The 57,671-nt window shown below is 63.8% G+C and carries 51 protein-coding genes, 1 tRNA gene and 1 other RNA gene (1 of these 53 running past the window's edge); 15 read left to right on the forward strand and 38 right to left on the reverse strand.

Going from position 1 to position 57,671, the window contains the following annotated elements; all coding sequences use genetic code 11:
* Positions 1–85: 85 nt before the first annotated feature.
* The 14 genes from dnaB to acs all read right to left on the reverse strand — a co-directional run bounded on the left by dnaB (position 86) and on the right by acs (position 14,995).
* Positions 86–1,486 carry a replicative DNA helicase gene (gene dnaB, locus Q1W26_RS10185; protein WP_300439381.1) on the reverse strand — a complete coding sequence of 467 codons (1,401 nt, stop codon included), beginning with the start codon at positions 1,484–1,486 and terminating at the stop codon, positions 86–88.
* Between the two features lie 103 nt (positions 1,487–1,589).
* Positions 1,590–2,039 carry a 50S ribosomal protein L9 gene (gene rplI / locus Q1W26_RS10190; RefSeq protein ID WP_300439383.1) on the reverse strand — a complete coding sequence of 150 codons (450 nt, stop codon included), beginning with the start codon at positions 2,037–2,039 and terminating at the stop codon, positions 1,590–1,592.
* Between the two features lie 15 nt (positions 2,040–2,054).
* A complete protein-coding gene (gene rpsR / locus Q1W26_RS10195; RefSeq protein ID WP_079437456.1) occupies positions 2,055–2,324 on the reverse strand; it encodes a 30S ribosomal protein S18 in 270 nt (89 codons plus the stop codon).
* The gene (priB, locus tag Q1W26_RS10200) at positions 2,296–2,640 is read right to left on the reverse strand and encodes a primosomal replication protein N (protein ID WP_300439385.1); all 345 of its coding nucleotides are present in this window, start codon (positions 2,638–2,640) and stop codon (positions 2,296–2,298) included. The genes rpsR and priB overlap by 29 nt, the downstream gene beginning before the upstream one ends.
* A 1-nt stretch (position 2,641) precedes the next feature.
* Positions 2,642–3,022, reverse strand: a complete 381-nt coding sequence (gene rpsF / locus Q1W26_RS10205) for a 30S ribosomal protein S6 (RefSeq protein ID WP_300439387.1) — start codon at positions 3,020–3,022, stop codon at positions 2,642–2,644.
* Positions 3,023–3,146: 124 nt separating this feature from the next.
* Positions 3,147–3,237, reverse strand: a tRNA-Ser gene (locus Q1W26_RS10210).
* Between the two features lie 57 nt (positions 3,238–3,294).
* Positions 3,295–5,328, reverse strand: coding sequence for a sodium:solute symporter family protein (locus tag Q1W26_RS10215; RefSeq protein ID WP_300439388.1), 2,034 nt, complete (start codon positions 5,326–5,328; stop codon positions 3,295–3,297).
* 12 nt (positions 5,329–5,340) lie between these two features.
* On the reverse strand, positions 5,341–5,628 hold the full coding sequence (locus Q1W26_RS10220; RefSeq protein ID WP_300439390.1) for a DUF4212 domain-containing protein: 288 nt from the start codon (positions 5,626–5,628) through the stop codon (positions 5,341–5,343).
* A gap of 70 nt (positions 5,629–5,698) precedes the next feature.
* Positions 5,699–7,114, reverse strand: a complete 1,416-nt coding sequence (locus tag Q1W26_RS10225) for a DUF294 nucleotidyltransferase-like domain-containing protein (protein WP_300439392.1) — start codon at positions 7,112–7,114, stop codon at positions 5,699–5,701.
* A gap of 12 nt (positions 7,115–7,126) precedes the next feature.
* Entirely contained in the window at positions 7,127–9,232 is a 2,106-nt protein-coding gene (locus tag Q1W26_RS10230) for an exonuclease domain-containing protein (RefSeq protein ID WP_300439698.1), read from the reverse strand.
* Positions 9,233–9,291: 59 nt separating this feature from the next.
* Entirely contained in the window at positions 9,292–9,666 is a 375-nt protein-coding gene (locus Q1W26_RS10235; protein WP_300439394.1) for a response regulator, read from the reverse strand.
* Between the two features lie 78 nt (positions 9,667–9,744).
* The gene (locus Q1W26_RS10240; protein ID WP_300439395.1) at positions 9,745–12,501 is read right to left on the reverse strand and encodes a sensor histidine kinase; all 2,757 of its coding nucleotides are present in this window, start codon (positions 12,499–12,501) and stop codon (positions 9,745–9,747) included.
* Positions 12,502–12,511: 10 nt separating this feature from the next.
* Complete coding sequence (locus tag Q1W26_RS10245) at positions 12,512–12,703, reverse strand: hypothetical protein (protein WP_300439397.1); 192 nt, start codon at positions 12,701–12,703, stop codon at positions 12,512–12,514.
* Positions 12,704–13,036: 333 nt separating this feature from the next.
* Positions 13,037–14,995: an acetate--CoA ligase gene (gene acs / locus Q1W26_RS10250; RefSeq protein ID WP_300439399.1), complete on the reverse strand. Its 1,959-nt coding sequence runs from the start codon at positions 14,993–14,995 to the stop codon at positions 13,037–13,039.
* Positions 14,996–15,354: 359 nt separating this feature from the next.
* On the opposite strand from acs, the gene mshL reads away from it, so the two are divergent.
* The 10 genes from mshL (at position 15,355) to Q1W26_RS10300 (ending at position 27,298) form a co-directional block, all read left to right on the forward strand.
* A complete protein-coding gene (mshL, locus tag Q1W26_RS10255; protein ID WP_300439401.1) occupies positions 15,355–17,238 on the forward strand; it encodes a pilus (MSHA type) biogenesis protein MshL in 1,884 nt (627 codons plus the stop codon).
* Entirely contained in the window at positions 17,235–18,398 is a 1,164-nt protein-coding gene (locus tag Q1W26_RS10260) for a tetratricopeptide repeat protein (RefSeq protein WP_300439403.1), read from the forward strand. The genes mshL and Q1W26_RS10260 overlap by 4 nt, the downstream gene beginning before the upstream one ends.
* Positions 18,395–20,098, forward strand: coding sequence for a GspE/PulE family protein (locus tag Q1W26_RS10265; RefSeq protein WP_300439405.1), 1,704 nt, complete (start codon positions 18,395–18,397; stop codon positions 20,096–20,098). The genes Q1W26_RS10260 and Q1W26_RS10265 overlap by 4 nt, the downstream gene beginning before the upstream one ends.
* The gene (locus Q1W26_RS10270) at positions 20,095–21,297 is read left to right on the forward strand and encodes a type II secretion system F family protein (protein ID WP_300439407.1); all 1,203 of its coding nucleotides are present in this window, start codon (positions 20,095–20,097) and stop codon (positions 21,295–21,297) included. Before Q1W26_RS10265 ends, Q1W26_RS10270 begins: the two co-directional genes overlap by 4 nt.
* A 2-nt stretch (positions 21,298–21,299) precedes the next feature.
* A complete protein-coding gene (locus tag Q1W26_RS10275) occupies positions 21,300–22,775 on the forward strand; it encodes a hypothetical protein (RefSeq protein WP_300439409.1) in 1,476 nt (491 codons plus the stop codon).
* Positions 22,772–23,371: a hypothetical protein gene (locus Q1W26_RS10280; RefSeq protein WP_300439411.1), complete on the forward strand. Its 600-nt coding sequence runs from the start codon at positions 22,772–22,774 to the stop codon at positions 23,369–23,371. The genes Q1W26_RS10275 and Q1W26_RS10280 overlap by 4 nt, the downstream gene beginning before the upstream one ends.
* Positions 23,372–23,457: 86 nt before the next feature.
* Positions 23,458–23,661 (forward strand): hypothetical protein, encoded by a 204-nt coding sequence (locus tag Q1W26_RS10285; RefSeq protein ID WP_300439413.1) that lies wholly within the window; start codon positions 23,458–23,460, stop codon positions 23,659–23,661.
* A 42-nt stretch (positions 23,662–23,703) separates the two neighbouring features.
* A complete protein-coding gene (locus tag Q1W26_RS10290) occupies positions 23,704–24,519 on the forward strand; it encodes a PEP-CTERM sorting domain-containing protein (protein WP_300439414.1) in 816 nt (271 codons plus the stop codon).
* Positions 24,520–24,834: 315 nt separating this feature from the next.
* Positions 24,835–26,070, forward strand: coding sequence for an FtsX-like permease family protein (locus Q1W26_RS10295; protein ID WP_300439416.1), 1,236 nt, complete (start codon positions 24,835–24,837; stop codon positions 26,068–26,070).
* A 19-nt stretch (positions 26,071–26,089) separates the two neighbouring features.
* Positions 26,090–27,298, forward strand: a complete 1,209-nt coding sequence (locus Q1W26_RS10300) for an ABC transporter permease (protein WP_366143663.1) — start codon at positions 26,090–26,092, stop codon at positions 27,296–27,298.
* A gap of 19 nt (positions 27,299–27,317) precedes the next feature.
* Here the strand turns inward: Q1W26_RS10300 and argJ are convergent, their stop codons facing one another.
* From argJ to secA, 3 genes are all read right to left on the reverse strand, one after another.
* A complete protein-coding gene (gene argJ, locus Q1W26_RS10305; RefSeq protein WP_300439419.1) occupies positions 27,318–28,556 on the reverse strand; it encodes a bifunctional glutamate N-acetyltransferase/amino-acid acetyltransferase ArgJ in 1,239 nt (412 codons plus the stop codon).
* 114 nt (positions 28,557–28,670) lie between these two features.
* Positions 28,671–30,101 carry an HDOD domain-containing protein gene (locus Q1W26_RS10310; protein WP_300439421.1) on the reverse strand — a complete coding sequence of 477 codons (1,431 nt, stop codon included), beginning with the start codon at positions 30,099–30,101 and terminating at the stop codon, positions 28,671–28,673.
* 120 nt (positions 30,102–30,221) lie between these two features.
* On the reverse strand, positions 30,222–32,948 hold the full coding sequence (gene secA / locus Q1W26_RS10315; protein ID WP_300439423.1) for a preprotein translocase subunit SecA: 2,727 nt from the start codon (positions 32,946–32,948) through the stop codon (positions 30,222–30,224).
* A gap of 146 nt (positions 32,949–33,094) precedes the next feature.
* On the opposite strand from secA, the gene Q1W26_RS10320 reads away from it, so the two are divergent.
* Entirely contained in the window at positions 33,095–33,526 is a 432-nt protein-coding gene (locus Q1W26_RS10320) for a DciA family protein (protein WP_300439425.1), read from the forward strand.
* On the opposite strand, the gene Q1W26_RS10325 is transcribed toward Q1W26_RS10320, so the two are convergent.
* The 19 genes from Q1W26_RS10325 to Q1W26_RS10415 all read right to left on the reverse strand — a co-directional run bounded on the left by Q1W26_RS10325 (position 33,523) and on the right by Q1W26_RS10415 (position 52,949).
* Complete coding sequence (locus Q1W26_RS10325; protein ID WP_300439428.1) at positions 33,523–33,711, reverse strand: hypothetical protein; 189 nt, start codon at positions 33,709–33,711, stop codon at positions 33,523–33,525. The genes Q1W26_RS10320 and Q1W26_RS10325 overlap by 4 nt on opposite strands.
* Before the next feature lie 10 nt (positions 33,712–33,721).
* The gene (gene lpxC / locus Q1W26_RS10330; RefSeq protein ID WP_300439431.1) at positions 33,722–34,639 is read right to left on the reverse strand and encodes a UDP-3-O-acyl-N-acetylglucosamine deacetylase; all 918 of its coding nucleotides are present in this window, start codon (positions 34,637–34,639) and stop codon (positions 33,722–33,724) included.
* A 169-nt stretch (positions 34,640–34,808) separates the two neighbouring features.
* Positions 34,809–35,948 (reverse strand): cell division protein FtsZ, encoded by a 1,140-nt coding sequence (gene ftsZ, locus Q1W26_RS10335; RefSeq protein WP_300439434.1) that lies wholly within the window; start codon positions 35,946–35,948, stop codon positions 34,809–34,811.
* Between the two features lie 151 nt (positions 35,949–36,099).
* A complete protein-coding gene (gene ftsA, locus Q1W26_RS10340; RefSeq protein WP_300439437.1) occupies positions 36,100–37,329 on the reverse strand; it encodes a cell division protein FtsA in 1,230 nt (409 codons plus the stop codon).
* Positions 37,329–38,207, reverse strand: a complete 879-nt coding sequence (locus tag Q1W26_RS10345; RefSeq protein ID WP_300439440.1) for a cell division protein FtsQ/DivIB — start codon at positions 38,205–38,207, stop codon at positions 37,329–37,331. Before Q1W26_RS10345 ends, ftsA begins: the two co-directional genes overlap by 1 nt.
* Positions 38,200–39,114, reverse strand: a complete 915-nt coding sequence (locus Q1W26_RS10350) for a D-alanine--D-alanine ligase (protein ID WP_300439443.1) — start codon at positions 39,112–39,114, stop codon at positions 38,200–38,202. Before Q1W26_RS10350 ends, Q1W26_RS10345 begins: the two co-directional genes overlap by 8 nt.
* A 1-nt stretch (position 39,115) precedes the next feature.
* Positions 39,116–40,522: a UDP-N-acetylmuramate--L-alanine ligase gene (gene murC, locus Q1W26_RS10355; RefSeq protein WP_300439446.1), complete on the reverse strand. Its 1,407-nt coding sequence runs from the start codon at positions 40,520–40,522 to the stop codon at positions 39,116–39,118.
* A gap of 10 nt (positions 40,523–40,532) precedes the next feature.
* On the reverse strand, positions 40,533–41,591 hold the full coding sequence (murG, locus tag Q1W26_RS10360; RefSeq protein ID WP_300439448.1) for an undecaprenyldiphospho-muramoylpentapeptide beta-N-acetylglucosaminyltransferase: 1,059 nt from the start codon (positions 41,589–41,591) through the stop codon (positions 40,533–40,535).
* The gene (gene ftsW, locus Q1W26_RS10365; protein WP_300439450.1) at positions 41,591–42,826 is read right to left on the reverse strand and encodes a putative lipid II flippase FtsW; all 1,236 of its coding nucleotides are present in this window, start codon (positions 42,824–42,826) and stop codon (positions 41,591–41,593) included. Before ftsW ends, murG begins: the two co-directional genes overlap by 1 nt.
* Complete coding sequence (gene murD / locus Q1W26_RS10370) at positions 42,823–44,217, reverse strand: UDP-N-acetylmuramoyl-L-alanine--D-glutamate ligase (protein WP_300439452.1); 1,395 nt, start codon at positions 44,215–44,217, stop codon at positions 42,823–42,825. The genes ftsW and murD overlap by 4 nt, the downstream gene beginning before the upstream one ends.
* A 3-nt stretch (positions 44,218–44,220) precedes the next feature.
* On the reverse strand, positions 44,221–45,309 hold the full coding sequence (gene mraY / locus Q1W26_RS10375) for a phospho-N-acetylmuramoyl-pentapeptide-transferase (RefSeq protein ID WP_300439455.1): 1,089 nt from the start codon (positions 45,307–45,309) through the stop codon (positions 44,221–44,223).
* Between the two features lie 60 nt (positions 45,310–45,369).
* Complete coding sequence (murF, locus tag Q1W26_RS10380; protein WP_300439457.1) at positions 45,370–46,746, reverse strand: UDP-N-acetylmuramoyl-tripeptide--D-alanyl-D-alanine ligase; 1,377 nt, start codon at positions 46,744–46,746, stop codon at positions 45,370–45,372.
* Positions 46,743–48,260 carry a UDP-N-acetylmuramoyl-L-alanyl-D-glutamate--2,6-diaminopimelate ligase gene (locus Q1W26_RS10385; RefSeq protein ID WP_300439460.1) on the reverse strand — a complete coding sequence of 506 codons (1,518 nt, stop codon included), beginning with the start codon at positions 48,258–48,260 and terminating at the stop codon, positions 46,743–46,745. The genes murF and Q1W26_RS10385 overlap by 4 nt, the downstream gene beginning before the upstream one ends.
* Positions 48,257–50,017 carry a penicillin-binding protein 2 gene (locus tag Q1W26_RS10390; RefSeq protein ID WP_300439463.1) on the reverse strand — a complete coding sequence of 587 codons (1,761 nt, stop codon included), beginning with the start codon at positions 50,015–50,017 and terminating at the stop codon, positions 48,257–48,259. The genes Q1W26_RS10385 and Q1W26_RS10390 overlap by 4 nt, the downstream gene beginning before the upstream one ends.
* Positions 50,014–50,280: a cell division protein FtsL gene (gene ftsL / locus Q1W26_RS10395; RefSeq protein ID WP_300439465.1), complete on the reverse strand. Its 267-nt coding sequence runs from the start codon at positions 50,278–50,280 to the stop codon at positions 50,014–50,016. The genes Q1W26_RS10390 and ftsL overlap by 4 nt, the downstream gene beginning before the upstream one ends.
* Before the next feature lie 87 nt (positions 50,281–50,367).
* A complete protein-coding gene (rsmH, locus tag Q1W26_RS10400; protein ID WP_300439468.1) occupies positions 50,368–51,297 on the reverse strand; it encodes a 16S rRNA (cytosine(1402)-N(4))-methyltransferase RsmH in 930 nt (309 codons plus the stop codon).
* Positions 51,294–51,740: a division/cell wall cluster transcriptional repressor MraZ gene (gene mraZ / locus Q1W26_RS10405; protein ID WP_300439471.1), complete on the reverse strand. Its 447-nt coding sequence runs from the start codon at positions 51,738–51,740 to the stop codon at positions 51,294–51,296. Before mraZ ends, rsmH begins: the two co-directional genes overlap by 4 nt.
* A gap of 350 nt (positions 51,741–52,090) precedes the next feature.
* Positions 52,091–52,478: RNase P RNA component class A (gene rnpB / locus Q1W26_RS10410), an RNA gene on the reverse strand.
* Between the two features lie 42 nt (positions 52,479–52,520).
* Complete coding sequence (locus Q1W26_RS10415; RefSeq protein ID WP_300439474.1) at positions 52,521–52,949, reverse strand: hypothetical protein; 429 nt, start codon at positions 52,947–52,949, stop codon at positions 52,521–52,523.
* Between the two features lie 211 nt (positions 52,950–53,160).
* Here Q1W26_RS10415 and Q1W26_RS10420 point away from each other — a divergent pair, with 211 nt between their 5' ends.
* The 4 genes from Q1W26_RS10420 to Q1W26_RS10435 all read left to right on the forward strand — a co-directional run bounded on the left by Q1W26_RS10420 (position 53,161) and on the right by Q1W26_RS10435 (position 56,233).
* Complete coding sequence (locus Q1W26_RS10420) at positions 53,161–53,715, forward strand: hypothetical protein (RefSeq protein ID WP_300439476.1); 555 nt, start codon at positions 53,161–53,163, stop codon at positions 53,713–53,715.
* Positions 53,712–54,233 (forward strand): YMGG-like glycine zipper-containing protein, encoded by a 522-nt coding sequence (locus Q1W26_RS10425; protein WP_300439479.1) that lies wholly within the window; start codon positions 53,712–53,714, stop codon positions 54,231–54,233. Before Q1W26_RS10420 ends, Q1W26_RS10425 begins: the two co-directional genes overlap by 4 nt.
* A gap of 67 nt (positions 54,234–54,300) precedes the next feature.
* Entirely contained in the window at positions 54,301–55,464 is a 1,164-nt protein-coding gene (locus tag Q1W26_RS10430) for a UbiH/UbiF family hydroxylase (protein WP_300439482.1), read from the forward strand.
* A gap of 40 nt (positions 55,465–55,504) precedes the next feature.
* The gene (locus tag Q1W26_RS10435; protein ID WP_300439485.1) at positions 55,505–56,233 is read left to right on the forward strand and encodes a DsbC family protein; all 729 of its coding nucleotides are present in this window, start codon (positions 55,505–55,507) and stop codon (positions 56,231–56,233) included.
* 70 nt (positions 56,234–56,303) lie between these two features.
* Here Q1W26_RS10435 and Q1W26_RS10440 read toward each other — a convergent pair whose 3' ends face one another.
* Positions 56,304–57,167: an EAL domain-containing protein gene (locus Q1W26_RS10440; RefSeq protein WP_300439488.1), complete on the reverse strand. Its 864-nt coding sequence runs from the start codon at positions 57,165–57,167 to the stop codon at positions 56,304–56,306.
* Positions 57,168–57,287: 120 nt separating this feature from the next.
* Positions 57,288–57,671, reverse strand: the 3' portion of a protein-coding gene (locus Q1W26_RS10445; protein ID WP_300439491.1) for a murein transglycosylase A. It continues 657 nt past the right edge of the window; 384 of the gene's 1,041 nt are visible here — the last part of the coding sequence; the start codon falls outside the window, past its right edge — the gene reads right to left on this strand; its stop codon occupies positions 57,288–57,290.

Consider the following 57,671-nt stretch of genomic DNA (forward strand, 5'->3'; position numbering starts at 1 on the left):
GCAAGAGAGGCCGCATTATAGAGAACTATCAAAAACAGTCAAGAGATTAAAGAGACTAAAGAGACAAATCTACCTCCACCGGCGATCAGTATTCCGGCCCGCCCCCTGTGTAGGTTCCCGAGAAATTCTCGAAACGGGTAAATTCACCGAGGAACGTCATGCGCACAGTACCGGTGGAGCCATTCCGGTGTTTCGAAATGATCAACTCGGCCATACCCTTATCAGGGGAGTCCGGATTGTAGATTTCATCCCTGTAAATAAACATGATGATGTCGGCATCCTGCTCAATAGCGCCCGACTCCCGCAAGTCCGAAGCCACAGGACGCTTGTTCGGTCGCTGCTCAAGACTTCGATTCAACTGGGACAGCGCAATGATCGGCACGTGCAATTCTTTTGCGAGAGATTTCACCGACCGGGAGATTTCCGACAATTCCGCCGAGCGGTTGTCACTTTCCTTTAGAGACGTCATCAGCTGCAGATAATCGATAACGATCAAGCCAAGGCGACCACATTGCCGGTGAAGCCGTCGACAACGCGCCCGAAGGTCGGTTGGATTTAGACCTGGCGTCTCATCGATAAAAATCGGGGCTTCATGAAGCTTGCCAAGCGCATAAGTCAGCCGCTGCCACTCTTCGTCGTTCAGCTTGCCGGACCGGATCTTGCTCTGATCGATTCGCCCGACCGACGACAGGAAACGCGTTGCAAGTTGAGTCCCTGGCATTTCCATAGAAAAAACCGCGACCGGCAATCCACCCTCCACTGCCACATGCTCAGCGATATTCAGGGCCAACGATGTTTTGCCCATACCCGGACGCGCGGCAAGGACGATCATGTCGGAGGGCTGCAGGCCTGACGTTTTCTCGTCAAGGTCAGTCAGACCGGTCGCCACCCCGGTAACCCCTGCCGGAGAGTCACGATCGTAAAGCTCCTGGATACGATCAACGACCTGACCGAGAATCGGCTGTATCGGCACAAAGCCACTCACTGTCCGAGCACCGGCCTCGGCAATCTCAAAGACCTTGGCCTCGGCCTCATCAAGGAGCGTCTTCGCGTCCTTACCCGACGGCGTTAGCGCACTTGCTGCAATCTGATCGCCGACAGACACCAACTTGCGAAGAATTGCCCGCTCACGGACGATTTCGCCATAACGACGTACGTTGGCGGCAGACGGCGTGCTATTGGCAATCTCGCCAAGATAGGCAAGCCCCCCGACATGCTCGGACTCGCCATTTTTCTCGAGCGCCTCGTAAACCGTAACCACATCAGCCGGCTTGCCCAGCTCAATCAGGCGCGCAATCTGTCGAAATATTCGCCGATGGTCGTCCCGGTAGAAATCAGCCTCATTGACGATATCGCCAACCCGCTCCCAAACGGCATTGTCGATCAACAACCCGCCGAGCAAGGACTGCTCGGCCTCGATGGAGTGCGGCGGCAACCGCAACGCGGACATTACGGGATCGTCCACCTGGCCTTGAGTTTTACGCATAAGACATCTGCAATCGGAAAATACCGGCCACTTTCGGCCTGAAAAACAAAAAAGGGCTGCACGTGGCAGCCCTTCTTGATGGGGAGCAAAGCTCTCCTTCCGATCAGTTCTCGCCAACCACCGTAACGCTGATGGTAGCAGTCACGTCGGTATGCAGAGAGACGGTGACTTGAGATTCACCGACGACCTTCAGCGGACCTTCGGGCATGCGCACGGCAGCCTTCTCGACGGCGAAACCCTTTGCCTTCAGTGCATCAGCGACGTCAGCATTGGTCACGGAGCCGAACAGACGGCCATCCACACCTGCCTTGCGAGCGATGGTGACGGAGAGACCTTCGACCTTTTCAGCCTGGGCCTGAGCCGCAGCCAGCTGCTCGGCAGCCAGACGCTCGAGCTCGGCGCGACGGGCCTCGAACTCGGCCAGGTTCGCCGTGTTGGCACGCTTGGCTTTGCCTTGGGGAATCAAGTAGTTACGAGCGTAACCGTCCTTGACTTTAACCACATCACCGAGGCCACCCAGATTGACGACCTTGTCCAAAAGAATGATTTGCATGCTATCTCTCCGGGATTACTGGTGCAGATCGGTGTAAGGCAGGAGCGCGAGGAAGCGGGCACGCTTGATCGCGGTGGACAGCTGACGCTGATAGCCAGACTTGGTGCCAGTGATGCGAGCCGGCATGATCTTGGCGTTTTCAGTGATGAAATCCTTAAGGATGTCCACATCCTTGTAGTCGATCTCTTCAATTTTCTCTGCGCTGAAACGGCAGAACTTGCGACGCTTGAAAAGGCTCCGACCGCCACGGTCGTCCTTACGCTTCGTTGCTGGCTTGAATGCCATGATTCGTTCCTTCCAAAAATTCGATCGTATCGATATGCAGCACAGGCACCCTGCTGCGCAGACTTTTCGCTGCAAAGAAACCAGTGAGCCGGGCGGGGCTTCCGAGCCGGGCAACAGCAAGCAATTTTGCTTTGTCACCGACCGCCACCACCTGCAGCTCAAGCTCTACGTCACGCGAGAGCCCCGCTTCCACCTGCTTCGAACGGTGCTCGATGCGCCCTGCCAGCACCGGCACGCCGCCGGGGGAGTAGCGCATCTGACCGATCTCGGCCAGGATGCCATCTATCTCAAAACTGTTGCGACCTGCTTCCTGCAAATCAGGCGGCGGGCTGCTGCTCGGCCGGCTTGACCTCTTCAGAGGAAGTCAGGGAGCGAGCTTTTTCTTCCTTCATCATCGGCGACGGCGTCGTGACGGCGCGCTTCATGCGGATGGAGAGATGGCGCAGGATGGCGTCGTTGAACTTGAAGCCATGCTCCAGTTCGGCGATGGTGGGCTGATCGCACTCGATGTTCATCAGCACGTAGTGAGCCTTGTGGATCTTGTCGATCGGGTAGGCCAACTGACGGCGACCCCAGTCTTCCAGACGATGAATCTGGCCGCCCTGGGTGGTAACGAGGCTACGGTAACGCTCGATCATGGCGGGCACCTGCTCGCTTTGATCGGGGTGGACAATGAATACGACTTCGTAATGACGCATGAAATCTCCTTCTGGATCAAAACCCTCCGTCATGCGAACGGTAGGGCAAGGTAAAAAATCGTCCGAACGAGGCAATGCGTGCGCCAATACTGCCTGGCACACGCAAACCTTTCGGGGGAATTCTTGGCGGAGAGGGCGGGATTCGAACCCGCGTTAGGATATTATCCTAAACACGCTTTCCAGGCGTGCGACTTAAACCACTCATCCACCTCTCCAGATGGAGGCGGCAATATACATTAACTTTTCAGAATGTCAAAGCCTCTTTTTGGATTTCAGTGTTTTCCCCGCCCGTCCGGCATCCGGACGTAGTCGACCAAGGCTTGCACCTCGGGCGGCGGAGGCGGGGTAAGAAGACTCACCACGGCGATTACGACAAAGCCTACCGATACGCCGAAAACCCCGCTGGATATCGGATGGATGTCGAGCCAAGCGTCGCCCATGCTGCCGCCGAAGAAGGGGTGAGTGCGCACGATATAGAGCAGCGTGACCCCCATGCCGGCGATCATTCCGGTGACAGCACCCCATTTGTTGGCGCGTTTCCAGAAGATGCCGAGCACCAGCGCCGGAAAGAAGGCGGAGGCTGCGATGGAGAACGCGAGCCCGACCATGAAGAGAATGTTGTCCGGCCGCAGGGATGCGACCCAGGCGGCCACCACCGCCACCACCAGCAACTGGGACTTGGTGATCACCAGGCGCCGTTGGGTGGAGGCTTCCGGATTGATCATCTTGTAGTAAAGATCATGGGACAGCGCGTGGGATATCGTCAGCAGCAGCCCATCAGCGGTCGACAACGCAGCCGCCAGGCCGCCCGCCGCGACAAGTCCGGACACCACGTAGGGCAATCCGGCGAGTTCAGGCACCAGCAACAGGATCGCGTCACTGTTGATGGAAAGCTCGGCCAGCTGCAGGATGCCGTCACCATTGATGTCGTCGATCTTTACAAGCCCGACCCGCCCCCATGAGGCGACCCAGTGAGGAAGCGTTTCGATATTCGAGCCCACCAGGCTGCTATAGACCTCCCACTTGGCGAAAACGGCATAGGCGGGAGCCGTGACGTAGAGCAGGAAGATGAAGAGCAGCGACCAGAACACCGACCGGCGTGCCTCGCGAACGCTGGGCGTCGTGTAGTAGCGCGTCAGGATGTGGGGCAAGGCTGCGGTACCAATCATCAGCACGAAGACCAGCGCGATGAAATTGTTGCGGGCGTTATCCCGGGCCGCCTGGTCGGCGCCCGGGTGGGCCTCGGCGTGCGGCGGAGGATGCATCGTGCGCGCCAGACTGTCCTGCCTCACGCGATCCCATTTGACGCGCGCCTCGTCGGGCGTGCGCGGCACGTCACGCAGCAGGCGCTCGGCGACGGCGATTTCGCGGGCGCTGGCACCCTGCGCACGCAGATCGTTGGCTTTCTGCACCAGGGCAAGGCGTTCAGTCGTGAGCGATTCGGGCAAGGCGGCAATCTTGCGGGCGTATTCATCGGCCCGCCCCTGGTAAAGGAGACGGACTGCGCTCTCCCGCGGCTCGGAAAACAACTCGAGCTCCTTCACGCCCAGATCGTGCAACACCTGCCCGTACATGACCTGCGGCACCGGTACGCCTGTCACCTTGTAAGAGAGGATTGCCACCGGCACCAGGTAGGCGATGATCAGGATCAGGTACTGGGCGACCTGTGTCCAGGTCACCGCACGCATGCCCCCCAGAAAGGAGCACACGAGAATGCCGGCCAGCCCCACGAATACGCCGATCTCGAACTCGATGCCGATGAAGCGGCTGGTGATCAGGCCCACGCCGTAGATTTGCGCCACCACGTAAACGAAGCTCGCCAGCACAGCGGCAAAAACACCAACAACCCGTGCGAAATGGCCTTCATAACGGGCACCGAGAAAATCCGGGATCGTGAATTGGCCAAACTTGCGCAAAAAGGGCGCGAGCAGCAGGGCCACCAGCACATAGCCGCCGGTCCACCCGGTCACGAAGGCCAGCCCCTCGAAGCCTGCGTAGTAAAGCGTGCCGGCCAGGCCGATGAAGGACGCCGCGCTCATCCAGTCGGCGGCCGTAGCCATGCCGTTGAAGAGTGCCGGCACGCGCCGCCCCGCAACGTAATACTCGGAGACGTCGGAGGTTCGGCTCATCACGCCGATTGCCGCGTAGATGGCGATGGTCAGAAACAGGAAAATCTGGCCGATCCAGCGCGGCGACAGTCCGAACTGCTCGGCCACGGCGAGCAGTCCGACGAAACTGACGAAAACGAGGGCGTAGATGAGGTAATAACGCCCCAGGCGCCGGAAGAAGGCTGGCTGGGAACTCATTGGCGCACGCCCTTAGCCCTCGTCCTTTACGCCGTAGCGCTTTTCAAGTCGGACCATCCCTCGATCGTAGAGCCACACGATGCAGATGAAAATGATCAGGGATCCCTGGCCGGCCATGTAAAAACCCAATGGCCAGCCAAAAAAAACCACGCTATTCAGCTCGTCGGCAAACCAGCCGGGCAGAAAACTCGCGCTGGCCCAGACCAGCAGCAACACGGTGGTGAGTCTCAGCGTTGCGCGCCAGTAAGCCCGCGACCTTGCATCGCTTTCGCCTTGACTGCCATTTACGTTCTGGCTCACATGTCGCTCCTCAATTCGGCCCGACATCCGGGCAGCCCTGCCGGGGGGCGAGTATAGCCCGCCGGCCCTGCTAAAGCTGATAACGGGTCTGGAGCTTGTGCTGAAGTCTGCGGGCCTGGCGGAACGACTCTTTCAGGAAAGCCCGCTCAAGATCGTTCAGATCGTCGGGCGACACCCGGTTGGCTGGCGAACCCGGAACACGCTGGCGACGCAGCCGGAGTTGCTGGATAAAATCCAGCGCCTCCACCAGCGCATCGCACTCACGACTATCCCAGTGCAAGGCCGCGCCGGCGGCCCGGATGCGCTCCGCGGTGGAGGTTTCTGGCAGACCGAGGGCCAGCGCGTAGATACGCGCCGCATCGACGAACGGCCGGCAGCCGTCTCGTTTGAGATCGAGCTGACCGGTTTCGCGGTCAACGACGAAATCGCGAATACGCCCGAGTGGAGGGCCGCTCTGCAACGCATTCGCCGCCATGAAGCGCAGGAACAGTGGATTATCAGCGGCCACCTGCAGCAGCCAGCGCTTCAGGGCCATCGGCAGCGCCCAATCGCCCGCCAGCGGCCGGAAATCGAAAAAAATGGTGGAATTGAGCAGATCGTCGGCGCTGGCGGCACGCATCCACTCGGCAAAGCACCCACGCCACTCGGCCAGGGACAGGCACCATTTAGGATTGCCGGCCATCACCCCGCCCTTGCAGAGCGAGAATCCGCATTGATCCAGCAAGGCATTGACGTGCTGGGCAAAGGGCAGAAAGCGCGCCCGGAGCAGATCGGGATCCTCGCCTTTGTCGGTGGCAAAAATGAGCCCGTTATCCTGATCCGTGACCAGGGTCTGCTCGAGGCGCCCTTCGGATCCGAAGGCCAGCCAGCACCAGCGAACCAGTGGCAGATCGAACTCGGCCTCGGCCAGGTCGATGGCGGTCAGCACGATGAGGTCGTTGAGAATCGCGATCCATTCGTTGATGCGTCCGGCACTTTCGCCCCGATCCACCATCGCCGCGGCAGACGCCTGCACCTGCCGGGCCGCGGCGGCAAGGGCGTCGGCACTGGAGGCCGCCTGGATGGCCTCGACGAGATCGTCCGCCAGCGGCCACCGGCTGGCGTAGAGATCGCTGCGTGACACCACCCCCGCAAAGCGGCCGGACTCGTCGACGACGACAAGGTGACGCAGATCGTTACGGGCAAGAATCAGGCGTGCTTGATGAGGGCTGGCCTGCAGCGGCAGCGCGACGACACCGCCGGTCATGACGCTGGCCACCGGCGCGTCGAGATCACCGCCGACGAGAGCGACCCGCTCGATGGCGTCCCGCCGGGTAAGGATGCCGAGCGGCTGGAAGCTCGCGGAATCGACCACCACGACCGTCCCGACCCGCCCGGCGCCCATCCGCCCAAGGGCCTCACGCACGCTGAGCTCGGGCCCCACACACACCGGCGGGCGACGAATCAGCGCCGCCAGCCCGCCTCCACGCTCAGATCCGGCGGACATTACATCCACCACTCAATATTTGACGCGGGCGTAGTAAGTCTTCTCCGAGGCACGCCGGGCCTCGCCGAGCGTACGAATGCCCATCTCGGCAAGCAGCGGAATCATGCGCAGGAAGACTTCGCCGGTGACGATCGCGTCGCCGATCGCCGTGTGCCGCCCCATGATGTTGACGCCCATCCGCTCGGAAATGGCTTCGAGCCGGTGGGATTCCTGGGACGGGTGAAGCACCGCAGACAGCAGCAGGGTGTCGAGTACAGGTTGATCAAAGCGGATGCCGGTGCCCTCCTCCTTCAACTGCAGGAAGCGCATGTCGAAGGCTGCGTTGTGAGCCACCAGCACCGTATCTTCGGCAAAGGCATGAAACGCCGGCAATACCTTGCTCATCGGCGGCTGGCCGACGAGCATCTCCGGGGTAATGCCATGGATCTTGGTCGACGCTTCGGGCAGTTCGCGCAGTGGATCGACCAGTTGGTCGAAGGACTCCGACCTGAGGAGCTTCCCGTTGACGATGCGCGTCGCGCCGATCTGGATGATCTCGTCACCTTCGGAAGGATTGAGGCCGGTGGTTTCGGTATCGAAAACCGTAAACGCCAGTTCGGAGAGCAGGCGATCGTCCAGTTCGTGAGTGCCTTCGATCCGCTTGAAGAGATCGAAATCGTAATATTCAGGACGGCTTTCACCCTTGAGATAGGTAGCGGCCTCCACCTGGTCCTGCGGTGCGGCGGACGGCAGCAGCAGGCGGAAGAAGGCCCTGTGCTGGGTTTTCTCGCGCTGCAGCCAGATCTCGCCGTCGTGTCGGGCTATGACGTCGCGCACCGTGAGCGGCGAACTCTCGCCGGCGAAGGTCATCGGCTCCAATTCCCAGGCCATCACGGTTTCGGTGCTCATCGCCTGGCCGGACCAGATCAAATCAAGATGCACCAGACGCCCGGCCGAGGCGAGCCGAAAACGCACCTCACGCACCTCGAACTCATCCGACAGCCGGCTGGCAAGGTAGCTGATGGCCTGCAGCAGCGAGAAGCTGTCAACCTTGACCCACACGCCCGGGTCCACATCCTCCAGCTTGGTCGGCAGGCCGAGCTTCTTCTCGACCCGGCGCTGGGCCGCAGCCACCAGATCGGCACCGAGCATTTCATCGAGGGGCCAGCGGGTCTTCAGGGAGTCGGCAAAGGCGTTGGCGGTTTCATCCAGCCGGCTGCTCATTCCCTGAACTTCATCGCGAATCACGGTGAGGAAGCGGTCTTTCAGTTCGGCGTCGAGATCGGGGTACTCCAGCATCTCGGCCGCAGCGCGCAGGTTGGCGAGGGACGAGCGGCTGCCTTCGGTAAGGGAGTGCAGCATCTGGTCGCGCTTCGTCTCGGCCTCGAAGTTGCGGGTGATGTTGTCGAGCATCAGCACAAAACCCGACACCGCGGCATCCCCGTCGGCTTCCACATTGGTCGCCATGACCGGCGCCATCTGCACGCGCAGCAACTGGCCGGCGCGGGTGGTGGTGACAAAATTGGCCACGGGCTGGGCGCTCTGGCGACGGATGCGCTCCTGGATGCTCTCGAGCGCATGGACAATCAGGCTGCGCTCGAAAACCATGTAGATGGAACGCCCGAGCCCGATGATTTCGCCGCCACCGGCCGCCGCCGGCGCGTCGGACATGGCCTTGAACTGCAGCCGGGCGCGGTTGTTGTAGAGCAGGATGCGGCCGTCCAGGTTGCAGACCACAACACTCTGGTTGAGCTCGGACATCAGCGCCGCCAGCCGGTTGCGCTCTTCCTCGACAGACAGGCGTGCCTCGCGGATTCGCGCCTCCACGTCCTCCTGAAGCCCGCGCCGCTGATCGGCAAGGCTGTTGACCGCCTCGGCGATACGCTGCAGATCCGGCGAACCGGATGGCTTGAGGCGCCGCGCGGGATCGGTCCCGACGATCAGGCCGATTTCGTCCGCCAACAGCGCCGGCCCGGCAATATGATCCTGGGCGAAGGACTTCATCAGCACGGCGGCAGCCCCCGCGCCAACCAGCCCGATCATGATCAGCAGGCCGAGGCGGGGATTCAGGATGGGCTCCAGAATCGCTCGCTCTTCGGGCCCCAGATCGCGCCACACCGTGAAGCCTGCCGCGGCCATCACCCCCACAACCAGAATGCAGGCCGTGGCGATCGCCAGTGCCTGCCGCGATTTGAGGCTCACGCGGGAAGTTCCAGCAAGGACTTCACCTTGGCGACCAGCTCTTTGGTGGAGAAGGGCTTGGTCATGTAGGCATCCGCCCCCATCGCCATGCCCTTGCTGACCTCGGTCTCGCGCCCCTTGGCGGTCAGCATCAGGATGCGCGTGCCCTGCAGGGCGGGTTCGGCGCGGATCTCCTGGCAGACCTCGTAGCCGTTCTTGCGCGGCATCATGACATCGAGCAGCACCAGATCGGGCGCCTCGCTGCGCACCTTGTCGAGGGCTTCCTGACCGTCGTTGGCGATGCAAACGACGAAGCCCTCCCGCTTCATCAAGAACTCCAGAGAAATAACGATGTTTTGCTCGTCATCGGCAATCAGTATTTTTTTGGTCATTTTCCCCCCTCCCTCATCGTTGCCCGAGGCGCGGCTACCGGCATGCAAACCTCATCCGCGGGCACGTGCATCCGTAGTTTATCCTGCCTCTTCTTTCGTTTCTGTTGATTTCCCGCAAGGCATCAGAAACGAGAATGTCGCGCCCTCGCCGGGCACGCTCTCCACCCACAGGCGCCCGCCGTAGTGCTCGACGATCTGGCGGCTGATCGGCAGCCCGAGACCGGTGCCCTGGGGCTTGTCGGTCATGGTATTGCCCCCCTGCCGAAACTTCTCGAACACGACCCGTTGCTCCTCGGGCGTGAGACCCGGGCCGTTGTCGCGCACATCCACGCGCAGACCCTCGCCGGTCTGCGTCAGACTTACCCACACCCGCCCCTGCCCCCGCAAAACAAATTTCACGGCGTTGGAAAGCAGGTTCAGCATCACCTGAACCAGCCTGTCGCGATCGGCGATCAGGATCGGTACGTGATCAGGCAGATTGATTTCGAGCGCCACTCCCTTGTCCTTGAACAACTGGCTGGTGGACGCCGCAGCCTGCTCGATCACCTCGACAAGCCGGACCTCGCCGTTTTGCCATTCGGCATGGCCGGACTCGATCTTGGCCATGTCGAGCACCTGGTTCACCAGGCGGGTCAGACGTTCGGTTTCGCTGACGATGATGCCGAGAAAGCGCTTCCGGTCTTCCAGGTCGATCTTGGGATCCTCCAGCAGCATCTCGGAAAAAGCCCGGATCGACGTCAGCGGCGTCCGCAGTTCGTGGGTTACCGAGGACATGAAATCGTCCTTCAGGAGATCCAGCTCCTTGAGGCGCTCGTTGGCGCTGCGCAGCTCCCGGGTGGCGGCTTCCAGCTCGAGGGATTTTTGCTCCAGGCGCTTCGAGTACGCACGCACCTGGGAGGCCTCGTCGAGGATGTTCATCACCTCGTCGAGACCAAGCGGCTCCTCCTTGACCACCGAGGCCACCATGACCCGGGCCGACGCACTTCCGATTGCACCGGCCAGCGTCGTCTCGGCAAAGTGAACCAGCCCGGCGTCGGCCTGCAAGGCCTCGACACTCGTCACCCCGCGCGACCGCGCATATTCGGCGAAAACCCCATGCGCCCGCTCACGGCCGATGAAGCGGCCGATCAGCGGAAGCAGGTCTCCAATCTGCGCGCTGCCGCGCCAGAACGCACCACCGGACGGACGGCTTTGCTTGAAGACATCGACGAACAAGATCGCCTGTCCGGCCTCGATCGCGTTCGGCCGGCGCATCAGGGACACGCAGACGTAGCCGCCAATGTTGACGAGCATGCTCCAGAACAAACTGTGGGCAATCGGGTCGAGGCCCTTGAGGCCGAACAACTCCTGAGGCCGCAACAGCTCCAGGCCAAAGAGCCCGTGCTGCAAAAATTCGATGGGAAGCCAGCCTGACTTGGCGAAGGATGGCAGCAGCAGCGTATACAGCCACACCGCAAACCCGCCCGACAAGCCTGCCAGCGCCCCCGGGCGTGTGCCACCGCGCCAGTACATGCCCCCGATCATCGCCGGTGCAAACTGGGCCACCGCAGCAAAACTGATCAGCCCGATACTGACCAGCGCATGAGCCTCGCCGGCCAGCCGGAAATACAGGTAACCCAGGAGCAAAATCAGGACGATCGCCCCGCGCCGGATGCCCAGCAGCACCCCCGTAAAATCATCCTGCCCCTGCAGGGCCGGCCAGCGATAGCGCAGCAGCAGCGGCATCACCAAGTCATTGCAGACCATCGTGGACAGGGCAATGGTCTCGACGATGACCATCCCGGTTGCTGCCGACAGGCCGCCGATGAACACCAGCAGAGCCAGCCAGCCCTGCCCGAAGGCCATCGGCAGGGTCAGCACGAAAGTGTCGGCATCCACGCTCTGCCCGGCAAACAGCATCAGCCCGCCAAGGGCGATGGGCAGCACGAAGACGTTGATCAGGAGCATGTACAGCGGAAAAAGCCAGATCGCCCGGCGCAGGTGGTTTTCATTGACGTTCTCGACCACCGCCACCTGAAACTGGCGCGGCAGGAACATCACCGCCAGCATCGACAGCAGCGTCAGCGCAAACCAGCTGCCATAGCTGTTGCCCCCCGCGCCCATGCGCATCAGCCCCTGCAGGTCGGCGTGTTGTGCAGCCTGCGAAAAGACATCGCCAAAGCCATCGAAGATGCCGAACGTGACGTACACGCCGACGCCGACGAAGATCACCAGCTTGACCAGCGACTCGAACGCCACCGCAGCCACCATACCCTCGTGGCGCTCGGTGGCATCCAGATGGCGGGTGCCGAACAAGATCGTGAACGCCGCCATGATCAGCGCAATGTAGAACGCCGTATCGGCCAGCCAGGGAACAGTGCCTGCCTTGGCCGGCATCACGATGGCCGGGTAGAGGGTAAGGATTGCAAAACTGTTCGAAACCGCTTTCAACTGCAGCGCGATGTAAGGCAGCACGCCAAGCACCGCGATGACGGTGACCAGCCCGCCCAGCAGGTGGCTCTTGCCATAGCGGGATGCGATGAAATCTGCGATCGAGGTAATGCGGTTCGTCTTGCCGATACGCACCATCTTCAACATCACGAACCACCACAAGGCAACAACCAGGGTGGGGCCGAGGAAGATGGGCACAAAGCCGAGCCCCGACGAAGCCGCCCGCCCGACGCTGCCGTAGTAAGTCCAGGTGGTGCAATAAACGGCCAGCGACAACGCATAAATTGTCGGATTGGCGATGATCGAACGCCCTGCATCGGCGCGCTTGTCGCCGACGTAGGCCACTGCGAAGAGCAGCAGCAGGTAAAGAAATGAGGCGACGACGATGGTGGTTCCGGTCAGCATGACACCCCCGCTAACGCTCGATGATCCACGCCATCAGCGCGATCACGGCAGCCCAGAGACCGAAGACATAAAGGTAGATAGCAGGAACACCCAACCAGGCGCGCTCCACATCGAACATCGACAGAATCGGGTAGTTCAACAGCACCCACCCTAGAAGGAACAGCGCCACCAGGCGCTGGCCGGTCAGCGTAGCCTTGATCATTTCGCCTCCTGCCGTTGGTTCATGCTTGCCCGGAATTTATAAGCCGAAAAGAAGGTTTTTACGAGCGCGGCTGAAAATATCTGCCCACCGACCAGGCAAGCGGCAAAGCCGTGCCTCGACACGTCAAGCCCTATTCATCGACACACGAACGACAGGCGAAAAAAAGGCGCGAAATCCGCGCCTTTTTCTCCCCCTCAAACCCCCGGCCTGACTGCGCCGGGTTCCTCCCCTGTTATTTCCTTGACGGCTCGCGTTGTTATTGTTCCGGCAATGCGCGGAAAGCCGGTTGCGGGCCGCCCCCGGCCTCAAGGCCGGGGCGATACGACCAATCGATTACTTGAGCTGCTCCAGGATTGCCGGGTTCTCCAGAGTCGAGGTGTCCTGGGTGATTTCCTCGCCCTTGGCCAGCTGACGGAGCAGACGGCGCATGATCTTGCCGGAGCGGGTTTTCGGCAGGTTCTCACCGAAGCGGATGTCCTTCGGCTTGGCGATGGGGCCAATTTCCTGACCAACCCAGTTCTGCAGTTCCTTGATCACCGCAACAGCAGCGTCGCCGGTCGGGCGGGCGCCCTTCAGCACCACGAAGGCCACGATGGCTTCGCCGGTCATGTCGTCCGGACGGCCGACTACGGCCGCTTCGGCAACCTTCTCGTGAGCCACCAGCGCGGATTCGATTTCCATCGTGCCCATGCGGTGCCCGGAGACGTTCAGCACGTCGTCGATACGACCGGTAATGGTGAAGTAGCCGGTGTCCTTGTCACGGATCGCACCGTCGCCCGCCAGGTAAAGCTTGCCCTGGAAGTCGGCCGGATAGTAAGACTTTACGAAACGGTCGGCGTCACCCCAGATATTGCGGATCATCGACGGCCACGGACGCTTGACGACAAGGATGCCGCCCTGGCCCCACGGCACTTCGGTGCCGGTTTCATCGACGACTGCAGCCATGATGCCCGGGAAGGGCAGCGTGCAGGAGCCGGCAATCAGCGGCGTGGCGCCGGGCAGCGGGGTAATCATGTGGCCGCCGGTCTCGGTCTGCCAGAAGGTATCGACGATCGGGCAGCGGCTGCCACCAACGTTCTCGTAGTACCACTCCCAGGCAGCCGGGTTGATCGGCTCGCCAACGGAACCGAGCAGGCGCAGGGACGACAGATCGTATTTGTTCGGATGCACGGCCGGGGTGTTGTCCGCAGCCTTGATCAGGGAGCGGATGGCGGTCGGTGCAGTGTAGAAGATGCTGACCTTGTGGTCCTGGATCATTTTCCAGAAACGGCCGGCGTCCGGGTAGGTGGGCACGCCTTCGAACACGATCTCGGTCGCACCGCAGGCCAGCGGGCCGTAGGTGATGTAGGTGTGGCCCGTGACCCAGCCGATGTCGGCCGTGCACCAGAAGACGTCGTCCGGCTTGATGTCGAACGTGTACTTCATGGTCAGGACGGCGTGCAGCAGGTAGCCGCCGGTGGAGTGCTGAACGCCCTTGGGCTTGCCGGTGGAGCCGGAGGTGTAGAGCAGGAACAGCGGGTGCTCGGCTTCGACCCATTCCGGTTCGCAGACATCGGACTGGCTGGCGACCAGGTCATCAGCCCAAACGTCGCGACCTGCAACCATCGCGGTTTCTGCGCCGGTGCGCTTCACGACGATGACGTTCTTGATGGAGGGGCAACCACTTGCCAGCGCTTCGTCAGCGATGGACTTGAGGGGCAGCGCCTTGCCGCCGCGGTTCTGGCCGTCAGAGGTAATGAGGGCCACGGCGCCGGCATCGTTGATGCGGTCAGCCAGGGACTGGGCGGAGAAGCCGCCGAACACGATGGAATGGGTGGCGCCGATGCGGGCACACGCCTGCATGGCAACAACACCTTCGATGGACATCGGCAGGTAGATGACGACGCGGTCACCCTTCTTGACGCCGACGCTCTTCAGGCCGTTTGCAAACTTGCAGACGCGGCCGAGCAGATCCTTGTAAGTAACCTTGGTGACGTCGCCCTTGTCGCCTTCGAAGATCAGCGCGACCTTGTCGCCAAGGCCCTTATTAACCTGGCGATCGAGGCAGTTGTAGGAGACGTTCAGCTTGCCATCGGCAAACCATTTGAAGAACGGAGCATTGCTTTCATCGAGGACCTGGGTAAACGGGGTCTGCCAGTCGAGCAGCTCCCTGGAGTGCCGAGCCCAAAAACCTTCGTAGTCCTTCTCTGCTTCAGCGCAGAGCGCCTTGTACGCGTCCATGCCCGACACGGCAGCGTTCTTCACCACCTCTTCGGACGGATAGTAGAACTTCAGGGTGGTTTCGTTCGTCATTTTTCACCTCTCCTCGTGTTTTATGAGTGTGCAACGTTGATGCTCTAAACCCTGGCTGGTGGGGGTGCAGACCGTTCAATTACGCAGGCATCCGTGTTGTGTTTTTCTTGGTGTGCCGATCGTGCATCCGCCGAGGATTAAAGTCGATCAATCTTACACATGACTTACACCCGTGTGCACGCCGTACTGCAACGGGTGCAGGCTGCACTGCCCTGCCACCCTTCGAGCCGTAAATCAGCAGTTCCCCGCCAAGCTGATTCTCAAGCTTTCCCCGCTTTCCACCGGATGCCGTCCGCTCCACACAAAAACTCTTTTGACATAGAATCGACAACTGTAAAAAAAGACATACGATTACGCAAATGACGTTCCATCCCCACCTGGCGCTCGCTCTGGCACTGGCAACCGCGGCCTGCACATCCCTGCCGCCAAGCCCGCCGTCGACAAGCCACATCCGCGCGGATGGAAGCGTGCAGGCGTCGCCAGCCATTCCGCCGCTGGTGCCCGACATCCTGCCGCTGCCACGTCCGGCAGCCGAGCCCAAGGTGGAAACGTATTCCGTGGTCGTCACAAACCTGAACATCCAGGACCTGCTCTTCGCCCTCGCCCGCGATGCCCGGATCAACATCGACATTCACCCCGGCCTCACCGGCACGGTCACTCTCAACGCCATCAACCAGACCCTGCCGCAAATCCTGTCGCGCCTCGCCCGGCAAGTGGACATGCGCTACGAATTCGACGGCCCCAACCTGCTGGTGATGCCCGACAGTCCCTTCCTGCGCAGCTATCGCGTGGATTACGTCAACCTCAGCCGAAACGTCTCGGGCACCGTATCCACCAACACCCAGATCGCAACCAGCGGCACCGGCACCACCTATTCGGGCAACGCTGGCCTGCCGGCGAGCAGCATGGTCAGCGGCGGCAACGTTTCCGCCACCCGCATCGAAAACACCTCGCGCAACCAGTTCTGGGAATCGGTCGAGAAAAACCTCCGCGACCTCCTGCGCGAAACCGACAAGATCCTCCCCGAAGGCTCCAGCGAAACCCTCATCGAAAACGTCGAAACCGCCACCACCACCGGCACAGGAGCCGGCCTCGCCCAGTCCTCCGCAGGCACAGGCAATCGCTCCCGCAGCCGCAACGTCCCGCAGCAAGCTGGTGGTGGTGGCCTGGCGGCCAGCCCCGGCCCCGCCGCCATGCAGAACAGCACCACCACCATGGTGCATAAATCCACCTTCCGAGAAGCGGCGTCCGTCATCGCCAACCGCGAGACCGGCGTCGTCACCGTCCGAGCTACCGGGCGCCAGCACGAAAAAGTGCGCGAATTCATCGACGAAGTGATGGTCGCAGCCCGCCGCCAGGTTCTCATCGAGGCCACGATCCTCGAAGTCGGCTTGTCCGACACCTATCGCCAGGGCATCGAATGGCGGCGCATCCTCGATAGTGGCACCCGTTTCGGCATCACCGGCCCGGCGCTCGGCGCCAGCACCGGCAACGCCGTCACGCCCTTCAGCCTCGCCTACAGCAGCGCCGGCGGCATCGACTCGACGATCCGGCTCCTCGAAGGTTTCGGCACGGTCAAAGTGCTGTCCAGCCCCAAGCTGTCAGTGCTCAACAACCAGACCGCCGTGATCAAGGTGGTTGAAGAGTATGTCTACTTCAACGTCAAGGCCGACACCACCCAGACGGCCAACACCGGCGCCCTGACCACCGTCACCACTACGCCCCAGGCCGTTTCCGTCGGTCTCGTCATGACGGTCACACCGCAGGTCAGCGAGAACGACGAGATCATCCTCAACGTGCGCCCCACCATCTCCAGCATCGCCGACTTCCGGCGCGACCCGAATCCCAACATCCCGGCCAGCATCGCCAATCTCGTGCCGCAGATCCGCACCCGCGAGATCGAATCCATCCTGCGCCTGGGCAACGGCGAAACCGCCATCCTCGGTGGCCTGATGGAAGACCGCATCGACTACAAGACCGGCCGCGTCCCGCTCATCGGAGCCATCCCGCTGCTCGGCGAGCTCTTCACCAACCGGGACAACGCCATTCAGAAGACCGAGCTGGTCATATTCCTGCGCCCCATCGTCGTGCGCGAGCCTGGTGTCATCGCCAACACCCCCCACCTGCGCCAGTTACTCCCTGCCGGTAACTTCCTCACCGACACACCCCGCCCCGGCAGCCGTAACTTTCCCCCGCCACGCACGGCGGGCGAGATCGCCAGCCCCGGAGCAGGCACCCCATGAGCCTGCTGCTCGACGTCCTGCGCAAGGCCGAGGAAGGACATCCCCAAACCGGGACTACCCCGGCAAGGCCCGCCCTCTCGCTGGCTCGCATCGAACTGGAACCGCTCCCCGAAGCAACACACCGGCAAACCGCGCAATCCGCCTCCACGGCGCATGAACAGATACCCTCCGAAGCCAACCCGACGACTGCGGCAACCCCGCGCCCCGCCCCCGAAGCCCCTGCACCGACCCTGCCGCCGGCCCGATCCGCACGCCGCGCATGGCAACCAATCCTTGTCGCCGCCCTCACCACCGGCCTGATCTCCGCCGCCTGGCTTTGGCTGACACCGGAACCCGCATCGCTTGCCCACGCCACCCCCGCACCGGCCCGGCTCCCCGACCTTGTGCCGGAGCCACCCGCCAGCCCGGCGCCAGCATTCCCCCCCGAACCCGAACAGGAAACCGCCGCCCAGCCGGTCAGTACCCAGCCCGCCACGGTCATGGCGCGCGCGCAAAAACCGGAACCCAGGTCAGTCATCCACGAGCCTGCCTCCGAGCACGAAGAAGCCGTCCATTTCCAGCGCGGCACGGCCGACACCGCCCCCGCGGCGCAGCTCACAAGCCGCGCCCACGATGCCTACACCATCAGCAAGCTGCAGCTCGCACAAACGCTTTACCACGAGGCCCTCGCCGCCGACCCCGCAAACGTCGACGCCCTGGACGGACTCGGTGCCATCGCCCTGCGCGACAGGCGCCCGGCCGAGGCCGAAGCCTACTTTCGGCGCGCACTCCTCGCCCGGCCCCACGACTCGGTCGCCCTCGCCGGCCTCAGCCGGCTACAAGCCTCCGATCCGCAGCAAACCGAAACGCGCCTGAAAAACCACCTCGCCAGCCAGCCCGACGCACCCGCCCCACACCTCGCCCTGGCCGAAACACTGGCCCACCAGCAGCGCTGGGCCGAAGCCCAGCAAGCGTGGTTTCAGGCCCACCGCCTCGCCCCCCACGAGCCCGACATCGCCTACAACCTCGCCGTCAGCCTCGACCACCTCGGCCAGCGCCGCCCCGCCGCCAGCTACTACCGCAAGGCACTGGACCTGGCCAATCACCAGCCCGCCCGCTTCCCCCGCGAGCACTGCGAAACCCGCCTGAAAACCCTGCAGGCCCCGGAGCCCGCACCATGAACCCGGCCGCAATCCCCATCGGACAAACCCTCCTCGAACTCGGCCTGATCAGCGCCGATCAGCTCCACATCGCCCTGCGCGAACAAGGCCGGAGTGGCGAAGCCCTTGGCCGCCAGCTGGTACGCCTCGGCTTTCTCTCCGAAGCCACCCTGCGCGATGCCCTCGCCCGCACCTTAGACCGGCCCAGCGCCGACCTCGCCCACCTGCTGCCCGACGCCGAAGCCCTGGCCCTCGTCCCCCAGCATGTCGCCAAGCGCCTCAAGCTCATCCCGCTCAGCTACGACGCCGCCCGGCAGCGCCTCGTCATCGCCTCCGGTGAAATCGACAACCTCGTCGCCCTCGACCAGCTCGGCAGCCTGCTGCCACCCGGCACACAAGTCGAGATCCAGCTCGCCGGCGACTCCGACATCGCCCGCGCCATCGACCAGCTCTACGGCCACGAACTGTCCATCGATGGCATCCTGCATGAAATCGAAACCGGTGAGCCCGACCTCCGCAGCCCCTCCGGCCGCGCCGGCGAATACGCCCAGCCGGTGGTCCGGCTCATCGACGCGCTGCTCACCGACGCCGTCAAGCGCGACGCCTCCGACATCCACTTCGAACCCGAAGCCGCCTTTCTGCGCATCCGTTACCGCATCGACGGCCTACTGCGCCAGATCCGCGCCCTTCATAAATCCTGCTGGCCGGCCATGGCCGTACGCCTCAAGGTGATGGCGGGGCTCAACATCGCCGAAACCCGCGCACCGCAGGATGGCCGCATCTCGCTCCACGTCAGCGGGCGGCCGGTGGATTTCCGCGTCGCCACCCAGCCCACCATCCACGGCGAAAACATCGTCCTCCGGATCCTCGACCGCCAGAAAGGCCTCGTCGCCCTCGATCAGCTCGGCCTCGCCGACCCCCAGCTCGATCTGCTCAAACTGATGATCGCCCGCCCCGAAGGCCTGATCCTCGTCACCGGCCCCACCGGCAGCGGCAAAACCACCACGCTGTATTCAATCCTCGGCCACATCAACGCCGAAGGCATCAACATCATGACGCTGGAGGATCCGGTCGAGTACCCGATGCCGATGATCCGGCAAACGGCCGTTTCCGATTCCGCCCGCCTCGATTTCGCCAACGGCGTACGCGCCATGCTGCGGCAGGATCCGGACGTCATCCTTGTTGGTGAAATACGCGATGCCGACACGGCCCGCATGGCCCTGCAGGCCGCCATGACCGGGCACCAGGTCTTCTCCACACTGCACACCAACTCGGCCATCGGGGCCATTCCGCGCCTGCTCGACATCGGCATTCTTCCCGACATCCTCGCCGGCAACATCATCGGCATCGTCGCCCAGCGCCTCGTCCGCAGGCTCTGCCCGGCGTGCCGCGAAGCCCATCCCGCAAGGGATTACGAACTGCGCCTGCTGGCCCTGCCCGACACGGCCGAACGCCCTCTGCTGCATCAGCCCAAGGGCTGCCCGCGCTGCGACTTCCAGGGCTACCGCGGACGCCTCGCCATCATGGAACTTCTTCGCATCGATCCCGATCTCGACGAACACATCGCCCGTCGCAGCACCGCCCGCGAGATCCGCCAGGCCGCAATCCAGAAAGGTTTCCGCCCCCTCGCCGACGACGGCACCCGCCGAGTCCTCGAAGGCGAAACCTCCCTCGAAGAACTCTGCAGGGTGGTCAACCTCACCGACCGCATGTTCCCATGACCCCCTTCGCCTACCGGGCCGTCGACCCGCGCGGGCGAATCGTTCGCGGCCGGCTAGATGCCGGCAATCTTGCAGAGCTCGAACTGCGCCTCTCCCGCCTGGATCTCGAACTCCTCCACGGCAAGCCAGCCCCCCGGCGGCACGCCCCGTGGCAACGGCAACTGCCGCGGCGTGAGCTGATCAACTTCTGCTTTCACCTCGAACAATTCCTGCAGGCCGGCGTGCCCATCATCGAAAGCCTCGCCGACCTGCGCGACACCATCGAGCACCCGCACTTCCGCGAAATCGTCACCAGCCTCGTCGACGCCATCGAAGGCGGCGAAACACTGTCCCAGGCCCTGGAGCGCCACCCCCAGGTTTTCGACAACGTCTTCTGCAGCCTCATCCGCGCCGGCGAACGGGCCGGTGAGCTGCCCACCGTGCTGCGCGCCATCTCAAGCGCCCTCAAGCGCGACGACGAACTCGCCGCCTTCACCCGCCGCATCGCCATCTACCCGGCCATCGTCGCCCTCGTCATCCTCGCCGCCATCGGCGTCGCGCTGATCCACGTGGTTCCCGAACTCGCCCGCCTGTTCCACAGCGCCGGCCAGCCGCTACCGCTGCAAACCCGCCTGCTGATAGGCCTGTCCAGCTTCGTGCGCAGCTACGGCTGGCTGCTGCTCGGCGGAGCCGGCCTCGGCTTCATCGCCTTCCGCCACGCCCTGGCCAGCCGGCCGGCTTTCCGGCTCTGGTTCGACGACGCGCTGCTGCGCCTGCCGCTTCTCGGCGACGTGCGCAAGAAGCTCATCCTCGCCCGCTTCACCGGCCTCTTCGCACTGATGTACAGCTCCGGCATCACCATCGTCGACGCGCTGAACGTCGCCGAAGACGTGGTCGGCAACGCCGCCCTCAAAGAAGGCCTCACCCGCGTCGGCCACGGCATCGAGCGCGGCCTCAAGCTCTCCGAAGCCTTCGGCGCCGTTAACCTCTTCCCGCCACTGGTCACCCGCATGCTGCGCGTCGGCGAAAGCACCGGTGCCCTCGACGCCTCCCTCGCCAACGTCAGCTATTTCTATGAGCGAGACGTGCGCGAAGCCATCGAACGCCTCCAGGCCGGCATCGAACCCGCCCTCACCGTCATCCTCGGCATGCTGCTGCTCGCCGTGATGAGCGCAGTCATGCTGCCGATCTACGACATCGTCACGCGGATGAAAATCTGATCATGGCCGAGCGACATCTTCTTTATCTCACCCACGCCGGCCTCCAGGCCTGGAACTGGAACAAAGGGGCACTGAAAGAAATCGCCCGTTTTGCCAGCGACGACGACGGCATCAAAGCCTTTTCGGCTCACCTCACCCGCCACCCGCAGGCGCGCTGCACCCTGGTTGCCGACCTGCCCGACGAAGCCTTCCACCTCGAAACCCTGCCCTTTCTGCGCGGCCGTGACCGCAGCCAGCTGATCGCCCGCCGCCAGGCCCAGCTCCATCTCGACACGCCCTACGTCACCCAACTCTCCCTGGGCCGCGAAGCCGGCGGCAGCCGCAACGAACGCCTGCTCTTCGCCGCCCTCACCCGTCCGGCCGCACTGCGCCCCTGGCTTGCCGAACTCGGTCGCACCGAAACCGTGCTGACCGGCGTACACAGCGCGGCGCTCCTCGGCACGGCCCTCCTGCGGCAGACAAGGCCCATTCCCCCCAGGGCACTGCTGGTCCACAGCAGCCCCGCAGGGCTGCGCATTTCGTGTTTCGAGCATGGCCTGCTGCGTTTCAGCCGCCTCGTTCCGGGCCTCGGCCCGTCCACTACCGGCCTCTGGCAAACCTGTCGCGACGAAGTCCAGCGCACCGCCCAATACCTGCTCGGCCAGCGCGCCCTCGACCGCGGCAACGCAACCCCCGTTCTGGTCCTCGCCCATCCCGACCAGCACGCCGCCATCCATATGGCTTGCCCCGACTCGCCGGATCTCGGTTTCACGCCGCTCAACCTGCCCGAACTCGCAGCCCGCTGCGGCCTGCAAACCCCACCGGACAATTCCGACTGTCTCTCGCTGCTCCTTCACCTCGCGGCCCGAACACCCCGCCAGCCCCAGTTCGCGCCGGGCGGCGAACTCCTGCAGCAACGCCTCACCCGCGTCGGCACCGCAATCGGCATCGCCGCCGCATCACTGCTATCTGCAAGTCTTGTTATTGCGGCAAAAAATGTCATCGAAACACGGCAGCTCGATCAACAAGCCGCGGCCATGCTCGCCGCCCGCCTCACCGAAGAAAGCCACATCGCCGCCCTGATCGCCAGCACGCCAACCCTGCCGCTGCCGCAGGAAACCCTGCAGGCCGATCTCGCCAGCCTTGGTACCCTGCAGCGCTTTGTCGGCGGCCCCCAGCCCTTTCTCCATCAATTGGCAAATATCCTCGACAGGCAGCCTGGCCTTGAACTCCTGCAGATCGACTGGTCAGTCCCCAGCCCCTCGACGGCAGCCCCACTGCAGCACATCAGCCTCGAAGTCATCCTGCCGTCCGGATCGGAGCCCACTGCCAGCCGCTTCCTCGACGCCCTGCGCCAACTGCCAGGCGCAGCGCTCAATGATGAACAGATGCCGGCCAGCCCCGACAGCGACCAGATCCTGCGCTCGCCCAGCACAGCGGCAACGCCCGAAGCCAGCCGGCTGAACGTACGCGCAACGCTCCGGCCCCCCACACCATGAAACTCCCCGACTCTGGCCGCCTGCGCCTTCCGCTGATTGCCGGCGCCATCAGCCTGGTCGGCAGTGCCGTCCTTGTTTACTGGAGCCACGCCGGGCGGCTTGCTGCCGAAACCATGCTGCATCAGCAACGCGCCCGACTCACCCAAACCCATACACGCCACCAGGAAGCACTCGAAACCGACGCAACAACCCGCCGCACCCTGCACCAACTCAACATCCTGCGCAGCGCCGGTTTTCTCGCCCCGCCAGACCGCCATGCCTGGCAAAACTACATGCAGGCTCGCAAGAGCAGCTACAAACTGGAAAAACTGGACTGGGAAATCAGCCCGCTCAAGCCTTACTCCCGCACCGAGCCCGACACCCTGCCCACAGCACTGGTCGCCACCACCCTTCGGCTGCGTGGCGAAGTCGCCCATGAAGGCCAGTTGCTCGCTTTTCTGGAACACCCCACACGTAGCGCCTCCGGCCTCTTTCTGCCCCGTCATTGCCACATCGCACGCACGACCGCCACCGAGCCCCCCTCCCGCCCCGCCACCGCAGCACTGACTGTCGACTGCGAGATCGACTGGATCAGCCTGAACCTGCCGGGCAGCTAAACCTTACAAAAGCACGGCACTCAACTATTCTTTCAAAAGCAACTACCCCGCCGAGACCCGTCCCCGGCAAAAAATATGAAAGCCGTATGGCGCATTCCATCAACTGCCGGTACTGCCGGCAGGCTCATCCCGAACGCAGCCTGAATCCCATTTTGAGCACGCCAAAATCTGTCGATTTTTTTTACATGGGTTCACAAAACGGTTCTTCGAATATTAAAAAAAGAAATTTTTTGTTTAAAAATCAGCAGCCTAAAAAAAACACAAAAACTGGCATGCTGATTGCTAAGTAAAAGAAAGGGCTACAGTGGCCCCTTTCCACAGGAGATTGAACAATGACCATGACTTTCAAGAAAAGCGTAGCCGCTCTGGCCTCCGTTGCTGCCCTGGCCGCCGCCGGCAATGCCAACGCCTTCCTCAACAACTGGTACATCGACGCTGACGGCGCTGCTGGCGCGGGCGCTGCAGTGCAAGTTGACGAGTACCTTGACCTGAACGGACAAGCGTATATCAACAACTCTTTCAGCGACGCCACCAACTTCACGTTCAACGAAGCCGGCAATTTTGCAACGACGATGGCCGACAGCGACCCCCTGAACAAGCCTCTGCCGACTTTTCTGATTTCGACTTTTACCGGCACGGGCTCCGGCACGGCTGGCAGCGGCATCACCTTTGATGCGGGCGGCATCCTGAAGGTCTACTCTGGCTCAGCCATCCCCGCCAACCAGATCGGTGAATTCGTGCTGCAACAAGGCCAAGGCGTACTGCAAAGCACCTCGCTGGTCCCGAACGGCGAAATCAGCCTGGTCTTCAAGGCCACCAGCCTTGACGCCGGCTACTTCTTCAAAGACGCAGCTCTGACCGACGACCTGGCCGTCGGCGTCGCTGCCGGCAGCAGCGTGCTGTTCGGCTTCGCCTCCACCAACGCTTCCGCGCTGGCCACCTGGAGCGCCAACGCCAACACCACCCTGACCTCGCTGTACAACGGCGCGTTCAACCCGGACATCACCAACATCGCCAACAACGGCACGACCCAACTCGTGATTTCGAACAACGGCCAGTTCCGTCTGGCTGTTCCGGAACCCACCTCGATGGCTCTGGTTGGCCTTGGCCTGACCGGCCTCGCCGCCCTGCGTCGCCGCAAGGCCTGAGCTCCGACAGACTCTTCGGGGCCTCGGCTTAAATCGATGCCCCACTGAAGACTGTCGCAACTCCCGAGAATCCGCAGCTCTTCGAGTGGCGGACCTGATCGGGAGAGTGGCTCGAATCCCCACCCAGCGGAATCCGCTCGGTGGGGATTTTTCTTTTCGAGAATCCCTCGTCCCTCCCGGGTTGCCACGCAAATCCAGACCCGCAACGGATTTCAGAACCGGGCCGTCGACAAACACTTGCCCCTGCGCCCGTTCCACGCGACCATACCTGTCCATCATCGACAGCCCTTCCGCGAGCAGGACTCCGGCCACGTCATGTCACTAGACCTTTACCGTCGGGATTTCACCCAGGCATTCCGCAACGTCGTGAGGCAGCGGCGGCGCGCGCTTTTTGCGCTCGTCACCATCGTCGGAGGAATCGTCGCCTTCCTGCTTGCCGGCGGCTTCATCCAGTGGATTCTCAAAGACATGCGGGAGTCCACGATCCACTCCCAGCTCGGTCACGTGCAGATCGTACGACCCGGCTTCTTCGAGCAAGGTCTCGCCGACCCCTACGCCTACCTGCTGTCCACATCCGACCCCGCCTATCAAACCCTGAGCAACAGCCCGGGCGTCCGCACCATCACCCCCCGCCTGGCCTTCACGGGCCTGATCAGCCACGGAGAGTCCACCATCTCCTTTTCCGGAGAAGGCGTCGACCCGGCCAAGGAAGGCGAACTCAGTCGCGCCCTGCAAATCGTGGCCGGACAGCCACTGGCCGCCGACGACGCACACGGCATCATTCTCGGCGAAGGTCTCGCCGCCAACCTGGGCGTCAAGACGGGCGACACGATTGTCCTGCTATCCACCACCACCCGCGGGTCGATCAACGCGGTGGAATGCAAGGTAAGGGGCATCTTCGCGACGATCACCAAGGCCTACGACGACACCTTCCTGCGCGTTCCGCTGCCCATCGCGCTTCAGCTCTCCCAGGCCAAGGGCGCCACGAGCTGGATCGTCCTCCTCGACAAGACGGAAAATACCGACGCCTTCATCGAGCAGGCCCGCGCCCGCACCGACGCCCAAAAGCTCCAATTCGTCGCCTGGCATGAACTGGCCGACTTCTACAACAAAACCGTCGTCCTTTTTTCCCGTCAGGTGGGTGTCGTCAAGATCCTCATCGCCCTGATCATCATCCTGTCGATCACCAACACGCTGTCGATGGCGGTGATCGAACGAACCGGCGAGATCGGCACGATCATGGCGCTGGGCGTGCGGCGCGGCGGCATTCTGCGCATGTTCGTCACCGAAGGCCTGCTGCTCGGACTGTTCGGCGGCGTCATCGGCATCCTGCTGGGCGCCCTCCTGGCGTTCATGATCTCCGCCATCGGCATTCCGATGCCCCCGCCGCCAGGCATGGCGCGAGGCTATATCGGCCAGATCATGATTTCCCCCGGGCTCATCCTCGAAGCCCTGGGCCTGGCCCTGTTCACGACCTTGCTGGCGAGCATCCTGCCCGCCTGGAAGGCGTCCCGCATGATCATCGTCGACGCGCTGCGTCACCAGCGCTGAGAGCCGCGCCGCCATGTTAATGAAACTCGCCATCCGCAATGTCCTGCGCCAAAAGGTGCGTACCGGAATGACGCTCGCCGCCATCATCTTCGGCGTGATGGGCCTGATCCTGGCCGGCGGCTTCGTGCAGGACATCTTCATCCAGCTCGGCGAAGCCATCATCCACTCGCAAACGGGGCATATCCAGGTATTCAAGAAGGACTTCCTCGAAAAGGGCACCCGCTCCCCGGAGCGTTTCCTGATCGACGAGCCGGAAAAGCTCGCCGTCCAGCTGGCCCGGCACGAGGAAGTCGAATCAGTGATGAGCAGGCTTTATTTCTCCGGTCTTCTGAACAACGGCAAGCGCGACCTGGCCATCATCGGGGAAGGCATCGAGCCCGACAAGGAAGTGAAGCTGGGCAGTTTCATCACCATTACCGCTGGCCGCCAGCTGACGAACAAGGACCGCGATGGCATCCTGCTCGGCGACGGCGTGGCCAAAACCCTGGGTCTGAAGCCCGGCGACCGGGTCACCCTGGTGATGACCGCCGCGGAAGGCGCCATGAACACCCTCGATTTCGAGGTGATCGGGGTATTCCAGAGCTTCTCGAAAGACTTCGATTCCCGCGCCGTCCGCATCCCCCTGCCGTCCGCCCAGGAGTTGCTGGTCACCAAGGGGGCCAACCTGATGGTCCTGGCCCTGCACAAGACGGAAGACACCAGTAAGGTCGTCGCCCGGCTGACAGGCGAGTTGCAGGGCGGCCCGCTGGATCTGCGCAGCTGGAGCAGCCTGTCGGACTTCTACGACAAGGCCGTGCAGCTCTACGACCGGCAGTTCGGCGTGCTGCAGATGATCATCCTGCTGATGGTGCTGCTGTCGGTGGCCAACAGCGTGAACATGAGCGTCTTCGAGCGCCAGGGAGAATTCGGCACGATGCAGGCCCTCGGCAACCGCTCGGGCGACCTCGTCCGGCTGATCATCACCGAGAGCGCGATCATCGGCCTGGCCGGGGCGCTGCTCGGCATGCTGCTCGGCGTCGTGGCGGCACTTGCAATCTCTGCCATTGGCATTCCGATGCCCCCGCCCCCCAACGCAAACCTGGGCTACACCGCCTACATCCGGATCGTTCCCTTCAACCTGCTGACCTCGGGGCTCGTGGGATTCGTCGGCACCGTGCTGGCCTCGATCGTGCCCGCCTTCAAGGTCACCCGCATGCCGGTGGTGGACGCCCTGCGCCAGAACATCTGACGCAAGGCCGCCTCAGTGACTACGAGCGGTAGTCGGCGTTGATCTTCACGTAATCGTACGAGAAGTCGCAGCTCCACAGGGTTGCCGCCGCATTGCCGCGGGCCAGGTCAACGCGGACGGTGATTTCCGCGGCCTGCATCACGCGGGAACCCGCTTCCTCGCGATAGCTTTCGGCCCGCCCGCCCTTCTCGGCGACCAGCACCTCCTCGCCATTGCTGGCAAGCCACACCCGCAGTTGCGATACATCCAGATCGTCGATACCGGCATAACCGATCGCGGCCAGGATGCGCCCAAGGTTGGGATCGGAGGCGAAGAAGGCCGTCTTCACCAGCGGCGAGTGGCCGATCGCATAGCCGACCTTGCGACACTCCTCCCGGCTGGCGCCACCTTCAATCTGCAGCGTAATGAATTTAGTGGCCCCCTCGCCATCACGGACAATGGCCTGGGCGAGCCAGATCGACACTTCCAGCACCGCAGCGCGAAACGCCGCATAATCCGCCGACGCGGTGTCGGCAAGGGTGGCATTGCCGGCCTGGCCGGTGGCAATCAGGATATAGCTGTCGTTGGTGGAGGTGTCGCCGTCGACGGTGATGCTGTTGAACGACAGATCGGCCACTTCCTTCAGCAGGGCATCGAGCACCGGCTGGGCGACATCGGCGTCGGTGGCCAGGAAACCCAGCATCGTCGCCATGTTCGGCTTGATCATGCCGGCGCCCTTGGAAATGCCGGTGAGGGTGACCGTCTTGCCGCCGATCTGCACCTGGCGGGAAGTCGCTTTGGCCACCGTGTCGGTGGTCATGATGCCGTGGGCGGCATCGAACCAGCCATCGGCCTTCAAAGCCGCTTTCGCGCCCGGCAGACCTGCAACCAGACGCTCGACCGGCAGCGGTTCGAGAATCACACCCGTGGAAAAGGGCAGCACCTGGCTGGCAGCAATACCCAGCTGGCCGGCAACCGCTTCACAGGTCGCGCGGGCGGCGGCCAAGCCGGGTTCGCCGGTACCCGCGTTGGCAACGCCGGTATTGATGACCAGGGCGCGAATGCCGCCGGCGGGAAGGTTGGCCTTGCACACCTGCACCGGAGCGGCGCAGAAACGGTTCTGCGTGAAAACCCCTGCCACTCGGGAACCCGGCGCCAGTTCGATCAGGGTCAGATCCTTGCGATTGACTTTGCGGACACCCGCCTCGGTGACACCAAGGCGAACACCGGGAACGGGCAACAGGGCTGCGGCTTCGGGGGGGGAAAGCAGAACGGGCATGGCTGGACTCCAGTAACGGGCGCCGGAACGGCAAAGACCGCCATGATAATCCGGGAGACCTTACCGGCGCACCCGCACCGCCTTATCCTGGCCGGAATCAGGCCGGGAGATGCCTCACGCGGATTCGGCGGCGCTCAGAGCCACTGCCAGACTGGCCTGCAGCGCAAAATGCTGAACCGCGCGCCAGCTTTCCTCCTCGAGAGCCCGACCGTTGCGATCGGCATAAAGCACGCCAATACGCCTCGTCGCCGAACCAAAGGGCACCAGAAAGGCCTCGTCGCAGGCGGTCACCTGCTGCAGACGCTCGGTTCCCGGTTTCTCGACGCGGGCGGCGTTGATCCAGCAGCCCTGCCCGCTGTCGATGGCCGCATCGACGACATCATCAGGGTCCCCATCCATCGAGAAGGCGAAGCGCCCGCACAACGCCTCCGCACCGGCCCCCAGCGCGATCTTGCCGTGCAGGTGCAGGCGGTCAGGAGTGAGCAGCGCGACCAGCACACGATCACAACCGACGCCACGGAACACGCCTTCGACAACCAGTTGCAGGATGTCGGCCAGCGGAGAGCGATCGAGGGTCATTGCCGCGAGATCCTGCAGGATACGCAGCTGGAGTGACGAGTCGGGAGCGGGCGGCTGGGCGGGCACATTCGTCTCGGGCTGCAGCGGAATGCGGCTCCGGGGAATGATCTGCGCCGCCTCTGAGGCCCCGAAGGAAGCTGCAATGCGCGCAGCCTCGCCGGCATTCGCCAGCACTTCGGCGTGGATGATGCTCAGCGGCAGATCCAGATAATCGGCCGTTTCGCGCAGAACCCGGCGGGCAGCTTGAGAATCCCAGCCCTCCTCGGCGGCACGGGCCAGCCGGTGGCCCATGACCACGGCCCGCTCCGGCCCGCGACTGCGCACATCGCCTTCGAGGGCCGCCGCGGCAAGCGAGCCCAGCTTCCATTCGCGCACCAGCCCACTGGAAAGATGCCGCAACGGAAAACCGAGCACGACCTGCTGAGCCTCCTCCTCGCGCATGTTCCCCTGGCTCAGACAGCGATCAAGCGCCTGCGCCTGCTCACCGCCAAAGCACCAGAAAGCCATTTCACCAACCCGGGACAACAGAGCCGCGATGAAAACCTCTTCGCCCTGCTGCTCGCCACGCCGGCGGATCGCCCAGCGCGCGTGCACCGCGGCATGGAAGCTGCGAGCCATCTCGGCGTGGATGCGGCTGCGCACGCCGCCACCCAGCAGGGAATCGATCAGCGAAACAGACAAGGCCAGCTGGGCGACCGGATTGAAGCCAAGCACCACAATGGCCCGGGAGACCGTGCTCACGGTCTGGTGGGACTGGTTGAAAAAGGCGCTGTTGGCAAGCCGCAGCACCTTGGTGGTCATTGGCGCATCCTTCAGAATCACCTGCGCCAGCGCTGACGCCGACGCCCGCTCGTCGCCGATGATTCGGTGCAGGCCTTCGACCGTACGGGCGAAAACAGGCATTTCCTGCCCGCGGATACGGGCGATCCAGCCAGAAAGGTCCTGCACTTGGGGAGTTGCACTCATTCAATCACCTCTCGCCGATAACGGCAGGGGACGTTGCAGCTTGAGGCAGCGTTAACGCATGAAACCCGCAACAGCGGGCTTCATGCGCCTGAACGGAATCAACAGGTTTGCTGCGCAGCCTCAGGACAGCTTGCCGTGGCAGTGCTTGTACTTCTTGCCCGAGCCGCAGGGGCAAGGATCGTTGCGGCCCGCCTTGGGCGCCAGATTGACATCCGGCTGGGCGGCGTCACGGGTGGGATTGGCGGTAGCGAGTGCTTCGTCGTAGTCGGCGTGGTGGTACTGGACGTTTTCCAGTTCGGGCGGCGCCTCGGCTTCTTCGAGCTGGGCTTCGGAACGAATCTGGACGGTCATCAGCAGCTTGGTGACTTCGGTGCGAACAATCTGCAGCAGGCTTTCGAAAAGCTCGAAGGCTTCGCGCTTGTATTCCTGCTTGGGATTCTTCTGGGCGTAGCCGCGCAGGTGAATGCCCTGGCGCAGGTGGTCGAGGGCCGACAGATGCTCGCGCCAGTGGGTATCGAGGCTCTGCAACATCACGTTGCGCTCGAAACCGTGCCAGGCGTTGGCGTCGACCAGCGCGATCTTGTCGGCATAAGCCTGGGCGCCCGCATCGAGGAGACGCTGCAGGATATCCCCGTCGCCGATGGTCGGCTCGGCCTTGATCCACTCGCCGACCGGCAGCTTGATCTGGTAGTCAGACTCCAGCGCCAGCTCGAGGCCCGGAATATCCCACTGTTCTTCGACCGAATCGATCGGCACGTAGATACGGAACAGGTCGTGGAGAACGCCCTCACGCATCGCCGTGATGGTTTCGGTGATGTCGCTCGTCTCGAGCAGTTCGTTGCGCTGCTGGTAGATCACCTTGCGCTGGTCGTTGGAAACGTCGTCGTACTCAAGCAGCTGCTTGCGCATGTCGAAGTTGCGCTGCTCGACCTTGCGCTGGGCGGTTTCGAGCGAGCGGGTGACCATGCCGGCTTCGATGGCCTCGCCCTCGGGCATCTTCAGGCGAACCATGATCGCGTTGAGGCGCTCGCCGGCAAAGATCTTCATCAGCGGATCTTCGAGCGACAGGTAAAAACGGCTCTCGCCCGGGTCGCCCTGACGGCCGGAGCGGCCGCGCAACTGGTTGTCGATACGGCGGGATTCGTGACGCTCGGTGCCGATGATCTTGAGGCCGCCGGCCTTGAGCACCTGCTCGTGGCGCAGCTTCCATTCGTCGCGCAGGGCGGCGATGCGGACATCCTTCTCGGCATCCGACAGGGATTCGTCCTCACGGATCAGCGACACCGGCTTTTCGACGTTGCCGCCGAGCACGATGTCCGTACCGCGGCCAGCCATGTTGGTGGCGATGGTGATCACGCCGGGACGGCCGGCTTCCGCGACGATTTCGGCCTCGCGGGCATGCTGCTTGGCGTTGAGCACGTTGTGCGGCAGCTTGGCGCGGGTCAACATGTCCGACAGCAGTTCGGAGTTCTCGATCGAGGTGGTGCCGACCAGCACCGGCTGACCGCGCTCGACGCAATCCTTGATGTCGGCGGTGATCGCATCGTGCTTTTCCTTCATCGTGCGGTACACCTTGTCGTTCTGGTCCTTGCGGACCATCGGACGGGAGGTGGGCACCACGACGGTTTCGAGCGCGTAGATCTGGTGGAATTCGTAGGCTTCCGTATCGGCCGTACCGGTCATGCCCGAGAGCTTGCCGTACATGCGGAAGTAGTTCTGGAAGGTGATCGAAGCGAGGGTCTGGTTCTCGGCCTGGATCTTGACGCCTTCCTTGGCCTCGACGGCCTGATGCAGGCCTTCGGACCAGCGGCGGCCGGACATCAGGCGGCCGGTGAACTCATCGACGATGACCACTTCGCCGTTCTGCACCACGTAATGCTGATCCTTGTGGTACAGCGCATGGGCACGCAGCGCCGCGTAAAGGTGGTGGATCAGCAGGATATTGCCCGGATCGTAGAGGCTCGCGCCCTCGCCCAGCAGGCCCAGGTTGGCGAGGATCTCTTCGGCGTGCTCGTGGCCCTGCTCGGTGAGCAGCACCGAGTGTGCCTTCAGGTCGACGGTGTAGTCGCCGGGCTGGGTGATGTTCTCGCCCTCGCCTTCCTGGCGACTGAGCAGCGCGGGCACCGCGTTCATGCGCAGGTAGAGTTCGGTGTGATCCTCGGCCTGACCGGAGATGATCAGCGGCGTACGGGCTTCATCGATGAGGATGGAGTCCACTTCGTCGACGATGGCGTAATGAAGACCGCGCTGCACCCGCTCGGCGACTTCATAGACCATGTTGTCGCGCAGGTAGTCGAAGCCGAACTCGTTGTTGGTGCCGTAGGTGATGTCCGCCGCATACGCGGCCTTCTTGGCCTCATGGGGCATCTGCGACAGGTTGCAGCCCACGGTCAGCCCGAGAAAGCTGTAGATGCGCCCCATCCAGTCCGAGTCGCGACTGGCCAGGTAGTCGTTGACGGTGATGACATGCACGCCCTTGCCGGACAGCGCATTGAGGTAGACCGGCAGCGTGGCGGTGAGGGTCTTGCCCTCGCCGGTCCGCATTTCGGCGATCTTGCCGTCGTGCAGCACCATACCGCCCACCATCTGCATGTCGAAGTGGCGCATGCCGTGCACCCGCTTGCCGGCTTCGCGGACCACCGCAAAGGCTTCAGGCAGCAGGGCTTCGAGGGCTTCGCCCTTGGCGATGCGCTCACGAAATTCGGCTGTCTTGCCGCGCAGCTCTTCATCGGACAAGGCCTGAATCTTCGGCTCAAGTGCGTTGATTGCGCGCACTGTCTGGCTGTACTGGCGAATCAGCCGGTCATTGCGGCTGCCGAAAATTTTCTTGAGAAGGCCTGCGATCATTTGATTTGGAAGGAAAAACGCGGCAAAGAGCGGATTCTATCATGTCGCCTCAAAGCGACCGTGACGCAGGACAAGGCGACCGCCACACTTGTCCGTTCCGGAGGATCTCCCTACGATGGGGGCGCTTCTTCAGAAACCAAGCCCAGATGGCCACGACCTCCATCAACAATTACCTTCGGGGTGGCGACAGCCTCGCCCGCCTCCAGGCCCACGCCGGCCGCCTGCTGCGCCTCCAGCGCCAGCTTGCTGAGCTGCTGCCGGATTACATGGCCCGCGCCAGCAAGGTTGCAAACCTGAAGGGCGACGAGCTGGTGATCCACGTGGATAGCGCCGGGCTCGCCGTAAAGCTGCGTCAGGCCGTACCCAGCCTGCTGGTCGACTTCGCACGCGAAGGCGTGCTGCTGAGGGATATCAAGATAAAGGTGGCCTTACGCGAATACCGTCCGCCGGCGCCACCCGCACCGGATCGGCACGTCAGCGAAACCACCCGCACGGGACTGGAAAAACTGGCGGCGAGCCTGCCGGACGACTCACCCCTGGCCAAGGCCCTCAAACGCTTCGTGAAAAGCGCGGGCTAGACAAACGGGACGAGCACCCGCTCGACGATCAGCAGCGCGAAGAACACCAGCGCGATGATCAGCGTATAGCGGAAGAGGCGCCATGCCAGCGCCAGGTAGCGCGCATCGCGGGTAAAGAAGTAGGCGAAGACCGAACCGGCGATTCCGATGCCCGCAAGCACGGCGAGCAGACGCAGAAGGAGCACGGCGCCGGCTTCAGTTGAGAGCCAGGTCGAACAGCCGGGCGACAGCCGGAGGCGTGGTCGCGTCTTCTTCGAAAGTCACGATCTCCCAGGCCGTACGGTCTTCGAGCAGCACGCGCAGGATCTGGTTGTTGAGCGCGTGACCCGCCTTGTAGGCGCTGTAGGCCGCCAGCAGCGGATGGCCGGCCAGATAGAGGTCGCCGATGGCGTCGAGAACCTTGTGCTTCACGAACTCGTCGGCATAACGCAGGCCGTCGGCATTGAGCACCCGGTATTCGTCCATCACGATGGCGTTATCAAGACTGCCGCCAAGGCCGAGGCCGTTGGCGCGCATGAACTCCACGTCCTGCATGAAACCGAAGGTGCGCGCCCGCGCCACTTCGCGCGTGTACGAATGCTCGGCAAAATCGACGGTTACCGAAGTACCGGTGCTATCGATGGCAGGATGGTTGAAGAGGATCGAAAAGCTCAATTTGAAGCCGTCGTAAGGCGTGAGGCGCACCCACTTGTCGCCTTCGACGTACTCAACGGGCTTGAGCACGCGCAGGAAACGCTTGGGTGCCTTTTGCTCTTCAATACCTGCGGACTGGATCAGGAACACAAAGGGGCCGGCACTGCCGTCGAGAATGGGAATCTCGGCTGCATCGACGTCGATGTGGGCGTTATCGACGCCCAGCCCGGCAAGGGCCGACATCAGGTGTTCGACGGTGTTGACCTTCGCACCGTCCCGCTGCAGCCCCGAGCACATCCGGGTGTCACAGACTGCGTACGGATCCGCGGGCAGGTCGACGACCGGCTCGAGATCCACGCGATGGAAGACGATTCCCGTATCGGGCGCGGCAGGACGCAGGGTCAAAGTGACCTTGTTGCCGCTGTGAAGACCGACACCAGTGGCGGTAACAACCGTTTTCAGGGTGCGCTGCTTGAGCATGATCGGGAATCCGCATTCAATTCATGAAATTTTAACACAGGCCACTTGCTGCACTGCAACAAGCAACTTCCCCGAACATGCCGTATCGCCCTGCAAAACAAAACGCGCAGCGGACGGAGGCAACCTCCCGCTGCGCGTTCCTGCGAGCCACCGAAGCGGCCCGGAGCGGTCAGTCCGCCTGCTTGCGCAGGAAGGCCGGAATATCCAGCGTGGACATTCCGTTGGCGCTCATGGCTTCGACGGTGGTGCGGGTGCTGCCGCGACGGAACACTGCGGGCATGTCGGTATTGGTGTAATCCACTTCCATGCCGATGTTGTCGGTACCCGTGCGGATCACTTCCATCTTGCGGGGCATGGCAGCAGCACGCACTGCGCCGAGGCCGGTGGCCACGACGGTCACGCGGATGCGGTCTTCCATGTTTTCGTCGAAAACAGTGCCGTACTTGACGAAGGCTTCCTTGGCGGCAAAGGCCTGCACCGTCTTCACGGCATCACGCACTTCGGCCATTTTCAGCGAGCGGCTAGCCGTGATGTTGACGAGCACGCAGCGGGCGCCGGACAGCTCGGTACCTTCGAGCAGCGGCGACACGGCAGCCTGTTCGGCGGCAATGCGGGCACGATCGAGGCCGGAAGCCTGGGCGGAACCCATCATCGCACGGCCCATTTCGGCCATCGCGGTGCGCACGTCCTGGAAGTCCACGTTAACGAGGCCGGGAACGTTGATGATTTCGGCAATGCCACCCACGGCACTGGTCAGCACGTTGTCGGCCGAACGGAAGCAGTCCTCGAAGCCGGCATCGTCGCCGTACACTTCGAGCAGCTTGTCGTTGAGCACCACGATCAGGGAGTCGACCTGCTTGGAGAGCTCTTCAACGCCGCTTTCGGCGACGCGGATGCGGTTCTCGAAGTCGAAGGGCTTGGTGACCACGGCAACGGTCAGGATGCCCATTTCCTTGGCGATCTCGGCCACGACCGGCGCAGCACCGGTTCCCGTGCCACCGCCCATGCCGGCGGTGATGAAGCACATGTGGGCGCCTTCCAGGGCCGCCGCAATGGCGTCACGGGATTCCTGCGCCGCAGCACGACCGGCTTCGGGCTTGGAGCCTGCGCCAAGGCCGGTCTTGCCAAGCTGTACCTTGGCCGGCGACAGGCAGCGGGAAAGTGCCTGGGCGTCCGTATTGGCCGTGATGAAATCCACCCCTTGCACGCCTTCGCGGATCATGTGGTCCACGGCGTTGCCGCCTGCACCACCGACACCGATCACCTTGATATTGGTGCCGCCGGATGCCTTTTCAACAATTTCAAACATTTACCTCGCCTCCAAGAGAAACTGCACTGACATTGCCGATGAGCAACCGATTGCTTATTTAGTGGGAACCGCAAATTTTACAACTAAATAAGGGGGTGTCACACATCGTTATTCATTTGAATTCAATCCGCAGAGCGGATCTCCTCCACCTTTAAAAATTACGTTCGAACCAAGAGCGCACTCTTGAAAAAACCTGCCCTACATTGCGCGTCTGGCGGGCCTGAAGGCCGCGCCGTTTCTGGGCCGCGCCTTCCATCACGAGACCCATTGCGTTGGCGTAGCGCGGTTCGCAGACCACGTCGGCCAGCGCGCCGTCGTAGCGCGGGTAGCCGATGCGCACTGGCATGTGGAAAACCTCTTCGCCCAGCTCCACCATGCCCTGCATGACCGCGGCGCCGCCCGACAGCACGATGCCGGAAGACAACAGCTCCTCGTAGCCGCTGCGGCGCAGTTCGGCCTGGACCAGCTCGTAGAGTTCGCAGACACGCGGCTCGATCACATCGGCCAGAGCCTGGCGGGACAACTTGCGCGGCGGGCGATCGCCCACACCGGGCACTTCGATCATTTCGGAGGCGTCGGCCAGGGTGTGCATCGCAACACCGTGACGGATCTTGATCTCCTCGGCGTCGGCGGTCGGCGTGCGCAGGGCCACGGCGATGTCGTTGGTCACCTGGTCGCCGGCAATTGGAATCACCGCGGTATGGCGGATCGCGCCCTGGGTGAACACGGCGAGGTCGGTGGTGCCGCCACCGATATCGACGAGACAGACGCCGAGCTCCTTCTCGTCCTCGGAGAGGGTGGCGTAGCTGGACGCCAGCGGCTGCAGGACCAGGTCGAGCACTTCGAGGCCGCAGCGGCGCACGCACTTGACGATGTTCTGGGCGGCCGACACGGCGCCGGTAACGATGTGCACCTTGACCTCGAGACGCACGCCGCTCATGCCGATCGGCTCACGCACGCCGTCCTGGCCGTCGATGACGAATTCCTGGGTGAGGATGTGCAGGATCTGCTGATCGGCCGGCAAGGGCATCGCACGGGCGGTTTCGATGACCCGCTCGACATCCATCGGCGAGACTTCCTTGTCCTTGATCGCCACCATGCCGTTGGAGTTGAAGCTGCGGATGTGGCTGCCGGCGATGCCGGTGTAAACATCACGAATCTTGCACTCGGCCATCAGCTCCACTTCCTGGATGACCCGGGAAATGGCATCGACAGTGGCTTCGATGTTGACCACCACGCCCTTTTTGAGGCCCGACGAAGGCTGCGAGCCAAGCCCCACGACGACCATGCGGCCGTCGGGCTTGAGCTCGGCCACCACGCAGGTGATCTTGGAGGTGCCGATGTCGAGGCCGACGATCAGTTCCTTGTATTCTTTACTCATCACTTCCCTTTTTTGCTCTCTTGCTTGCCCGACGGCTCAACTTGAATCGGCCGGAGGGCAAAACCACTGGGGTAGCGGAGATCGACCACCGCCACGTTCATGTTCAGTTGCGCCCTGGCTTTCGGGTAATACCCCACGAAGCGCGCCAGGCGCTCGTCAATGGGCGCCTTGCCCTGGTCATGGCCCAACTCGATGGTCAGGCCGTCTTCCATTTTGAGCTGCCAGGCCTCGCGCGCCGACAGGGACACGCCGACCAGCTGCTTGCCGAGCGGCCCGAGCTTGCCGGAGAACTCGTCGAACTTGGCCAGCAACACGCCGGACGAGCCTTCCGGCCCGCTGAAGACCGGCATTTTTGCGTTGCTGGCAGCGCTGAAGACTTCGCCGTAGCGGTTAACCAGGCGCATGTCGCCGGTTTCACCGACACGCCAGTAGGCCGAAGCAACGTGTTCCTCGAGGCGCACCTCGATGCCGCCCGGCCAACGCCGGCGCACGTCGGCGCGACGCACCCAGGGCAGCTTCTCGAAGGCTCCGCGCACGTCGTCCAGATCCACGGTAAAGAAATTTCCGCGCAGCGACGAGCGTGCCGCGTACTCGAGCTGGGCCGTGGTGACCTGGGCCAGCGGCGTGGTGACCACCACTTCGCGCAGCGGATAGACCGGCAGGCGGGACAGGGCGGCCACCGCGGCATAGCCGAGGCCGGCGGCACCGACCACCATCAGGGTGTCGGCAATGAGATTGAGGAGCTGGGGACGATCCCACAGCCCGTTGCCACTTCCTTCGCGCACCGCAGCCGGGCGCGCAGCGCGCGCACGCTTGCCCTGGGCGGGCTTGGCGCCGGCCTCGAGCGGTACGTTGGAAGCGGTGCGTTCGTCAGCCAAGGCGCGCTCCGGCAAGAATTTCCAGGCACAGGGCTTCGAAGGACAGCCCCGAAACCCGGGCCGACATGGGCACCAGCGAGTGGTTGGTCATGCCCGGAGCGGTGTTGATTTCAAGCAGGGTGAAGCTGCCGTCGCCCTTCAGGATCAGGTCGGCGCGACCCCAGCCGCGGCACCCCAGAACCTTCGCGCAGCGCACGATGGCGGCCTGGATGTCCTTTTCGAGGGCCTCCGGCAGGCCGCTCGGGCAGTAATACTGGGTGTCGTCGGTGAAGTACTTGTTCTGGTAATCGTAGTTGCCACCCGGAGCAACGATGCGCACCAGCGGCAAGGCCCGCTCGCCCAGGAAGGGCGCGGTGAGTTCCTGGCCGGTGACGAACTCTTCGGCCAGCACCAGGGAATCGAATCTGGACGCCAGCTCCCAGGCACCCTTCAACTGGCTGGCCTCGGTCACCTTGGTGGCTCCCATGCTGGAGCCTTCATGCACCGGCTTTACGAAGATCGGCAGACCGAGATCGGCGGCCACGGCGTCCCAGTCGGTCTGCTCGTCGAGGATCGCGAAGCGCGGTGTCGGCAGGCCGGAGGCCATCCAGACCAGCTTGGTACGCCATTTGTCCATCGCGATGGCGGATGCCATCACGCCGCTGCCGGTATAGGGAATGCCCATCAGCTCGAGCGCACCCTGCACCGTGCCGTCCTCGCCGCCACGGCCGTGCAACGCGATGAACGCGCGGTCAAAACCTTCCTCTTTCAGGATGTGCAGATCCCGCTCGGCGGGATCGAAGGCGTGGGCATCCACGCCGGCGCCCTGCAGGGCAGCCAGCACCGCACCGCCCGACATCAGGGAAATCTCGCGCTCGGCGGAGGTGCCGCCCAGCAGCACCGCCACTTTTCCGAATCGACCGCTCACTTCAGTTGCCACCTTGAACCTCGCCACTCACCAATTTGCCCGGCACACCGCCGATACTGCCGGCACCCATGGTGATCACCACGTCGCCATCCTGCGCCGCGGACAGAATCGCCCCCGGCATGTCTTCGATGTTCTCGACGAACACCGGCTCGATCTTGCCCGCCACGCGCAGCGCCCGCGCCAGCGAACGGGCATCGGCGGCCACGATGGGTGCCTCGCCGGCGGCATACACCTCGCCGAGCAAGAGCCCATCGACGGTGGACAGAACCTTCACGAAATCCTCGAAACAATCCCGCGTGCGCGTGTAGCGGTGCGGCTGGAAGGCCAGCACCAGACGCTTGTCGGGAAAGGCCCCGCGGGCCGCGGCAATGGTGGCGGCCATTTCAACGGGGTGATGGCCGTAGTCATCGACGATCGTGGCCGTACCGCCATTCGGCAGGACCACCTCGCCATAGCGCTGGAAGCGCCGGCCCACGCCCTTGAATTCGGCCAGGGCCTTGACGATGGCTTCATCGGAAACCCCCACTTCGGTCGCCACGGCAATCGCCGCCAGCGCGTTGAGCACGTTGTGGCGGCCCGGCAGGTTGAGCACGATGGACAGGCGGCTCGTCGTGCCATTCACGCGCACCACGTCGAACACCATCCGGCCCTCTTCTGCGTGGATGTTTTCGGCGCGCACGTTGGCGGATTCGGAGAATCCGTAGCGGACGATCTGCTTGGAGACCAGCGGCATGATCGAGCGCACGTGCTTGTCGTCGTCGCACAGCACGGCCACGCCGTAGAACGGCAGGTGCTGGAGGAAATCGACGAAGGACTGCTTGAGCTTCGCGAAATCGTGGCCATAGGTTTCCATGTGGTCGGCGTCGATATTGGTGACGACCGACAGCACTGGCGTAAGCAACAGGAAGGACGCGTCGGACTCGTCGGCCTCGGCCACCAGGAAATCACCCTTGCCGAGGCGCGCATTGGCACCGGCGGCGTTGAGCTTGCCGCCGATGACGAAGGTCGGGTCCAGCCCGCCTTCGGCCAGGATGCTTGCCACCAGCGAAGTGGTGGTGGTTTTTCCGTGGGTGCCGGCGATGGCGATGCCCTGCTTGAGCCGCATCAGCTCGGCCAGCATCTGGGCGCGCGGCACCACCGGGATGTGACGGGCGCGAGCCGCGACGACTTCCGGGTTGTCGCCCTTGACTGCGGTGGAGGTCACCACGGCGTCGGCTTCCAGCACGTTTTCGGCGGCATGGCCCTGGATCACGCGGGCGCCCAGCGCTTTCAGGCGGCGGGTAGCAACGTTGTCGCCGAGGTCGGAACCACTGACCTCGTAGCCGAGATTCAATAGCACTTCGGCGATGCCGCTCATGCCGGCGCCGCCGATGCCGACGAAGTGGATGCTTTTGACTTTGTGTTTCACGTCGTTTCCTTTAAGCGGCGAGGCCAGCGCAGACGTCGGCGACACGGGCCGTGGCATCCGGCCTGGCACAGCCCCGGGCCTTGGTCGCCATGGCCAGCAGGCGCTCGCGATTCATTTCCTGCAGCAGCGTGGCAAGGCGCTGCGGCGTAAGTTCGGTTTGTGGCAACAGCACCGCCCCGCCGGCATCGGCGAGAAATCGGGCGTTACCGGTCTGGTGATCGTCGACCGCATGGGGAAAAGGCACCAGCACGCTGGCCACACCCACGGCGGCAAGCTCGGCCACGGTGAGGGCGCCGGCGCGGCAGATGACCAGATCGGCACTGGCGTAGCGCGCGGCCATGTCGTCGATGAAGGGCAGGAGTTCGCCCTCGACGCCGGCGGCCTTGTAAGCAGCTTTCAGGGCGTCGATCTGGCGGGTGCCGGCCTGGTGCGTGACCTGCGGACGATCAGCCGGCGCCAGCAGCGCCAGCGCTTTGGGCAGGGCGTCGTTGAGGGCTGCGGCGCCAAGGCTGCCACCCACCACCAGCACCTTGAGCGGGCCACTGCGGCCGGCAAAACGCTCGGCCGGCGGCGCCACTGCGGTGATGTCGGCACGCACCGGGTTGCCTATCCACTCGCCCTTTTTCAGAACATCGGGGAAGCCCGTGACGACCTTGTCGGCAACGCCGGCCAGCACACGGTTGGCCAGCCCGGCGACGGAATTCTGTTCATGCACGACCACCGGCCGGCCGAGCAGGGCCGCCATCATGCCGCCAGGGAATGTTACGTAGCCTCCCATGCCGAGCACCACGTCCGGTTTGACACGGCGGATCTGCCCCAGGGCCTGGGCAAAGCCGCGCAGCAGGTTGAAGGGCAGCAACAGCTTGCGCAGCAGGCCCTTGCCGCGCAGGGCGGTGAAGCGCACCCAAGCGACTTCGTAGCCGTTGGCCGGCACGATGCGGGCTTCCATCCCGTCCGGATTACCCATCCACACCACCCGCCAGCCGCGATCCCGCAGGGCGTCGGCAACCGCGAGGCCGGGATAGATATGGCCGCCAGTACCGCCGGCCATGACCATCAGGGTGGGCATCAGGCGTTACCCCCCCGCATGATTTGTCTGTTCTCCCAGTCGATCCGCAGAAGAATGGCGAGCGCGACGCAGTTGGCGAGAATTCCCGAACCACCAAAACTCATCAGCGGCAGCGTCAGGCCCTTGGTGGGCAGGAGGCCCATATTGACGCCCATGTTGATGAACGACTGAACACCCAGCCAGATGCCGATGCCCTGGGCAACCAGGGCGGCAAAGTTGCGCTCCAGCGTCACGGCCTGCTTGCCGATGGCAAAGGCACGCTGGATCAGGATTCCAAACAGCACGACCACGGTCACCACGCCGGTAAAGCCGAGTTCCTCGGCGATCACTGCGAGCAGGAAGTCGGTATGGGCCTCGGGCAGGTAAAAAAGCTTCTCGATGCTTCCGCCAAGGCCAACGCCAAACCACTCGCCACGGCCGAACGCGATCAGCGCGTGAGAAAGCTGGTAACCCTTTCCGTAGGCGTCCTGCCACGGGTCCATGAAGCCGAGGATGCGCTGGCGGCGGTATTCGGAGAAGGTGATCAGCAGTACGAAGCCGATCGTCGCCACGATGGCGAGCAGCACGAAAAGGCGCACATTGATGCCGCCCAGAAAGAGCACACCGAAGGCAATCGCGGTGATCACCACAAAGGCGCCGAAGTCCGGCTCCTTCAGCAACAGGAAGCCGACAAACAGGATCACCGCGGCCATCGGCGCGAAACCCTGCTTGAAGCTGCCCATCAGCGGCAGCTTGCGGGCGGTGTAATCCGCGGCGTAAAGCGCGGCAAAAAGCTTCATCAGCTCGGAAGGCTGGAGATTGACGACGCCGAGCGGCAGCCAGCGGCGAGCGCCGTTCACGTCACGCCCGATGCCGGGGATCAATACGATCAGGAGCAGGACGACCCCGCCGATGAACAGCCACGGCGCCATCTCCTGCCAGGCCCGCATCGGGAGCTGAAAGGCCACCACCCCGGCGATCACGCCGATGGCGAGAAAGACCGCGTGGCGCACGAGGAAATAGGCCGGTTGGTGGCCGAACATGCGGCTGCCTTCGGCGGTGGCAATCGAGGCCGAGAACACCATGACCAGCCCAAGCAGCAGCAACGCCGCGGCGGACCAGATCAGCCAGGGATCAAGCTCGCGAGGCTGGCCGAGGGGCTGCATCAGGCGGTTTACCGCGCGACTCGTCTCCGGCGCAGTGCTGTCACCGGTGTGGCGGGCGAAGAAGCCGGACAGGCTGGCAACGAGTTTCATACGAGGCTGACGGAAGGCAAGCGCTGCACGGCGTCAATGAAGACCTGGGCGCGGTGAGCGTAGTTGCGGAACATGTCGAGACTGGCACAGGCGGGTGACAGCAACACCACGTCGCAGGCTTGGGCACGGGCATTGGCCTCCAGCACGGCGGCGTCCATGTCGGTGGCACGCACCAGCGCCACACCGCAACCGGCCACGGCGGCTTCGATGGCCTCGGCGTCGCGGCCGATCAACACCACGGCGCGGGCATATCGGGCGAAGGCATCCTTCAGCGGCGAGAAATCCTGGCCCTTGCCATCGCCGCCAGCGATCAGCACGACCTTCCGGCGCAGCCCTTCGAGCGCGGCAACGGTGGCGCCGACATTGGTGCCCTTGGAGTCGTCGTAATAAATCACGCCATCAGTGCGTTCGGCCACTTTCTCGACCCGGTGCGGCAAGCCGCGAAAGGCCTTGAGCGCGGCGACGAGCGGCGCGCGGGGCAGCCCGGCCGCCTCGCACAGGGCCAGCGCAGCCAGCGCATTGGCGACGTTGTGGCTGCCGGCCAGCTGCATGTCGGCGCGGCGCAGCAGTTTTTCATTTCCGCGAGCCAGCCATTCGCCGTCGTCGGCATGCACCACACCGAAATCATCGGAACAGGCCGGCGCATCGACACCGAAGGTGAACACCCGCCGGCCCGGCAGCGCCATGGCCATCACGCGGGCATCTTCGCGGTTCAGTACCTGCACGCCGGAGCCCTGAAAAACGGCAGCCTTGGTGGCGGCGTAATCGTCGAGGCCGGTGTAGCGGTCGAGGTGATCGTCGGTAACGTTGAGTACCGTTGCAGAAACCGCCTCCAGCGCCGGCCGGGTTTCGAGCTGGAAACTGGACAGTTCCAGCACCCACACCTGCGGCAGCGCCTCTTTCGCGTCGAGGCGGGCCATCAGCACATCAAGCGCGGCCGGGCTGATGTTGCCGGCCACGACACCATCCTGCCCCGTGGCGCGAACCATCTCGCCGGCCAGGGTGGTGGTGGTGGTCTTGCCGTTGGTTCCGGTGATGGCAATGATCCGGGAGCGATCGCCGGCGCCCTGCTCACGCAGGGCATCGGCCAGCAGATCCATCTCGCCGACAACCAGGACGCCCCGGGCTTTCGCGGCCTGGACCAGCGGCTGGCGGGGATCGATGCCGGGACTGATGGCAATGCGCCCGACGCCATCGAGCAGAGAATCCGTGAAAGGGCCGGTGACGATCTCGACGCCAGGCACTTCGGCGCGCAGGCGATCGACGCCCGGCGGCGCGTCGCGGGAATCCGCCACCCGCAGGGCCACACCCTGGCGGGCCAGCCAGCGGGCCATCGCCAGGCCGGATTCGCCAAGGCCGAGAACGAGGGTGAGATCGGTGCGGGCCATCATCGCTTACCGCAGCTTGAGTGTGGACAGCCCGAACAGCACGAGCATGATGGTGATGATCCAGAAGCGCACCACCACCTGGGTTTCCTTCCAGCCACCGAGTTCATAGTGGTGATGCAGCGGCGCCATGCGGAAGATCCGTTTGCCGCCGGTGTATTTGAAGTACAGCACCTGCACCATCACCGACAGGGCTTCGGCCACGAAGAGGCCACCCATGATGAAGAGGACGATTTCCTGGCGGACGATCACCGCGATGGTGCCCATCGCCGCGCCGAGGGCCAGCGCCCCCACGTCGCCCATGAAGACTTCCGCCGGGTAGGCGTTGAACCACAGGAAACCAAGCCCCGCACCGGCGATCGCACCGCAGATCACCGCCATTTCGCCGGCGCCCGGGATGTAGGGCACACCCAGATATTTGGAAAAACCCATGTGGCCGGCCACGTAGGCAAAAATCGCCAGCGCCGCGCTGACCATCACGGTCGGCATGATCGCCAAGCCGTCGAGGCCGTCGGTGAGGTTCACCGAGTGGCTGGTGCCGTTGATGACGAAGTAGCTCAGGATGATGAAACCGATCACGCCCAGCGGATAGCTCACCGCCTTGAAGAAGGGCACGATCAGTTCGAGCTGGGCCGGGAGCGTGGCCGTGAGCCCGAGGAAACTTGCCGCGGCAAGGGCAATCGCCGAGGTCCAGAAATACTTCCAGCGGCTCGCCAGCCCCTTCGGGTCGCGGTACACCACTTTCTTCCAGTCATCGACCCAGCCGACCACACCAAAACCGAGGGTGACAAAGAGCACCACCCACACGTACTTGTTGCGCAGATCGCCCCACAGCAGGGTGGTGACGGAAATCGAGATGAGGATCAGCACGCCGCCCATGGTCGGGGTGCCCGCCTTGGTGAGGTGCGACTTGGGGCCGTCGTCGCGCACGGCCTGACCGATTTTCTTGGCGGCCAGCCAGCGGATCACGAGGGGCCCGAAAACCAGCGAAAGGACGAGCGCCGTACCCGCCGCCAGCATGGTGCGCAGCGTGATGTAACCGAACACGTTGAAGAAACGCGCATCCTTGCCGAGCCACAGGGCCAGTTCAAGCAGCATGACGTCGCCCCCGAATCGTTACGGAAGAAACTGCACTCATTCCTGCACTACAAAAACTCATCAAACCTTCTCCGCGAGGGCGTCGACGACCCGTTCCATCTTCATGAAACGCGAGCCCTTGACGAGCACCACCGTGTTTTCGTTCAGTTCCGCCTTCACCGCCGCGACGAGATCGTCGAGCCGGGTGAAGTGGTAACCCCCTTCGCCGAAGTTGCGCGCGGCAACCTCGCTCATTTCACCCAGCCCGAACAGAAAATCGACGCCCTCGCTCTTCGCGTAGCCGCCGATCTCGTCGTGGTACTGGAAACTCTGCTCGCCGATCTCCCCCATGTCGCCGATCACGAGGATCTTGCGGCCGGGTGTGGCCGCCAGCACCGCGATACCGGCGCGCATCGAGTCGGGGTTGGCGTTGTAGCTGTCGTCGATGAGCACCGCACCGCCGGCGCCCTTGCGCAGGTGCAGGCGGCCGGCCGTGCCGGTGTAGCCGCCCAGCCCTTCAGCCACCGCGGCCAAGGAAGTGCCCGCGGCCAGACAGGCCGCTGCGGCAGCCAGTGCGTTGCGCACGTTGTGCTGCCCCGGCACCTGCAAGCGGAAATTCGTGTCGCCCTGCGGCGACGTGAGCGCCACGTCGCTGGCAAAACCGTGGATCGTGCAGCGGGCAGTGACATCGGCCCCGGCCGACAAGCCAAACGTAAGCGTGCGGCGGCCGGCGTTGATGGCTTTCCAGTAGCCGGCAAACGCATCGTCGGCGTTGATCACCGCCACGCCGTCCGCAGCCAGGCCGTCGTAAATGGCGCCTTTTTCGCGCGCCACTTCGTTCACGCTGCCCATGCCCTGAAGGTGGGCGCGCTGGGCATTGTTCACCAGCGCCACAGTGGGCCGTGCCAGCTGGGTGAGATAGCCGATCTCACCGGGGCGGTTCATGCCCATCTCGATGACGGCTGCGCGGTGGTTGCCGGACATGCGCAGCAGCATCAGCGGCAAACCGATGTCGTTGTTCAGGTTGCCCTTGGTGGCCAGCACGGCAAGGTCGGGATCGAAACCGTCGATGCGGGCCTGGGCGCGCAGGATGACGGCGCACATTTCCTTGACGGTTGTCTTGCCGTTGCTGCCGGTAATGCCGATCAGCGGCAGCTCGAAACGCGAGCGCCACCCCGCGGCAAGCTGGCCAAGACCCAGGCGGGTGTCCTCGACGACCAGCAGGGGCAAGGGAACCGGGTTGGTCGCGGCCCAGGCACGATCGACCATCGCCGCCACGGCGCCTTGAGCAGCCAAGGCCGTGACGAACTCATGGCCGTCGAAGCGGTCGCCGCGCAGGGCGACAAAAAGCTGACCGGACTGGATGGCCCGGGAGTCGGTACTGACCGACTGGAAGTACACATTGCCGCCCACCGCGGTGCCGTCGGTCGCCAGTGCGGCTTCCTGAAGATCCATCATGACAGGGCTCCCTGGGCGTTGTTCCAGGCTTCAAGGGCGGCGCGGGTTTGTTCCACGTCAGAAAAGGGGTGGCGTACGCCGTTGATTTCCTGGTAGGGCTCGTGACCCTTGCCGGCGATGACGATCACGTCGTCGGCCGCAGCTTCGAGGATCGCGCGGCGAATCGCCTCGGCCCTGTCGGGGATGGTTGCAACGCTTTCCCCGGCGCCAGCCGCGATGTCACGCAGGATGGCCTGCGGATCCTCGTTGCGGGGGTTGTCACAGGTCAGCACGACCTGATCGGCGAGGCGGCGAGCCACTTCACCCATCAGCGGACGCTTGCCCGGATCACGCTCGCCGCCGCAGCCGAAGACACACACAAGGCGGCCGTTACGAGCCTTGACCGTGGGCCGCACGGCCGCCAGCACCTGCTCGAGCGCATCCGGTGAATGGGCGTAGTCGACCACCACCAGCGGATCGCCGACGCCACCCAGGGTTTGCATGCGCCCGAGGGGCGGGGTCAGATCTTCGGCCACCGTGGCGGCATCCTCGAGCGAAAAACCCGACGCCATCAGCGTGCCGATCACGGCCAGAAGGTTGGAAACGTTGAACTGCCCGACGACGTTGGGACACAGATCAGCCGATTCACTGCCACATCGGGCGGTAAAGCGGAGGCCCGCCGCAGTTGTCGTCAGCCGGTCGGCGACGATGACCCGGTTGACCGGTGCTGCGTCGGCATTGGTTGGCACAAGCGTGTATCCAATGACCTGCATGCCCTTGCCCGCCAGGCGCCGGGCCTGTTCCACGCCAAAACGGTCATCGAGATTGAGCACCACCGCCTTGAGCCCCGGCATGTCGAACAAGCGGGCCTTGGCGGCACCGTAGCTTTCCATGCTGCCGTGGTAATCGAGGTGATCGCGGGTCAGGTTGGTATGCACGGCCACATCAAAACAGAGGCCGTTCAGGCGCTCCTGGTCGAGGCCGATGGACGACACCTCCATCGCCGCCACGTCGGCACCGGAATCGCGAAAGCCGGCCAGAGTGCGGTGCAGGGTCAGGCTGTCGGGCGTGGTGTTGATGCTTTCGGCCAAGGCGCCGGGAAAGCCGATGCCGAGAGTGCCGATCACACCACACTTGCGTCCGAGGGCCGTGAATGCGCGGGACAGCCACTGGGTGACGGAGGTTTTGCCGTTGGTGCCGGTCACGCCAATCAGCCACATGGACTCGGACGGATGACCATAAACCTCATGGGCCAGGTAGCCGGAGAGCGACGCGAGACCATTCACAGGCAGATTGACCACCTGAAGGCTGGTGTCCCAGACATGACCGTGCTGCTCCCACAGGACGGCGGCTGCGCCGGCCTGCACGGCGTCGGCGATGAAGCGGCGACCATCCACCCGGTGCCCCGGACACGCAAGAAAGACATCGCCGGCACGCACCTGGCGCGAGTCAACGCACAGCCGGCCGACTTCGACGCCTGCGGCAGCCAGCCTGGTGAGGATTTTCTGGGCAGCCTGCTGCGGATTCACGCTCACATGGCCTCCCTGACAACGACGGGGGTAGCCGCCCCCTGGCGTGCCACCTGCAGCGGCTTGAGCGGCGCGTCCGGCGCAACGCCAAGGGTACGCAGCGCACCGCCGGTAACCTGGGCGAAGATCGGCGCGGCCACGTCGCCGCCGTAGTGCTTGCCGTTGGTGGGTTCGTCGATCATCACGGCCACGATCAGACGCGGATCGGAAATTGGTGCGATGCCGACGAAGGACGCCACATAGCGGTTGGCGTAGCGCCCGCCGACAAGCTTCATCGCGGTACCGGTCTTGCCGCCGACCCGGTAGCCAGGCACGTTGGCCTGCTGGGCGGTTCCGCCCGGCTGGACGACCATTTCGAGCATCTGGCGCACCTCCCGCGAGGTTTGCGGCGAGAACACCCGCGTGCCGTGCACCGGAGGCGTATCCACGCGGGACAGCGACAAGGGCACGATGTCGCCGTCGCGGGCAAACACCTGATAGGCATTGGCCATCTGCATCAGGTTGACCGACATGCCGTGGCCGTAGGACATGGTGGCCTGCTCGATCGGACGCCAGCTCTTGGCCGGGCGCAGGCGACCGCCGACCTCACCGGGGAAGCCGAGCTTGAGCGTCGAGCCAAAGCCGAGGTCATCGAACATCTTCCACATGACTTCCGGCGGAAAACCCAGGGCCATCTTGGCGGCGCCGATGTTGGAGGATTTCTGGATCACCTGGGCGACCGTCAGGGCACCGTGGGGGTGGGCGTCGGAAATCGTCGCCGAGCCGATCGTCATGCGCCCCGGCGCGCAGTTGATGATCGTGTTGGCCGTGACCTTGCCTTTTTCGAGCGCCAGTGCGGCGGTAAAGGGCTTCATCGTCGAGCCGGGCTCGTAGGTGTCGGTGAGCGCGCGGTTGCGCAGCTGCTCACCGGTGAGCTTGACCCGGTTGTTCGGGTTGTAGGTGGGCGCATTGGCCAGCGCGAGGATTTCTCCGGTCTTCGCGTCGATCACCACCACACCACCGGCCTTGGCCTTGTGGTCAGTCATGGCCTGCTTGAGCGCAGCGTGGGCGAGGTACTGGATCTTGTTGTCGATGGACAGGGCGACTTCCCTGCCATCCTGCGGCGGGCGGATCGACTGAACATCCTCTACGACGTTGCCGCGGCGGTCCTTCACCACCCGGCGCGACCCCGGCTTGCCTGCCAGAGCCGCCTCGAAGGCGAGTTCAATGCCTTCCTGGCCCTTGTCATCCACGCCGGTAAAACCCAGCACGTGCGCCATCACGTCGCCGCCCGGGTAAAAACGGCGGTACTCCCGCTGGTCGTGAATACCCGGCAGCTTGAGCGCGGCGATCCGCTCGGCAAGCTCGGGCGAAACCTGGCGCTTGAGGTAAACGAAATCCTTGTCGACGCCCAGCTTCTGGTTGAGATCCTGCACCGGCACCTCGAGCAGACCGGCGAGCTGGCGGGTCTGGGACGGATTCAGGCGGGCATCCTCGGGAATCGCCCAGATCGACTTGACCGGCGAAGACACGGCCAGCACGTCGCCCTGGCGATCCGTGATCTTGCCGCGGGTTGCCGGCATTTCAAGGACGCGAGCGTAGCGCGACTCGCCCTTGGCCTGCAGAAACTGATCGTTCACACCCTGCAGGTAGGCCGCACGGCCGATCAGCGCGGCAGAGCCGCCAAGCAGGCACAGCAGCACGAAACGGGGCCGCCAGGCCGGCAGCTCCGAACGTAGCAGGGGATTGTGATTGAAGGTGACGCCCTTCTTGGCCTTCTTCATGGCCGCTCCTCAATGGCGATGACCTGCCCCGGCAGAGGTGGGCGCATCGCGAGTTTTTCGCGAGCGAGTTTTTCGATGCGGGCGTGGGCTGCCCAGGTGCTCTGCTCCAGCTGCAGCTGGCCCCACTCGATTTCCAGTTGCAGCGAACGCTGCTGCTCCCGTTCGACAGCCGCATAAAGCTTGCGGGCCTGGTGCTGGGAAGCCACCACGCCCAGACTGCTCGCCACGACGAGCATCACGAGGAATCCGGTCAGGCGCGCCATATAAAGGCCTCCTGCCCGGCGGCCCCAAAGGGAGCCCCGGCCCTCGCGGTGATCAGCGAACGAAAGAAACAAGGGATTTGCTGCATGTCAGGTATCCAGCCGCTCGGCAACGCGCATCACCGCACTTCGCGAACGCGGATTGGCCGACACCTCCTCGTCCGACGGCCGCACCGCCTTGCCCACCAGGGCAAGCTTCGGCTTCGGCATGTCGGCCGCACGCACCGGCAGGCGAGCCGGAAGCTGCGGCGGTCGCGATGCGTCGCGCATGAAGCGCTTCACAATGCGATCCTCGAGGGAGTGAAAGCTGATCACCACCAGACGGCCTCCAGCCGCCAGCGCCGCCACAACCTGCGGCAGGACTAGCGACAGTTCCTCAAGCTCTTGATTGACGAAAATCCGTAGAGCCTGGAAGGTGCGCGTCGCAGGGTGCTGACCCGGCTCGCGTGTCCAGACCGTTTTTTCCACGAGCGCGGCAAGCTGTCCAGTGGTTGCAACAAGCCCCCCTGTCCGAGCAGCAACAAGCGCCTTTGCAATCTCATAAGCAAACCGTTCTTCACCGTATTCCCTCAGCACCCGTGTTATGTCGGCGACTGGCGCATCTGCCAGCCACTCCGCCGCGGTCATCCCGCGGGTTGTATCCATTCGCATGTCGAGCGGCGCATCGAAACGGAAGCTCATGCCCCGCTCCGCCTCGTCCAGCTGGGGAGATGAAACCCCCAGATCCAGCAGAACGCCGTCCACGTGTTCAATTCCCCGCTCGGCGAGCGCCTCGGCAAAATCCGAGAACGGCGCATGCACCAGCTCGAAGCGGGGATCCTTCAGCGCCTCACCGGCGGCCACCGCCACCGGATCGCGATCAAAAGCGATCAATTTTCCGTTGGGCCCCAACCGGGCCAGTACGGCGCGACTATGTCCTCCGCGGCCGAAAGTTCCGTCCACGTAGACACCGTCAGGCTTGATAGCCAGCGCCTCGACTGCCTCTTTCAGCAGTACCGTGATGTGCGGTGCGGCGCTCACAGCGGCAAGGTTTCCCAGCCAGCAGGCATGAGGTCGGCACCCAAGGCGAAGATCGCCTCCTGCTGCTGCTTCCAGCCCTCGTCAGACCAGAGTTCGAAATGGTCGCCCTGCCCCACTAGATGCACCTGCTTTTCAAGTTTCGCGAAGTCGCGCAATTCCGGTGCAATCAGCACACGCCCGGCCGAATCCATCTCCTCGTCACGGGCATAGCCGACGAGAAGACGCTTGAGCAGGGCGGAACGTTGTTCGAGGCTCGACCCGGCAAGCACCTTGTTGCGGATCGGCTCCCAGGCGGGAGCGGTATAGATCAGAAGGCAGCGGTGAGGATGGGCCGTGAGGATCAACTGATTTCCGGCGAGTCTGGCGAGCGCGTCCCGATGCCGCGCTGGTATCGCCAGGCGACCCTTCGCATCGAGACTGAGCGCTGCAGCGCCTTGAAACATGACTCCCCCACTTCTTCACCCGAACGAACCGGAAAAACTCACTTTTTCCCACTTCCATCCACTTAATCCCACTTTAGAGTAAAAGGCATGCAGGGTCAAGCCGACCAAAAGACAAATCTCTTTTGGACACAAGCACTTAGGAACGGGAGGCGGCAAATGGGAAATCCGCTTACAAATCAATGCCGATACAAAGCATTGCAAAAGTAGCGGCTGAATTGCGGAACGCCGGAAACGGCCTCGGAGGGAGACAACGTGCCGCAAGGCGGAAAAGTGCAAACAACTGTAATGCCGCAGGCGTGCGGCAAAGATGTAACTACACGTTGCAGAGAAAGGTGTAGCAAAAGGCGAAAATGGGAAGTTCGCCGATAAGCCGGGTTTTGTCGAGCGAGCCGATCTTGCGATCAACCCGCCGGGCAATCATTCCTCTGGTCGGCGCGTTACCACGCCGCTCAAGCAGCCTACCCGGGGACTCCGCGAGCAGCGTCAACGTCCCCCTATTTGGCCTTGCCCCGGATGGGGTTTGCCGTGCCGTCCGTGTCACCACGTCCGCGGTGGGCTCTTACCCCGCCGTTTCACCCTTGCCTGATCTCCGAAGAGCCATCGGCGGTTTGCTTTCTGTTGCACTTTCCGTCGCTTTGACCCGAAGGCTATGGCGCCCGGCCGTTAGCCGGCATCCTGCTCTATGGGGCCCGGACTTTCCTCGATGCGCGAACGCACCGCGATTGCCTGGCGAACTTCCCGGCGCGGAGTATAGCCGCTTCGCGGCCCGGACGCCCACGCTCAATCCGGATCACGCAGTCCCGCAGCATTGTCCAGCACTTCCCCGATGACGCAGTCCAGGCGGGGCTGAAAGGCCGGATCATCGGAATCCCCCCAGATGGTTACGGTTTTTCCGACTGCCACACCCATATCGAGCGGACCACAGCCCTCCTCGCCAGCCAGCCCCGGGAGGCGGGCTGCCACCTTGCGCCCGAGCTTTCCGCCGTCGGAAAACACGACAACCACGTCGTCGGTCCCGGGATCCACGCCCAGACTGGCCACGCCCATCGCCCTCAAGGCCGGCCCGTGGAGCACCTCGATCCTCTCGGCGATGGCCGGATCACTGCCCCCGCGCACATCGACGGGCCGCTCGATCTGAAAATAGAGCACGCCTCCGACCGCCAGCAGGATCAGAAAACACAGGGCAATCGCCAGCTTGCGAACATCCATGACAATCCAGAAAGCCTGAAAGTCTTATTGTTTACCGATTGCCGGTTCGTTTCACCCAGAAAACCGCCTGCGCAAGGGCAAACCAGACATGTAAGCGAAGTTTTCAGACAGCCCTTCCGGTTGCATCCGCTTACGTGTGCAGGTGCGCCCCCCTTACCCTGCAGCCCCCGCGGTGCTGCAATGACAATCTCACCGACAGGAGTTCGCAGCGATGAAAGCCCGACTCACCCGGCACGCCCTCCTCGCCGCCCTGGTCATGGCTGGCGCCCTCGCGCCCCTGCCCGCCAGCGCCGACCGGGGCCTGCACATGCGCGGCGCCTTTCCGGCACCAGGCGGCAGGATTTACGCCCCATTCCCCCGCATGCGGGCGCACGGCCATTACAACAGCCACTGGAACGGGTGGTGGTTCGTTGGCGCGCCCTTGCTGCTCTACCCTCCGACGATCTACACCTACCCGCAGACGGTCGTTCAGCCGGAACCGATCGTGATGCCCGATCTGCCGCCCGTTCCGCAAAGCTGGTACTACTGCGACAGCACCCAGTCCTACTACCCCTACGCGCAAAACTGCGCAGAAGGCTGGCGCACGGTTCCCGCTACCCCACCCGGCGGCACGCAGGCCGCCCCGACGGGCGGACAGAACTGGTATTACTGCGACAGCGCCCGGGGCTACTACCCCTACGTTCAGCGCTGTCCGGAAAACTGGCGCCCCGTTGCGCCGACACCGCCCTCCGCCGCACAGGCACCTGAAGGAGTTCGCCAGCCATGAAAACGCCCTTCAAGCTCCCCGCCAGGCTCCTGACCAAGGCCTGCCTCCTGATCATTCCGCTGGCCCTCATCACTGGCTGCGCCAGCCTGCCGACCGGCCCGCGGGTCGCAGTGATGCCGGCACCGGGCAAGCCCCTCGATCTGTTCACGATGGAAGACCGCCAATGCCGCAACTACGCCGATCAATCCATCGGCATCGCGCCGCGGGAGGTGGCCAACCAGAACATGGTCGGCAGCGCGGCGGTCGGCACGGCCATCGGTGCGGCGGCCGGAGCTCTCGCGGGCGGCAACCAGGGTGCGGCCACCGGCGCCGCCATCGGCATGGTTGCCGGCACGGCGAGCGGCAGCTCACAGGCGGGCTACGCGGGGGCAGACGCCCAGCGCCGCTACGACATCGCCTACCAGCAGTGCATGTACGCCAAGGGCAACCAGCTGCCCGGCTATGGCTACCGCCAGCCGGCAGCGGCCCCAAGCGGCGGCACACCCCATTACTACCCGCCCCCGCCGCCCCAGCGCTGAAACCGAGCCCCGCCACGAGTGACTTCCCCTGCGCCGTCCGGCACAATCCCGGCGCAGGAGATCCCCCATGAAATTCGATGTACTCATCGTTGGCGCCGGGCTTGCCGGTGCCGCCCTCGCCGCCGCACTGCGCGGCAGCACTCTAAAGATCGGCATCATCGAAGCCCGCCCCCCGTCCCGCCCGGCGGGGTGGGATCCGCGCATCTACGCCATCAGCCCGGCCAACGTCGAATTCCTGTCCGCCATCGGCATCTGGCAGCATCTCGACACCGCCCGCATGGCGCCGGTCTACGACATGGAAATCCATGGAGATGCCGGCGGAAGGCTGGATTTCTCGGCCTACGACAGCGGCCTGCGCGAACTGGCCTGGATCGTCGAATCCAGCCTGATGCAGCAGGAGCTCTGGGAAACCATCAAGCGCCAGCACAACGTCACCCTGATCTGCCCGGCCTCGCCCGCAGCCCTTGCCATTGACGACAGCGCGGCCCACCTCACGCTGAGCGACGGCCGGCGCATCGAGGCGCGGCTCATCGTTGCTGCCGACGGTCGCGATTCGTGGGTACGCCAGGCTGCCGGCATCGGCGCACGCAACACGCCTTACGGCGAAAAAGGCGTGGTCGCCAACTTCCGCTGCGAAAAGCCCCACCGCGACACCGCCTTCCAGTGGTTCCGCAAAGACGGCGTGCTCGCCTACCTGCCGCTGCCCGAGCAGCACATGTCGATGGTCTGGTCGGCGCCGGATGCGCTGGCCGACGAACTCGTCGCCCTGTCGCCCGAGGCCCTCTGCGCCAAGGTTGCCGAAGCCGGCGAACAGCGCCTCGGAGCCCTCACGCCGGTCACCCCGGCAGCCGCCTTCCCGCTGCGCCTGATGCGCGTCGACAGCGCCGTACAGCCGCGTCTCGCCCTCATCGGCGACGCCGCCCACGCCATTCATCCGCTCTCCGGCCACGGCATCAACCTCGGCTACCAGGACGCCCGCGCCCTCGCCGGGCAGCTAGCTGCGCTGCCTGCCTGGCGCGATCCGGGCGAACTGCCGGTGCTGCGCGCCTACGCCCGCGCCCGCGCCGAGGAAACCGCCCTGCTCCAATACACCACCCACGGCCTCAACCGCCTGTTCAAGCCCGCCGATCCGCTATTGTCGGGCCTGCGCAACCTTGGCTTGAACCTCACCAATCGCCTGCCGGTCCTACGTAACGCGCTGGTCCGCTACGCGATCGCCGGCCGCTTCTGAACCCCGTTTTTTGAAATCCGCCACACCCTGGAGATCCCGGATGAAATTCCCCTTCGTACGCTCGCTGCTCGCCACCCTTTTTCTCGCAGCCGGCGTCGCCCACGCGGCCGATGAAGCCTCGGTCAAGAAAAACCTCGAAGGCTTCCTCAACGCTCCGGCCGTCGAAAGCGTCAAGAAAACCCCCTACGGCGGGCTTTACGAAGTGGTGCTCAAGTCGGGCGAACTGCTCTACACCGACGGCACCGTCAGCTTCATCATCGACGGCAGCCTGATTGATGCCAAAACGCGCAAGAACGTCACCCAGGCGCGCATGGCCCAGCTGATGAAGATCGACTTTGCCACCCTGCCCCTCGACCAGGCCATCAAGCAGGTGCGCGGCAACGGCAAGCGCGTCATTGCCAGCTTCGAAGATCCCAACTGCGGCTACTGCAAGCGCCTCGCCAAGGATCTGCAGGGCCTGAAGGACGCCACCATCTACACCTTCCTCTACCCTATCCTCAGCCCAGATTCGACCGAAAAATCGAAGAACATCTGGTGCGCCAAGGATAAGGCCGCGGCCTGGAACGACTGGATGACCGCCGGCAAGGTGCCGCCGGCCGCCGCGGCCGGCTGCGACACCAGCGCCGTCGACAAGAACGTCGCCCTCGGCCAGAAGATGAAGGTCAGCGGCACGCCGACCATCTTTACCGCCGACGGCAACCGCCTGCCGGGCGCCGTGCCACTTGCCCAACTCGACCAGGCCATGAACCAGGCCGCCGCCGGCAAATAGGCAAGAACCGACCGCCCCTGCAAAAATGCCCGCTTGATGCGGGCATTTTATTTTCAACGCAGGCCGGGCTTCAGGCCGCCTCGCGCGGACGTCGCGGCCGGATCACCGGCAGGCAGTTCAGGGCCGGGCGGCCGACCAGATTGCCCTGCAACCAGTCAGCCCCGGCATCCCGGGCCACCTGAAGTTGCAGCGGATTCTCGATGCACTGGCTGACCACCGTCAGGCCGAGGCCGTGAAGTTCCTCGCTCATGTCCGTCATCACGCGCTTGGCCAGGCTGAGGTGACCGGCGTGACCGATCAGGCTGCGGTCGAGCTTGACGATATCCGGCGCCAGCGTCTCGAGGCGTTCGAGGTCGGACGAATGGCGGCCGAAGTTGTCGATAGCCACGCGGTAGCCCCGCTCCCGGTACTCCGCAATCGCCCCTGCCAGCCTCGGCAGGCTCTCGAAACCGTCGTCGGTCAGCTCCAGCACGATGCGCTCCGGCGTCAACCCGCAGCGCGACAGCACCGTCTCGAAGACGTGGCCGTGATGATCGCGCACCGCACGGATCAACTGCGGATGAACGTTGAGGGACAGCCATCCACCCTGCTGCTCCCGCTCCAGCAGAAAATTGAGCGCGTGCAGCGTGCGCGCCACCCGGTCGAGATGAACCAGCTCCTCATCGTCGCGCGCGTCGAGAAAAACCGCTTGGGCCGGCAAGCCCAGCCCCTCGCCCTCCAGCACCTGCAAGTACGCCTCGTGGCCCAGCACCCGCCCGCTCTGCTCCACCACGGGCTGGAACAGCGTACCCAGCATGCGTCCGCGAAAACGCGCCTGCACCCGCCCGTCGACAATCCCGAATTCGTCCTCGCCAGTCGCTCCGCGGGCAAGGCGATTGCGCTTGTTGAAGTAATGGACGAGTTCGGTAAGGGGCACAATGGTCTCCATGGTCATGCGGGGCTGCCGACGTCAAATACGATGACGCGAGCTTCGCACGCTAGCGCGAGGCCCCGTGCAGGCAAACCATGAATTTACGCAAAACTTATTACAAAACTACGATTGGATGCCTTCAGGCTATCGTGGCAATTGATCCCGCGGCCACAGCACCCACATTTCGCCCTTCTGACGCATCTTGCCGGCCATTGCCCCCGCCTCGGCACCGAAGCCCCAGAAGAAATCCCCGCGCACTCCGCCCTTGATCGCGCTGCCGGTATCCTGGGCCAGCATCAGGCGGCGCAGTGGCTGGGAGCTGCTGGGGTGGGTGGTGGAAAGAAAAACCGGCGCCCCCAGCGGAATGCTGCGCGGGTCCACCGCCATGCTGCGCCCCTCGGTCAGCGGCTGGCCCAGGGCCCCCACCGGCCCGCCGGCCGAACTGGGCGCTTCGCGAAAGAACACATAGCTCGGGTTGGCATTGAGCATTTCCTGGAGGCGACCGGGATTTGCCCGCGCCCAGCTCTT

It is taken from the genome of Zoogloea sp. (genome assembly GCF_030157465.1).
In the GTDB taxonomy this organism is placed as follows: Bacteria; Pseudomonadota; Gammaproteobacteria; order Burkholderiales; family Rhodocyclaceae; genus Zoogloea.

Bases quoted from the DNA above. Each gene is read 5' to 3' on its own strand.
- Q1W26_RS10435 (WP_300439485.1), top strand. From the start codon at position 55,505: ATGAAATTCCCCTTCGTACGCTCGCTGCTCGCCACCCTTTTTCTCGCA.
- murD (WP_300439452.1), bottom strand. From the start codon at position 44,217: ATGATGGCCCGCACCGATCTCACCCTCGTTCTCGGCCTTGGCGAATCC.
- Q1W26_RS10280 (WP_300439411.1), top strand. From the start codon at position 22,772: ATGAAACTCCCCGACTCTGGCCGCCTGCGCCTTCCGCTGATTGCCGGC.
- mraY (WP_300439455.1), bottom strand. From the start codon at position 45,309: ATGCTGCTTGAACTGGCCCTGTGGCTCGGCAAGGATGCGCGTTTCTTC.
- argJ (WP_300439419.1), bottom strand. From the start codon at position 28,556: ATGCCCGTTCTGCTTTCCCCCCCCGAAGCCGCAGCCCTGTTGCCCGTT.
- Q1W26_RS10285 (WP_300439413.1), top strand. From the start codon at position 23,458: ATGGCGCATTCCATCAACTGCCGGTACTGCCGGCAGGCTCATCCCGAA.
- Q1W26_RS10230 (WP_300439698.1), bottom strand. From the start codon at position 9,232: ATGGCCGCGGCAGGCTTCACGGTGTGGCGCGATCTGGGGCCCGAAGAG.
- Q1W26_RS10240 (WP_300439395.1), bottom strand. From the start codon at position 12,501: ATGCTGACCGGAACCACCATCGTCGTCGCCTCATTTCTTTACCTGCTG.
- Q1W26_RS10300 (WP_366143663.1), top strand. From the start codon at position 26,090: ATGAAACTCGCCATCCGCAATGTCCTGCGCCAAAAGGTGCGTACCGGA.
- Q1W26_RS10275 (WP_300439409.1), top strand. From the start codon at position 21,300: ATGGCCGAGCGACATCTTCTTTATCTCACCCACGCCGGCCTCCAGGCC.
- Q1W26_RS10310 (WP_300439421.1), bottom strand. From the start codon at position 30,101: ATGAGTGCAACTCCCCAAGTGCAGGACCTTTCTGGCTGGATCGCCCGT.
- Q1W26_RS10245 (WP_300439397.1), bottom strand. From the start codon at position 12,703: ATGATCAAGGCTACGCTGACCGGCCAGCGCCTGGTGGCGCTGTTCCTT.
- Q1W26_RS10295 (WP_300439416.1), top strand. From the start codon at position 24,835: ATGTCACTAGACCTTTACCGTCGGGATTTCACCCAGGCATTCCGCAAC.
- dnaB (WP_300439381.1), bottom strand. From the start codon at position 1,486: ATGCGTAAAACTCAAGGCCAGGTGGACGATCCCGTAATGTCCGCGTTG.
- ftsL (WP_300439465.1), bottom strand. From the start codon at position 50,280: ATGGCGCGCCTGACCGGATTCCTCGTGATGCTCGTCGTGGCGAGCAGT.
- lpxC (WP_300439431.1), bottom strand. From the start codon at position 34,639: ATGCTCAAGCAGCGCACCCTGAAAACGGTTGTTACCGCCACTGGTGTC.
- mshL (WP_300439401.1), top strand. From the start codon at position 15,355: ATGACGTTCCATCCCCACCTGGCGCTCGCTCTGGCACTGGCAACCGCG.
- Q1W26_RS10430 (WP_300439482.1), top strand. From the start codon at position 54,301: ATGAAATTCGATGTACTCATCGTTGGCGCCGGGCTTGCCGGTGCCGCC.
- Q1W26_RS10425 (WP_300439479.1), top strand. From the start codon at position 53,712: ATGAAAACGCCCTTCAAGCTCCCCGCCAGGCTCCTGACCAAGGCCTGC.
- ftsA (WP_300439437.1), bottom strand. From the start codon at position 37,329: ATGAGTAAAGAATACAAGGAACTGATCGTCGGCCTCGACATCGGCACC.
- Q1W26_RS10320 (WP_300439425.1), top strand. From the start codon at position 33,095: ATGGCCACGACCTCCATCAACAATTACCTTCGGGGTGGCGACAGCCTC.
- murG (WP_300439448.1), bottom strand. From the start codon at position 41,591: ATGCCCACCCTGATGGTCATGGCCGGCGGTACTGGCGGCCATATCTAT.
- mraZ (WP_300439471.1), bottom strand. From the start codon at position 51,740: ATGTTTCAAGGCGCTGCAGCGCTCAGTCTCGATGCGAAGGGTCGCCTG.
- Q1W26_RS10225 (WP_300439392.1), bottom strand. From the start codon at position 7,114: ATGTCCGCCGGATCTGAGCGTGGAGGCGGGCTGGCGGCGCTGATTCGT.
- Q1W26_RS10390 (WP_300439463.1), bottom strand. From the start codon at position 50,017: ATGAAGAAGGCCAAGAAGGGCGTCACCTTCAATCACAATCCCCTGCTA.
- secA (WP_300439423.1), bottom strand. From the start codon at position 32,948: ATGATCGCAGGCCTTCTCAAGAAAATTTTCGGCAGCCGCAATGACCGG.
- Q1W26_RS10270 (WP_300439407.1), top strand. From the start codon at position 20,095: ATGACCCCCTTCGCCTACCGGGCCGTCGACCCGCGCGGGCGAATCGTT.
- Q1W26_RS10265 (WP_300439405.1), top strand. From the start codon at position 18,395: ATGAACCCGGCCGCAATCCCCATCGGACAAACCCTCCTCGAACTCGGC.
- Q1W26_RS10415 (WP_300439474.1), bottom strand. From the start codon at position 52,949: ATGGATGTTCGCAAGCTGGCGATTGCCCTGTGTTTTCTGATCCTGCTG.
- Q1W26_RS10290 (WP_300439414.1), top strand. From the start codon at position 23,704: ATGACCATGACTTTCAAGAAAAGCGTAGCCGCTCTGGCCTCCGTTGCT.
- acs (WP_300439399.1), bottom strand. From the start codon at position 14,995: ATGACGAACGAAACCACCCTGAAGTTCTACTATCCGTCCGAAGAGGTG.
- murF (WP_300439457.1), bottom strand. From the start codon at position 46,746: ATGATGGATCTTCAGGAAGCCGCACTGGCGACCGACGGCACCGCGGTG.
- rpsF (WP_300439387.1), bottom strand. From the start codon at position 3,022: ATGCGTCATTACGAAGTCGTATTCATTGTCCACCCCGATCAAAGCGAG.
- Q1W26_RS10420 (WP_300439476.1), top strand. From the start codon at position 53,161: ATGAAAGCCCGACTCACCCGGCACGCCCTCCTCGCCGCCCTGGTCATG.
- rplI (WP_300439383.1), bottom strand. From the start codon at position 2,039: ATGCAAATCATTCTTTTGGACAAGGTCGTCAATCTGGGTGGCCTCGGT.
- ftsZ (WP_300439434.1), bottom strand. From the start codon at position 35,948: ATGTTTGAAATTGTTGAAAAGGCATCCGGCGGCACCAATATCAAGGTG.
- Q1W26_RS10260 (WP_300439403.1), top strand. From the start codon at position 17,235: ATGAGCCTGCTGCTCGACGTCCTGCGCAAGGCCGAGGAAGGACATCCC.
- Q1W26_RS10235 (WP_300439394.1), bottom strand. From the start codon at position 9,666: ATGACCAAAAAAATACTGATTGCCGATGACGAGCAAAACATCGTTATT.
- ftsW (WP_300439450.1), bottom strand. From the start codon at position 42,826: ATGAAACTCGTTGCCAGCCTGTCCGGCTTCTTCGCCCGCCACACCGGT.
- Q1W26_RS10215 (WP_300439388.1), bottom strand. From the start codon at position 5,328: ATGAGTTCCCAGCCAGCCTTCTTCCGGCGCCTGGGGCGTTATTACCTC.
- rpsR (WP_079437456.1), bottom strand. From the start codon at position 2,324: ATGGCATTCAAGCCAGCAACGAAGCGTAAGGACGACCGTGGCGGTCGG.
- Q1W26_RS10440 (WP_300439488.1), bottom strand. From the start codon at position 57,167: ATGACCATGGAGACCATTGTGCCCCTTACCGAACTCGTCCATTACTTC.